This window comes from Bacillus sp. AFS077874, assembly GCF_002566505.1.
In the GTDB taxonomy this organism is placed as follows: domain Bacteria; phylum Bacillota; class Bacilli; order Bacillales; family Bacillaceae_G; genus Gottfriedia.
The window spans coordinates 1-57671 of sequence record NZ_NUYF01000052.1; the positions used below are offsets into that span (position 1 = coordinate 1).

At 33.4% G+C, this 57671-nt stretch carries 45 protein-coding genes and 4 pseudogenes (1 of these 49 running past the window's edge); 11 read left to right on the top strand and 38 right to left on the bottom strand.

The window, feature by feature from the left end; genetic code table 11:
• Nucleotides 1-145: 145 nt before the first annotated feature.
• The 5 genes from COJ46_RS21380 to pdxR all read right to left on the bottom strand — a co-directional run bounded on the left by COJ46_RS21380 (nucleotide 146) and on the right by pdxR (nucleotide 5488).
• Complete coding sequence (locus COJ46_RS21380; protein ID WP_097977218.1) at nucleotides 146-1258, bottom strand: NADH:flavin oxidoreductase; 1113 nt, start codon at nucleotides 1256-1258, stop codon at nucleotides 146-148.
• 301 nt (nucleotides 1259-1559) lie between these two features.
• Nucleotides 1560-1877 (bottom strand): transposase, encoded by a 318-nt coding sequence (locus COJ46_RS25275; RefSeq protein ID WP_097977217.1) that lies wholly within the window; start codon nucleotides 1875-1877, stop codon nucleotides 1560-1562.
• A 388-nt stretch (nucleotides 1878-2265) separates the two neighbouring features.
• On the bottom strand, nucleotides 2266-2985 hold the full coding sequence (locus COJ46_RS21390) for a hypothetical protein (protein ID WP_098566263.1): 720 nt from the start codon (nucleotides 2983-2985) through the stop codon (nucleotides 2266-2268).
• A 103-nt stretch (nucleotides 2986-3088) separates the two neighbouring features.
• Nucleotides 3089-3760, bottom strand: coding sequence for a deoxyribose-phosphate aldolase (deoC, locus tag COJ46_RS21395; protein ID WP_098566264.1), 672 nt, complete (start codon nucleotides 3758-3760; stop codon nucleotides 3089-3091).
• Nucleotides 3761-4057: 297 nt separating this feature from the next.
• Nucleotides 4058-5488 (bottom strand): MocR-like pyridoxine biosynthesis transcription factor PdxR, encoded by a 1431-nt coding sequence (gene pdxR / locus COJ46_RS21400; RefSeq protein ID WP_098566265.1) that lies wholly within the window; start codon nucleotides 5486-5488, stop codon nucleotides 4058-4060.
• A gap of 445 nt (nucleotides 5489-5933) precedes the next feature.
• Here pdxR and qoxA point away from each other — a divergent pair, with 445 nt between their 5' ends.
• From qoxA to ytzI, 5 genes are read left to right on the top strand one after another with little or no spacing between them, the layout of a single operon-like run.
• Nucleotides 5934-6833, top strand: coding sequence for a cytochrome aa3 quinol oxidase subunit II (gene qoxA / locus COJ46_RS21405; RefSeq protein ID WP_097977211.1), 900 nt, complete (start codon nucleotides 5934-5936; stop codon nucleotides 6831-6833).
• A 50-nt stretch (nucleotides 6834-6883) separates the two neighbouring features.
• Nucleotides 6884-8821 carry a cytochrome aa3 quinol oxidase subunit I gene (qoxB, locus tag COJ46_RS21410; RefSeq protein ID WP_098566266.1) on the top strand — a complete coding sequence of 646 codons (1938 nt, stop codon included), beginning with the start codon at nucleotides 6884-6886 and terminating at the stop codon, nucleotides 8819-8821.
• Between the two features lie 3 nt (nucleotides 8822-8824).
• A complete protein-coding gene (locus COJ46_RS21415; protein WP_097977208.1) occupies nucleotides 8825-9421 on the top strand; it encodes a cytochrome (ubi)quinol oxidase subunit III in 597 nt (198 codons plus the stop codon).
• A gap of 2 nt (nucleotides 9422-9423) precedes the next feature.
• Nucleotides 9424-9708: a cytochrome aa3 quinol oxidase subunit IV gene (gene qoxD / locus COJ46_RS21420; RefSeq protein WP_097977207.1), complete on the top strand. Its 285-nt coding sequence runs from the start codon at nucleotides 9424-9426 to the stop codon at nucleotides 9706-9708.
• Nucleotides 9709-9765: 57 nt separating this feature from the next.
• The gene (gene ytzI, locus COJ46_RS21425) at nucleotides 9766-9921 is read left to right on the top strand and encodes a YtzI protein (protein ID WP_097977205.1); all 156 of its coding nucleotides are present in this window, start codon (nucleotides 9766-9768) and stop codon (nucleotides 9919-9921) included.
• A gap of 431 nt (nucleotides 9922-10352) precedes the next feature.
• Here the strand turns inward: ytzI and COJ46_RS21430 are convergent, their stop codons facing one another.
• From COJ46_RS21430 to COJ46_RS21445, 4 genes are all read right to left on the bottom strand, one after another.
• Nucleotides 10353-10928, bottom strand: coding sequence for a DJ-1/PfpI family protein (locus tag COJ46_RS21430; RefSeq protein ID WP_098566267.1), 576 nt, complete (start codon nucleotides 10926-10928; stop codon nucleotides 10353-10355).
• Nucleotides 10929-11793: 865 nt separating this feature from the next.
• Nucleotides 11794-15324: a S8 family serine peptidase gene (locus tag COJ46_RS21435; RefSeq protein WP_098566268.1), complete on the bottom strand. Its 3531-nt coding sequence runs from the start codon at nucleotides 15322-15324 to the stop codon at nucleotides 11794-11796.
• Between the two features lie 1047 nt (nucleotides 15325-16371).
• Nucleotides 16372-17562 carry an MFS transporter gene (locus COJ46_RS21440; RefSeq protein ID WP_098566269.1) on the bottom strand — a complete coding sequence of 397 codons (1191 nt, stop codon included), beginning with the start codon at nucleotides 17560-17562 and terminating at the stop codon, nucleotides 16372-16374.
• A 392-nt stretch (nucleotides 17563-17954) separates the two neighbouring features.
• Nucleotides 17955-18530, bottom strand: coding sequence for a TetR/AcrR family transcriptional regulator (locus COJ46_RS21445; protein ID WP_097977198.1), 576 nt, complete (start codon nucleotides 18528-18530; stop codon nucleotides 17955-17957).
• A 161-nt stretch (nucleotides 18531-18691) separates the two neighbouring features.
• On the opposite strand from COJ46_RS21445, the gene COJ46_RS24660 reads away from it, so the two are divergent.
• Nucleotides 18692-18868, top strand: a complete 177-nt coding sequence (locus COJ46_RS24660; RefSeq protein ID WP_176522581.1) for a hypothetical protein — start codon at nucleotides 18692-18694, stop codon at nucleotides 18866-18868.
• A gap of 94 nt (nucleotides 18869-18962) precedes the next feature.
• Here COJ46_RS24660 and nagZ read toward each other — a convergent pair whose 3' ends face one another.
• The 7 genes and pseudogenes from nagZ to COJ46_RS21470 all read right to left on the bottom strand — a co-directional run bounded on the left by nagZ (nucleotide 18963) and on the right by COJ46_RS21470 (nucleotide 27753).
• A complete protein-coding gene (gene nagZ / locus COJ46_RS21450; protein ID WP_098566270.1) occupies nucleotides 18963-20606 on the bottom strand; it encodes a beta-N-acetylhexosaminidase in 1644 nt (547 codons plus the stop codon).
• A gap of 445 nt (nucleotides 20607-21051) precedes the next feature.
• Nucleotides 21052-21222, bottom strand: a complete 171-nt coding sequence (locus COJ46_RS24665; protein WP_176522580.1) for a hypothetical protein — start codon at nucleotides 21220-21222, stop codon at nucleotides 21052-21054.
• A 73-nt stretch (nucleotides 21223-21295) separates the two neighbouring features.
• Nucleotides 21296-24544, bottom strand: coding sequence for an Ig-like domain-containing protein (locus COJ46_RS21455; protein ID WP_097977194.1), 3249 nt, complete (start codon nucleotides 24542-24544; stop codon nucleotides 21296-21298).
• Between the two features lie 538 nt (nucleotides 24545-25082).
• A pseudogene (locus COJ46_RS25120) lies at nucleotides 25083-25375 on the bottom strand (stage V sporulation protein R); the annotation flags it as partial.
• Nucleotides 25376-25805: 430 nt separating this feature from the next.
• On the bottom strand, nucleotides 25806-26075 hold the full coding sequence (locus COJ46_RS25125; protein ID WP_483294976.1) for a hypothetical protein: 270 nt from the start codon (nucleotides 26073-26075) through the stop codon (nucleotides 25806-25808).
• Nucleotides 26076-26309: 234 nt separating this feature from the next.
• Nucleotides 26310-27410 carry an alkene reductase gene (locus tag COJ46_RS21465; protein ID WP_097977192.1) on the bottom strand — a complete coding sequence of 367 codons (1101 nt, stop codon included), beginning with the start codon at nucleotides 27408-27410 and terminating at the stop codon, nucleotides 26310-26312.
• Between the two features lie 79 nt (nucleotides 27411-27489).
• Entirely contained in the window at nucleotides 27490-27753 is a 264-nt protein-coding gene (locus COJ46_RS21470) for an ArsR/SmtB family transcription factor (protein ID WP_097977190.1), read from the bottom strand.
• A 258-nt stretch (nucleotides 27754-28011) separates the two neighbouring features.
• On the opposite strand from COJ46_RS21470, the pseudogene COJ46_RS21475 reads away from it, so the two are divergent.
• Both COJ46_RS21475 and COJ46_RS21480 read left to right on the top strand, forming a co-directional pair.
• A pseudogene (locus tag COJ46_RS21475) lies at nucleotides 28012-28317 on the top strand (phospho-sugar mutase); the annotation flags it as partial.
• A 169-nt stretch (nucleotides 28318-28486) separates the two neighbouring features.
• Nucleotides 28487-28906 carry an organic hydroperoxide resistance protein gene (locus COJ46_RS21480; protein WP_097977188.1) on the top strand — a complete coding sequence of 140 codons (420 nt, stop codon included), beginning with the start codon at nucleotides 28487-28489 and terminating at the stop codon, nucleotides 28904-28906.
• 145 nt (nucleotides 28907-29051) lie between these two features.
• Here the strand turns inward: COJ46_RS21480 and wrbA (COJ46_RS21485) are convergent, their stop codons facing one another.
• From wrbA (COJ46_RS21485) to COJ46_RS21515, 7 genes are all read right to left on the bottom strand, one after another.
• The gene (wrbA, locus tag COJ46_RS21485; RefSeq protein ID WP_097977187.1) at nucleotides 29052-29675 is read right to left on the bottom strand and encodes an NAD(P)H:quinone oxidoreductase; all 624 of its coding nucleotides are present in this window, start codon (nucleotides 29673-29675) and stop codon (nucleotides 29052-29054) included.
• Between the two features lie 203 nt (nucleotides 29676-29878).
• The gene (hemA, locus tag COJ46_RS21490; RefSeq protein WP_097977185.1) at nucleotides 29879-31180 is read right to left on the bottom strand and encodes a glutamyl-tRNA reductase; all 1302 of its coding nucleotides are present in this window, start codon (nucleotides 31178-31180) and stop codon (nucleotides 29879-29881) included.
• A gap of 103 nt (nucleotides 31181-31283) precedes the next feature.
• Nucleotides 31284-31949, bottom strand: a complete 666-nt coding sequence (gene wrbA / locus COJ46_RS21495; protein ID WP_097977183.1) for an NAD(P)H:quinone oxidoreductase — start codon at nucleotides 31947-31949, stop codon at nucleotides 31284-31286.
• Nucleotides 31950-31990: 41 nt separating this feature from the next.
• Complete coding sequence (locus COJ46_RS21500; RefSeq protein WP_097977182.1) at nucleotides 31991-32605, bottom strand: alpha/beta hydrolase; 615 nt, start codon at nucleotides 32603-32605, stop codon at nucleotides 31991-31993.
• 137 nt (nucleotides 32606-32742) lie between these two features.
• Complete coding sequence (locus COJ46_RS21505) at nucleotides 32743-33681, bottom strand: ring-cleaving dioxygenase (RefSeq protein ID WP_097977180.1); 939 nt, start codon at nucleotides 33679-33681, stop codon at nucleotides 32743-32745.
• A gap of 119 nt (nucleotides 33682-33800) precedes the next feature.
• Entirely contained in the window at nucleotides 33801-34199 is a 399-nt protein-coding gene (locus COJ46_RS21510; protein WP_097977178.1) for a DoxX family protein, read from the bottom strand.
• Between the two features lie 60 nt (nucleotides 34200-34259).
• A complete protein-coding gene (locus COJ46_RS21515; RefSeq protein ID WP_097977176.1) occupies nucleotides 34260-34688 on the bottom strand; it encodes a MarR family winged helix-turn-helix transcriptional regulator in 429 nt (142 codons plus the stop codon).
• Between the two features lie 409 nt (nucleotides 34689-35097).
• Between COJ46_RS21515 and COJ46_RS21520 the strand changes: the two genes are divergently transcribed.
• A complete protein-coding gene (locus COJ46_RS21520) occupies nucleotides 35098-36021 on the top strand; it encodes a LysR family transcriptional regulator (protein WP_097977174.1) in 924 nt (307 codons plus the stop codon).
• Between the two features lie 78 nt (nucleotides 36022-36099).
• Here COJ46_RS21520 and COJ46_RS21525 read toward each other — a convergent pair whose 3' ends face one another.
• The 7 genes from COJ46_RS21525 to COJ46_RS21555 all read right to left on the bottom strand — a co-directional run bounded on the left by COJ46_RS21525 (nucleotide 36100) and on the right by COJ46_RS21555 (nucleotide 47674).
• Entirely contained in the window at nucleotides 36100-40497 is a 4398-nt protein-coding gene (locus tag COJ46_RS21525) for a S8 family serine peptidase (RefSeq protein WP_097977172.1), read from the bottom strand.
• A 528-nt stretch (nucleotides 40498-41025) separates the two neighbouring features.
• Nucleotides 41026-41310 (bottom strand): hypothetical protein, encoded by a 285-nt coding sequence (locus COJ46_RS21530; protein ID WP_097977170.1) that lies wholly within the window; start codon nucleotides 41308-41310, stop codon nucleotides 41026-41028.
• Between the two features lie 193 nt (nucleotides 41311-41503).
• Nucleotides 41504-42721, bottom strand: coding sequence for an MFS transporter (locus COJ46_RS21535; protein WP_097977168.1), 1218 nt, complete (start codon nucleotides 42719-42721; stop codon nucleotides 41504-41506).
• 478 nt (nucleotides 42722-43199) lie between these two features.
• Complete coding sequence (locus COJ46_RS21540; protein WP_098566271.1) at nucleotides 43200-44339, bottom strand: Ger(x)C family spore germination protein; 1140 nt, start codon at nucleotides 44337-44339, stop codon at nucleotides 43200-43202.
• Nucleotides 44336-45763, bottom strand: coding sequence for a spore germination protein (locus COJ46_RS21545; protein ID WP_097977164.1), 1428 nt, complete (start codon nucleotides 45761-45763; stop codon nucleotides 44336-44338). Before COJ46_RS21545 ends, COJ46_RS21540 begins: the two co-directional genes overlap by 4 nt.
• A complete protein-coding gene (locus COJ46_RS21550) occupies nucleotides 45760-46845 on the bottom strand; it encodes a GerAB/ArcD/ProY family transporter (protein ID WP_097977162.1) in 1086 nt (361 codons plus the stop codon). Before COJ46_RS21550 ends, COJ46_RS21545 begins: the two co-directional genes overlap by 4 nt.
• 229 nt (nucleotides 46846-47074) lie before the next feature.
• Nucleotides 47075-47674 carry a TetR/AcrR family transcriptional regulator gene (locus tag COJ46_RS21555; protein ID WP_097977160.1) on the bottom strand — a complete coding sequence of 200 codons (600 nt, stop codon included), beginning with the start codon at nucleotides 47672-47674 and terminating at the stop codon, nucleotides 47075-47077.
• 186 nt (nucleotides 47675-47860) lie between these two features.
• Here COJ46_RS21555 and COJ46_RS21560 point away from each other — a divergent pair, with 186 nt between their 5' ends.
• Complete coding sequence (locus tag COJ46_RS21560; RefSeq protein ID WP_097977158.1) at nucleotides 47861-48301, top strand: PaaI family thioesterase; 441 nt, start codon at nucleotides 47861-47863, stop codon at nucleotides 48299-48301.
• Between the two features lie 651 nt (nucleotides 48302-48952).
• Here the strand turns inward: COJ46_RS21560 and COJ46_RS21565 are convergent.
• The 6 genes and pseudogenes from COJ46_RS21565 to COJ46_RS21580 form a co-directional block, all read right to left on the bottom strand.
• Nucleotides 48953-50270, bottom strand: a pseudogene (locus tag COJ46_RS21565) (IS110 family RNA-guided transposase).
• Between the two features lie 609 nt (nucleotides 50271-50879).
• A complete protein-coding gene (locus tag COJ46_RS24670; RefSeq protein WP_176522579.1) occupies nucleotides 50880-51050 on the bottom strand; it encodes a hypothetical protein in 171 nt (56 codons plus the stop codon).
• A 268-nt stretch (nucleotides 51051-51318) separates the two neighbouring features.
• Nucleotides 51319-51492 (bottom strand): hypothetical protein, encoded by a 174-nt coding sequence (locus tag COJ46_RS24795; RefSeq protein WP_176522578.1) that lies wholly within the window; start codon nucleotides 51490-51492, stop codon nucleotides 51319-51321.
• Nucleotides 51493-51582: 90 nt separating this feature from the next.
• Nucleotides 51583-51949: pseudogene (locus tag COJ46_RS25130) on the bottom strand (acetoacetate decarboxylase family protein); the annotation flags it as partial.
• Nucleotides 51930-52904 carry a 3-hydroxyacyl-CoA dehydrogenase NAD-binding domain-containing protein gene (locus COJ46_RS21575; RefSeq protein ID WP_097977156.1) on the bottom strand — a complete coding sequence of 325 codons (975 nt, stop codon included), beginning with the start codon at nucleotides 52902-52904 and terminating at the stop codon, nucleotides 51930-51932. The pseudogene COJ46_RS25130 and the gene COJ46_RS21575, both read right to left, overlap by 20 nt.
• A 659-nt stretch (nucleotides 52905-53563) precedes the next feature.
• Complete coding sequence (locus COJ46_RS21580; protein WP_098566272.1) at nucleotides 53564-54676, bottom strand: NADH:flavin oxidoreductase; 1113 nt, start codon at nucleotides 54674-54676, stop codon at nucleotides 53564-53566.
• 642 nt (nucleotides 54677-55318) lie between these two features.
• Between COJ46_RS21580 and COJ46_RS21585 the strand changes: the two genes are divergently transcribed.
• Entirely contained in the window at nucleotides 55319-55507 is a 189-nt protein-coding gene (locus tag COJ46_RS21585; RefSeq protein ID WP_097977154.1) for a DUF1510 family protein, read from the top strand.
• Between the two features lie 220 nt (nucleotides 55508-55727).
• Here COJ46_RS21585 and COJ46_RS21590 read toward each other — a convergent pair whose 3' ends face one another.
• On the bottom strand, nucleotides 55728-56561 hold the full coding sequence (locus tag COJ46_RS21590; protein ID WP_097977152.1) for an MBL fold metallo-hydrolase: 834 nt from the start codon (nucleotides 56559-56561) through the stop codon (nucleotides 55728-55730).
• Between the two features lie 223 nt (nucleotides 56562-56784).
• Nucleotides 56785-57671: the 3' portion of a LysR family transcriptional regulator gene (locus COJ46_RS21595; RefSeq protein WP_097977151.1), read on the bottom strand. The gene runs 37 nt beyond the window's last position; 887 of the gene's 924 nt are visible here — the last part of the coding sequence; the start codon falls outside the window, past its right edge — the gene reads right to left on this strand; the stop codon is at nucleotides 56785-56787.

Below are 57671 nucleotides of genomic sequence, written 5' to 3' on the forward strand. Positions count from 1 at the left end.
GATGGTAAAACTCCAATAGCAGATGCTTTAAATAATTTATAAGAATTCTTTTCTCATAAGAGTTTATAAAATTTTCAAAAAAAGACAGCTATCATTTTTAGCAAGCTGCCTGTTTTTTATCAAAAAGAATAGTAACTCCTTATATTTATTTCAATATACTTAAAGCTTCCTTCGTAAATAAACGCAGTTCTCTGGTGTTACCTTCACGAATTTTTGCTACCCAAGCCGGATCGCTTAGTAGTGCTCTTCCAACGGCCACAAGATCAAACTCTTCTCGCTCAAAACGGTCGATTAGATTATCGATATCTGTCGGTTGTCCACCCTTACCTTCCGTGAATAAGCTCATGAACTCAGAATCCAAACCAACTGATCCGACTGTAATTGCTGGTTTACCAGTAATTTTACGAGCCCAGCCAGCCAGGTTAAGGTCTGATCCCTCGAACTCTGGCTTCCAGAATCGTCGTGTTGAAGCATGGAAAATATCTACACCAGCCTCAGACAGCGGTTCAAGAAAAATTTTCAATTCATCGGAAGTCTTTGCTAGTTTGAAATTATAGTCGGTAGCTTTCCATTGAGAAAATCGGAAAATAATAGTGAAGTTAGGACCGACAGCTTGACGCACGGCTTTGATTACGTCTACAGCAAAACGTGTGCGACTTACTAGATCACCACCATATTCATCTGTACGCTTATTGGTTACGTCCCAGAAGAACTGGTCTATAAGGTATCCATGTGCGCCATGTATTTCCACTGCATCAAACCCAAGTTTCTTAGCATTAGAGGCCGCATTTGCGTAAGCTTGAATGAGTTCTTGAATTTCTTCGACGCTTAACGGTTCAGATACCTTTTCACCAGTTAAACTAATACCCGATGGACCGATTGGATTGACATCTGAATCAGGAAAATTTTTCTTTTCGCGCGCCATACCAGTGTGCCAAATCTGTGGAGCAATTTTTCCTCCAGCCTCATGTACTTCCTTAACAACTTGCGCCCATCCGTTTAGAGCTTCTTCACCATAAAAATGTGGAACATCAGGTTCTGCTCCAGCTGCAGGATGCTCAATTAGAGTACCTTCAGTAATAATTAAACCAACTCCGTTCTCAGCTCGACGTCGATAATATTCAGCTACATTGGAACCTGGAACCCCATTCGGTGAAAACTTGCGGGTCATTGGTGCCATAACAAATCGATTTTCAAGCTTCAATTCTCCAATTTCAAATGAGGTAAATAATGGTTCAACAGATTTTGTTGATTTCATAAAATTCTCTCCTTTTTAAACTAATAAAAATAATCAAAAGTAGTCTCTGCAAGGAGTAGGAGACTTATTCTAACTACAATTTTTATTGGATTTAGTTTAAATTCATTTTGTAAAATATTGAAGTCCTTTAAGACAACGAACAATATATAAATAGTTAACTATCCTGCTATATAGTGAAAAAATAGAGGATGATCGATTAGGGGCTGTTGACAAAATGGGAAAGGAGATTTAACTCCTTTCCCATTTTGTGTTTTCAGGCTAATTCATAGTGGTCAAACCTTTTCTTATCACATTTTCTTGTTTAATTTATTACTTTAACCATTCTTTTTAAATTCAATGCCAACGCCGAAAAGAGGCATTGTTCAAGAATTTTTTGAATGCCCCTTTTATAAGTTTTATATAAATTATGTTTTGTTTTCATCGTCCCAAAAGTACCTTCACACCAAACTCTTCTTTGTTTTTGAACCTGTTTATATTCACTAGTCTTTGATCTTTTTAGATTTTCATCGATTAATTCATGTGCGATTGGTCGTGAAATGGCTTTTTTGATTGATTTTTTTCCGAAACATTTTTCTCGAAATAGACAAATTTTGTAATCTATCGCTTTTGCTGAATAGATTTTGGAGTAATGACCATTACTTTTCTTTAAATGAGAAACGGAAGTTCCTTATGATTTGGACAAATATAACTGTCTGTTTCATTGTTAAATTTAAATTCATGATAAGATATAGTGTCATAAGCTGTTTCTTTTTTTGTTGGGGTAATATATCCTGTAATTTTTAATTTCTTTAAGCTATGATGAATAGGGGTTGTATCGTACCCACAATCAGCTCCGACTTTAATGAACTTTCTCCAGTATACATAAGCATGTGCAAAGTAACATACATCGTTGAAACTTCCTTTTAAAGATAGATTTCGAATACAACCTCGATGGCACCCGGTATCAATAAAAAAGGGTGAAGCTATTGCTCCACCTTTTTTATGAAATAAGATAGTATATGATCGAGTCAACTAAACCGGATGTTGCTTATATCGATCGCAACGAACAGCATATCGCGAACTGGTTCCATATTTGGTCCGCGTAAATAAGCGCGGCGTTTAGTAGGATAACGAAAGCCTTCAACCTCGATGTAGTCGTCAATATATTGCGCCGCCGGAAAGCTGCCTGCGACATCAACATGATAGTCGTGTCTACGCAGCTGTAAACCAGTGTCAAAATAGAAGTCCTGCTCCTTACTGTGACTAGGAATGTTATTGGGAAAACTTACACGCAATCCTCGCCAAGTCTCATTACCTTCTTTCCAGGATGGGATTTCGCTGACCTCAAACCCCGGCATCATCATGAAAAAAGGTGTAGTCAGGTATGTCCACATTGCGTATCCATTGAAATAGGCTCGATGAAGTGGATTCCATGGTGTGTTCATCGTATGATTCGCAAACAAGGTCCTAGGATTGTCGTGCTCTCGAATGACTTCCCCGGACAGGGTTTCAATCGCAATACGATTGGGGCTGAAGGAAGTCCTCCAATCCGGTTGACCAAAGGGAGTGAGAGATGCGACTTCAGAGTGAAGCGCGACTGTCATCTCACGGGGATTAGAATCTTGAACGAGCCCTTTCATTGCCCATAACCCACCCCCGGTGACGATCGTGGCAGTTAATGAATTATATTTTTTCCAACGGTTTAACCCGCCATGCGCTTCTATTACTTGTACCAACAATTCGTTCATATGTTCCTCCTTATTACGGATTGTGTTTATCATAACCTGAAGCGGCTAATCGGCTACTTCAACGTTGATAAAGTAAACATTAAATTTTTTTGAAAAGTATACTTTAATATTTATTTGAATTAAGGTTTGTATTTTCAGAAAAAATTTGAACAGCTGAGCTAGTACCAATTCTTGTTGCCCCTGCTTCAACCATTGCTTTTATATCCTTGATACTACGAACACCGCCAGACGCTTTTACTCCAACAGATTCTCCAACCGTTTCTCTCATTAGGGCAACATCTTTAAGTGTTGCTCCATGTAAAGAGAAGCCAGTCGATGTCTTTACATAGTCAGCCCCTGCTTTTACTGATAATTCACATGCTAATTGAATCTCTTGCTCTGTTAAAAGACATGCCTCAATTATCACTTTAACTAATGCAGTTCCATTCGCAGCTTCTACTACTGCGTTAATATCTTTTTCGACTAAATCATAATTTTCACTTTTTAAAGCACCTATGTTTATGACCATATCTACTTCTGTAGCCCCATTTTCAATTGCATTTTTAGTTTCAAATACTTTTGTTTCGATTGTATTAGCACCTAATGGAAATCCAATTACAGTACATACATTAACATCAGATTGTCTCACGAGTTTTGAGGCTAATTTTACCCAAGTAGGATTTACAACTACCGAAGCAAATCCGAATTCCATCGCTTCATTACATAACTTTATAATGGCTACATCATTAGTCTCTGGCGATAATAATGTGTGATCAATAATATTTGTATATTCCATGTTTTACTCCACCTTATAAATTATTTTGAGTTTAACTCTGTGCTGATTCCATTGAATCTGCCAAATTTTGAAACTTTATATCGACTTCATTTTTTTAGTATGTTAGAAAGTGAAAGATAATTGTGAATCAATACACTCAATAATATATATCTTATACCGTTATGAATTCGTGGATTGTTTCCACCTATTCATTATAAAAAATCTGTAAAAATTTAAACCATCCATTGTAGTACTTTTTACGCCATCCACTTAAAAAATGAGTAAAATAGGAATCATGATTAGTACATGATTCCTATTTCATATAGATTTTAGTGCTTTAGAAAATCTTTTTATCCCTTCATCTATTGACTTTTCGTCTTCTCTTGCAAAGGTAAAACGAACAAACCCTTTTTTAGACCCCATTGTTGAACCCGGTGCAAATAGTACCCCTCTTTTAATTGATTCTTCTAGTAATTGTACTTCATTAACTTCTTTTTTTAATTTGCACCAAATATGGATACCACCTTGTGGCTGAGTAAATTCTACCTGATCCATTAAATAAAATTGAAGACTTTTGATAATTTGATTTCTTCTTTTTTCTAGCTGCTTAACTAAATTTTTAATATGTAAATGAAAATTTTCAGCTTCTAAAAAGTCATTTGCAATCCACTGTGTAAATCCAGAGTGACCAAAATCTATTTGTTGTTTAGCATCAGATAATCTCTCAATTACAGGCTTTGGACCAATAATCCAACCAATTCTTAATCCAGAAGCAACAATCTTTGACAATGAACTTATATATAATACATTTCCATTTTCATCTAGTGATTTTAATGTAGAGATTGTTTCCCCATTAAAAGACGTTAAACTATACGGATCATCTTCAATGACAGGAATCCCAAGTTCTGAAGAAATATCTAATATGCTCCTACGACGTTCAAAACTAAGATTCGTACCGGTTGGATTTTGATAGGTTGGATTTAAGAAAAGCATTCTAATTCTATGTTTTTTATGTAATTCGATTATATCGGCAGGGTTCACTCCATTATGATCTACCGGTAATAAATAGGTTTTAACTCCTGCTGATTTAAAAATTGGTAGATTGTATGCATATGAAGGGTCTTCAATAGCTACTGAATCTCCAGTGTTTAGCAAACATTGAACAACTAAATATAATGCTTGTTGAGCACCTGATGTGATTAAAATTGATGAAGAATCCGTTTTAATTTTTCGATATTGTTTAACATGCTTTGCGATCGTTTCTCTTAATATTTTGTACCCTTGTGGATGATCATATCCAAGACTGCCAATAAATGATCTAGTTGAAGTAATTTCTCTTAATGTTTTCATTGGAAAAAGATCTTCTGACAACTCTCCACTTGCTAAATTAATTAGCTTATCTTCTGCTGTCTTTTGACGAATTCTTTGGGTTACAGGCAAGTTTGGTAGAAAAGAGCCAGCTTCAACATATCTGTTCCAACTGGGTATTCGCTTCTTAGTAATCCCCCAAATATCTTTACTGATAGTTGTTCCGCTTCCCCTATTTCTTTCAATAAGTCCATTTGATTCCAATTCATCATAAGCGGCAACTACTGTGCTTCGATTAATGTTAAATTCTTTAGCTAAATGCCTTTCGGAAGGAAGTGGTTTATCTAATGGAAAAGTACCGTTAACTATTCCTTCTTCGATATACTCGGCAAGTTGTTTATAGATAGCTTTTTTCGCTTCACGGTCGGGTTTCCATTCCATAGACAAGACTCCTCGCAATTAAATATTCTTTCTCACAAAATTTTAAATCTAATATTTTTATTTCAACCTACTATGAAATCTATTTTAACGACTTAATTTTAATAAAATAACTCATCTATTATAGATTAATTTTTTAGCTCTTACTCATCCAATTATCATATAGTTTTACCATCCACTTTACAAAAAAACAAATTTCCCATCAAAAATTGTTACTTAAACGTTCTGCAGAAATCCAGAGATATCTACTGATGATACGTGATTTTGAAATCAAAAATGACTTTAAATACTGGTAAATTAACTTTTTTTTTATTGTGAACATTTATTGACAGAAATTCTGATTTCGTTGACTTTCATTATTTATGGTTCTATATTTTAACCAATTGTGAATCAAATTAACTCAATAATTACGTTATGAAAATGCAAAAAATTGATAAGGAGTTTGTTCATGAAGAATAAATGGACTATACAAACTTTTTTTATTTCTATTCTCTTTTTGTTATCAGGGTGCGAACCTCTAAAGGTTTTGGATCCTAAAGGACCTCAAGCTCAGACCCAAGCGAAAGATATTATGTTATCCATTTGGATTATGTCTTTTATAGTTTTAGTCGTTTTCCTTATTTTAGGTTATATGCTGATTAAATATCGTTCATCGAATCAAAGTAGTGCTTATGAACCTCCTAAAATTAAAGGTAGTTTATTGGTTGAAATGATTTGTGTCGGAATTCCAGTATTGATCATCATATTTCTTTCAATCGTTTCGGTTCAAAGCAACAATAAGGTCGAGTCTAGCCCTACTGGATATGCAAATAAGAAACCATTAATAATTTACGCTACATCATCTAATTGGAAATGGCATTTCAGTTATCCAGAAGAAAATATTGAAACTGTAAACTATTTATCTATTCCTACAAATAGACCACTAGAATTTAAATTATATTCAGACGGACCAATCACAAGTTTTTGGATTCCACAATTGGGGGGACAAAAATACGCGATGTCAGACATGGTCACTACATTATACTTAGCAGCTGATGTTCCAGGTGAATATATGGGACGTAATGCAAATTTCAGTGGTAAAGGATTTGCTGAAAATACTTTTAATGTCGAAGCGGTCCCTGTAAACAAATTTAATGATTGGGTCAAAGATGTTAAGAAAACCGCTCCACTTCTAACAAAAGAAAAGTTCACACAGTTGTTAAAACCAGGGCATCTTGGAGAATTAACGTTTACTGGAACTCATTTGGAGTACTTACCTCCAAAAAATGAAGAAGGTCATAATCATCACTCTAGTGAAAATGAAATGGACTCTGACATGGAACAGCATTCAAAACACTCTAGTCATTAATCTTTCGGTAATTTTCAAATTTTAAATGTAGTTAAAGGAGTTAATGTATTATGGAATTTTTTGATCGATTTGCGATTCCACATCCAAACCCTGCTATATATGCATCGATGATTGCTATTGGGATAACTGTTATTGCAATTGTAGCTGGTTTAACCTATTTCAAAAAATGGGGTTATTTATGGAGAGAATGGTTAACAACCGTTGATCATAAACGAATTGGAATTATGTATTTACTATCTGCATTGCTAATGCTTTTTCGTGGTGGTGTAGATGCCATTTTGATGCGGGCTCAGACGGCCGTTCCCGAAAATACGCTATTAGATGCACAGCACTATAACGAAATATTTACGACTCATGGGCTTGTCATGATTATTTTCATGGCTATGCCATTTATCTATGCTCTCATGAACTTTGTAGTACCACTTCAAATTGGTGCACGTGATGTAGCATTCCCACGTTTAAATGCTCTAAGCTTTTGGTTGTTTTTTATGGGGGCGATGTTATTAAATATCTCATTTGTAATTGGTGGCTCTCCAGATGCAGGTTGGACATCATATTTCCCATTAGCTGGTAACGAACTGAGTAAATCAGTTGGTACAAACTATTATATGATTGCTCTCCAAATAGCTGGACTTGGTACTTTACTTTCTGGGATTAATTTTGTCACAACGATTTTAAAAATGAGAGCACCCGGTATTACACTTTTTAAAATGCCGATTTTCACTTGGTCTGCTCTAACGGCAAATGTAATTGTAGTATTTGCATTTCCTGTTTTAACAGTGGCTCTATTGTTGGGGACTATGGACAGACTATTCGGTACCAATTTCTTTACAACGACAAATGGTGGGATGGATATGCTTTGGGCAAATCTCTTTTGGGTATGGGGACACCCAGAAGTATACATCCTGGTTTTACCCGCTTTTGGTGTCTATAGTGAGATCATCTCCACATTTGCACGTCGAAACTTATACGGATACAAATCAATGGTATTTTCCATGTTAATTATCTCTTTTCTATCGTTCTTAGTTTGGACTCATCACTTCTTTACAATGGGTCAAGGTTCATTAACAAATAGTATATTCTCGATTACAACAATGGCAATTGCCATTCCAACTGGAATTAAAATCTTTAATTGGTTGTTTACCCTTTGGAGAGGTAAAATCGTTTTTACCGTTCCAATGTTATATTCTGTAGGTTTCATTCCGATCTTCACGATCGGTGGTGTTACAGGTGTAATGCTAGGAATGTCTGCTGCTGATTACCAATATCATAATACGATGTTTTTAGTAGCCCATTTCCATTACACAATCATTCCTGGTGTCGTTTTTGCCATGATTGCTGGACTTACCTACTGGTGGCCTAAAATGTTTGGTTTTATGTTAAATGAAAGAATTGGAAAATGGGCATTCTGGTTTATCGCAATTAGTTTTAATGTAACATTTTTCCCAATGTTCTTTACAGGATTAAATGGGCAAGCACGTCGTATGTATACTTATTCAGAGTCAACAGGATTTGGTCCATTGAATTTATTATCCTTTATTGGAGCAATCGGTTTGGCAATCGGGTTTATCTTACTAGTGTTTAACATTTATTATAGTATTCGTTACGCATCTAGAAATATTAGCTCAGACCCTTGGGATGCACGTACATTAGAATGGGCTACTCATAGTCCAGTGCCTTCTTATAACTTCGCCATTACCCCTGAAGTACATTCAATTGAAGCATTTTGGGATGCGAAGAAATTAGGAATACCGATTTTTAAAGGGAACTATGATAAAATTCATATGCCAAATAATAGTGGCACACCTTTTATCATGAGCTGCATCATATTTGTTTTTGGATTTTCATTTGTCTTTTCATTGTGGATTCCTGTAATTCTTTCTGCAATAGGAATATTTGTTTTAATGGGGCTTCGTTCTTTTGAAATTGATAAAGGACACTATATACCTGTAGAAAAAATTAGAGAAAATGAATTTAGAGGTGCCTAATCGATGAAATTAATAAATTCACTTCCGTTAGAATATAGTACAGAACAAAATCAAATAAACATATTAGGTTTTTGGATTTTTTTAGGTGCAGAAATCATGCTTTTCGGTACTCTTTTTGCCTCTTATTTTACATTAGTCAATCGTACTGGCAATGGACCTACTGGGGCAGAAATTTTCGAGATTACACCTGTATTAATTGAAACGCTTGTTCTATTAACAAGTAGCTTTCTGATAGGACTTGCTATTCATGCAATGCGAATAGGTCGAAAAACAGCATTAATCTCATTTATTGCGGTTACACTGATTCTTGGTTTAATATTTTTAAGTTTTGAGATTTCAGAATTCGTACATTATGTGCATATTGGTGCTGGATTACAAAAAAGCGCATTTTCGGCAATTCTTTTAACAACTCTAGGTACACATGGGGCTCATGTTACAGTTGGATTTTTCTGGGGATTATTTATCATGTTACAAATTCGAAAAAGAGGAATCACTCCAGAAATTGCTAATAAAACATTTATCTTTTCACTCTACTGGCATTTCTTAGACGTAGTATGGATCTTCATTTTTAGCTTTGTTTATCTGAAAGGATTGATGTAAGTATGAAAGAATTATTTCCTCTTAAGCAAGTTAAAGGCTTTGCTTTTTCAATGATTCTAACTGGAATTGCACTTGTAGTCTACTTCTTTAACTTGTCATTTACAATTGGAATGACAATATTGCTTGTAACAGCATTTTTACAAGCGAGTCTTCAATTAGTAGTGTTTATGCATGCAGGTGAAACAAGAGATAAAGGATCTATTTATTCTAATATTTTTTACGCATTATCAATAGCACTAATTACCGTATTTGGTACCTTACTCTGTATGATTTGGGGATATGTCTAATATCTTAGTAAATGATTATTATTCTAGAGCCTTAATATAAATTTGGAGGTGTTTTTTATGTCAATGACAGCTGTATATGTTATAGGTGGAATCATAATTTTTGTTGTATTCGGTGCTTTTGTTCTTACAGTAAATAAAGGATATGGAGTAAAACATAAAGTTGATAAAATTGATGAAATTAAAAACGTTTATGATGATAAAAATAATAAATAATTGTAACCAAGAAATGAGAGGATTTTTTTTCTGTAGTGTTTTCCAGTAAATATAATTGAATAAATGCTTTTAAAAAAGGAAAAGGTTTGAACTGACTAAGATCATTTCAAACCTTTTTCATTTTTTTATTTTTATCATTGTGTATCGTAAAAGGAAAACTATCTTTTAATTAAATCAGTAAGAATTTAACTTTGTAATACCTAAAATACTTGTGGAAAAGCAGTCTATTTTTATAATAATCATAAAAAAACGTATGAAATTGTTCTTTCACACGACGTATATTCTTATTCAGACCTACTGATAAAGAAGATTGTTCGATTGTATTCATTCTTTATCTCCTAGTTCTTTTTCGTTTAGTAAGCACTTAATGTATTATCTTAATAGTATCACTAAGATATTTTTGAACATTGTCTTTTATATTTCATGAACAATTAATTAAAATACAATCCTTTTCCAACAGGTTGCACGGTTTCTAATACGGTGTTTACCATATCTTCACTAACTAAGGTTCTAATAATCCAAGCTGAAAGATCCTGAGCTGCGAAGCAACCAGCAGCGGTTGAAACATTTCCATTATTAACAAAACTTTTTTCAATAACTTCTACATCAAATTTTTTAAGTTGTTCAACTACCGTTGGATAAGTAGTTGCCTTTAGACCTTTTAATAACCCTTTAGCTCCTAAAATTAAAGATCCTGAACACATGGACCCAATCAACTGACTTTTTGGATCGAAGTTTATTTTGTTTAAGTACTGTTGATTTTCAAATAAATCCTGAACCCCTATACCACTTGCAAATATTACAGCATCAGCTGATGGAATCTCAGATAGATCCCCTGTCATTGGAATTCTTAATCCAGCCATAGAAATATGTGTTTTAGCAGTTCCTAAAAGTTGGACATTCCAATCACTAATACCACCAACTAAACGTACACGATTTAACAAATCCCAAGGTAAAAATACATCAATATCTGTAAAATTATCAAAACAAATAATAGCAATCTTCAAATTTAACTCCTCCATTTAACCGAATTAATTTTTCAAATTTATTCCATTATGCGGTAGTTGCATAAGGAAAGATTTACCAATAACGTTTTTTTGATTTACTCAAAAAAGCTTAACCGAAATTTAGGATAGGTAGTCTACTTTAGGGGGGCTCCTAAATCTATAAATCTGGCATTTCCACTTGATCCTCCAACCCTAAAGATATACAACCTCACTTTATTTTGTATTTCAATTATTTGTACTCTATTTGTTTATTTTTGTTAATTTTTTTATTATTATTTTGTTTGTCTAAAATAAAGAAACAAAAAATGGCTAAAGCATTAATTACAATTGCAACATATAAAAAGAAAGTATAAATCATAAAATTCTCCAATAATTTTAAATCCGGATCATAACAAATTAGTTCCATAATTCCAAGATACTACTAGATGATAACATCCACAGAACCAATCATTAACTTAGACTTTGTAGTTGTTTGTTTCTATTTTTCAGTATAATCTAATGTTTTCTTATACATCACCTCTAACATAAATGCATTTTAGGATAGTGGAATTAAACCATTAAAAAAACGGAAAAATTTATACTATTCAAAATGTTAAGATTATTATATGGTTTAATATTTTTTTAGTAAATGACATACTCGTTATCATAATGATTCATTTCAGTTATTAATAAAGAAAAATGAGGCAAGAGCATATGAGGAAAATCAATATAAGTCTGTGTTTTTAAGTTTCTTTGATGACAAACCAATTAGCTATTATGGAAACCAAAAACTGTTAGCTTTTGTTTGAAATACTTTTAGTATCAATTTAATGTTAATGAAAAAATGCCAGCTCGTAGAATAAGAGACTGGCATTTTTTCAATCTTTTATTGTACTACAGTAACAGTTTGTGGGGTTGTCGTTACTTTAAAGCCTTGTTTATTTACAACTTCTGCTGATACAAAATACGTACCATTTGGAACATCTAACTCAGGGGTCCAATTTAAATGGATTTCATTTTCATTTTCAACTACAAAAGAATCAATTACTTTTCCATTTATGTCTTTTATATTGATTGTCCAATTTACATTGTTATTAGCAAATGCATTGATTCCAGCAGGTATACTTGCACTAATATTTTCATTTGGCCATACACTAAAGTAGCTTACTAGCATTTCCTCATTAATATATGAAAGGTCTCCCCACACTGAATATCCATGATTATAAGCATAATCAGAGCCCAATACGACAACGCTTTTTGGTTCTTCATTTACAAGGACAGATGTCTGTCCAATCTGTAAAGGCTTATATTTACCGTTATACCAAATAATTCCAACTTTAAATCCACTACCATTTTCATTGTCTACTGCTTTGAAAGAGATTTCATATTGTCCATCTTTCGGTTGTACTTTAATATCCGAAACGACTGGAGCAACAGAATCTACTTGAATAGGCAGTTTTACAACTTGTGGTTTAGCATTCTTATAATCTAGTATTGTTTTTATTACATAGTTATAATTACCATCTTTGACTACTTGATCATTTTGGTCTTTTACATCCCACAAATAACCACCATTTAAATAGTTACCATTAGACATAATATTTTTACGGAATTTCCATGGATTTCCAGTATATTCACTAAAGTCACCAAGATATTGAATCATTTCACCATTTTCATTCTCAACATACATTTCAGCCTTTTGTAAGTTTCTTAGTGTTGTAAAAGTTGAGAAAACATTTTTTAAGGCTGCATTCGGAGAAATAACCATTCGACTTTTGTTAAATGTTTCTGTTTTCGGATCATAACCTAGTGGGAATGTACCTTCTGAACCTGGTTCATCATTCCAAAGAGCTGTGTAACCCAAGAAAGCATCTTTATCCCATGCCACAGGGTCAATATTATGTGGTTGATCCCATTTTCCGTAGTAGCCCATATATGGTACAGAAATTGGAACAGCTAAATCTGCATTTTGACCTGTGGGAACTAATCGTACATATCCCTCAACAAAAATCCCTTTCTTTAATTTAGAAGGTAATTCAATTTGAATATCGAGATTCTTGTTTTGTTCTGTCTTAATCTTTAATATCTTTCCTTGTGAGTTAGATACTTTTTCTCCATTCACAGAAGCTATAGCCCCTTGTATTCGCTCACTGTTTAATGTTAAATACTCTTTTGAATCCAATGTACCATCATTGTCTAAGTCAAATTCTTTCGTTTCTTTGCCGTCTGTAAGGACATCTACATAAACTTTGTATTCGAATTCTTTTTTTTCTTTATCTTTATTGTTTTGAAGTGCATCTAAATTCAATTTAAATTGGACATTATTACTATTAATCTCTTTTAATGCAACTGATCCTGCTTGTTCTAGAGGAGTTTTTTCTCTTGTCACGAGTACAGGTGTTTTAATTGCATTTTGGATTTGCATCAAACCAGATCCTTGAATTCGTGGTGAATAAGGAACTTCAGAATTTGTCCGTGGGTCTTGTATAATTTTTGACGTGTTCATTAATGCAATTTTAGCTTTTAAAGCTGTTTCCTTTGAATGGATTAAACCTTTTTCATATAAAGATTGTAATAATAGTGCAGATCCACCTGTTACATGTGGGGTTGCCATTGATGTTCCACTCATAACCTCATACTCATTGCCTGGAACAGTTGAATATATATTACCGCCTGGTGCTGATAACTCAGGTTTAAAGTCTAAAGTATGTGGTGTTCCGTAAGATGAGAAATATGACATTGTATCTTTACTTGGATTATCAATATAAATTCCTTTTGATAATTTCATTTTAACCATATAACCACTTGTTAACTTAGAAATTAACGTATTACCGATTGCTTTGCCTGTTGTTGCCGCTGGTGTAAAATAAGGACTAAAGTAGACAAATGGATAGTCAACATCAGTATTCGATGGTACTAAAATAACCGCTTTAGCACCCTTTCTACTTGCTTCGTATTGAATATGACTGTATGATCCATATATTTGGTCTGGTTTTGCAATAACAATTTTATCTGTAACATCTTTATTTTTAAAATCTTCAGTTCTACCTTCACCTACATAAATCATTTCGTAACTTTCAAATGGAGATAAAACTTTAGAAAACTTAAAGTTAAACTGGGTTTGATCTTGGTATGGGAGCTGAATTCCATTTTCTTCTTCAAGGGTGTTCATATGTATTTTCGAATTTTCATATGAAGCTACAGAAATTGCATATGGACTTATACCTGGTTCACTCACTGTACCAATATCTGGATTTTCAGCATAAGGTTGTAAAGAAGATTGCAGTAGTTCATTTTTTGTACTGTAAGCAGCGTTCCCACCAGCAACTACTACAAGTGTGCCATGTTCTGTGGCTACGTGAATTGCCTTCTGAATCGGATCGTTGTCCTCACCAACAAATCCAGCATCAGTTCCTAAACTCATGTTAATAACATCTGCTCCCATTGTTACTGCGTGCTCAATACCAGCGATAATGTCGTCCTCATAAGCTCCTTCGCCATTATCAGAAAACACTTTTTCAGCTAAAAGTTGTACTCCCGGCGCAATTCCTTGAACGCCATCATTTGATTCGTCACCATTTGCTCCTACTGTACCTGCTACATGTGTACCGTGAGGGCTTCCATATTGACCATGAGGTATTACATCAGTATCATCATCCGCCCAATCATATCCTGTAGGTACTTTGTCACTGTACCATTTCTCATTTACTTCAGTTTCAGCGAACTTATTTTGGATATTTGATTCTGTCCATTTTTCCTTTTTTTTACCTTTTTCAGTAAGGGTCATATCTTTATGAGTATAATCAATTCCTGAATCTATAACCGCAACTAGTAACCCTTCACCTTTATAACCATATTGCTGCCATACATTTTGAGCTTGTACCAATTCTTTGCTTGCACCCATTGATGGTTCAAAAGTTCTTGCAATATGTACATTATCAACCCCAGCTGTGTTTTCTATATCTTTAACATTACGAAATTCTGTTTCAACACTAAAGCCATTAAAGCCTTCAAAGAAACGATTTTTCACCTTGGAAGATAATCTTTGCTTTGAAATTTTTGCTATAACGTCATCTTGCTTTTGCTTTTGTTGCTTCTTTTTTTCATTTAGAGAAATATCAGTAGTTTCTGGTTGATCTACCTCAACTATTACTCGTACTTGTTCATTTGGATTATAAGCTTTAACAATACCATTTTTACTTAAATCTTTATAACCTAGCTCATCTACTTGATCTTCATTTAAATGCTTTTCTTCATCTAAGAAAATTTTCTGACCTTTTTTTACAATGTCCTCAATACTTGGAGCAGGAACAGAGTTACTTTTTGTTTCTTTTGCAAAACCCGTTGACGTTAACAATATTGCTGCTAAAGTTGCTGTAGTAATTACTTTGTAAGGAAAACCTTTTTTCTTCCTCATTATCAACTTTCCTCCTACTTAACTCATCTTGATATTTGCCTTAAAACAAGTGCGTCTTTAGTAATATTTATTCAACGTTTAAAACAGCAGTTCTAAGATAGAATTCTACATGTGTAGCCCTTGCTTTCACGGTAGTAAACACTCACAGCAACTGTTACAAGTATATCTTCTAATGAAATCCATTTTTCCTTCTGCTGTGACATCAGCTTTGGGACTATCCTTATCCTGTGTTTCACCCATTAAATTGTAGTGACTTTTAAGAATGGGAGAGCGAAACTAGTGATTCACTTGTGTGGGCTCTTTGTTGAATTTAGTGACTTTTTAATTGAGACAAAAACCAAACTACTAAATAGAAGAAATAAATAAGGTTAGTAAGAATGCTAATGAAGTAATTCGATTGTCATATCTGTTCTCATTTGTTAACCTTCATATTTTTTTTATATTTATCAACCTGTAAATACTGGCTGATAATATCAACAGAAGGAATCATTAACTTAGTATTTGATGCTGTTTATTTCTGTTTTTCAGATAATCTAATGTTTTCTTAAGCATCACCTCTTTCATAATTTGCATTTTAGGATAGTGGAATTAAAACATTAATAAAAACGTTAAAATTTAGACTATTCAAAATGTTAAGGTTATTATATGGTGATATTATTTTTTAGTAAATGACATTCTCGTTATCATAATGATTCATTTCAGTTATCAATAAAGAAGAATGAGGCAAGATTATAGGAGGAAAATCAATATAAGTCTGTGTTTTTATGTTTCTTTGATGACAAAACAATTTTATATTTTTATATGTACACTGGTATAGTAACTTGAATAGTTAGCTACTTAATAAAAAATAGATAAAATGTCACGATTTGAAAACGTATCTATATAGTATCACTTTCAATCTAGATGTATGGAATTTTATAAAACTGCTAGATCTTATTGGATATGTGATTATTTCAACTTTAAAATTTGATTTGAATTCTTTCTGCTTCAATTTAGATGTAATAAAAAAACCACCTTTCTCATGTGGTTTTAAACTTTCGAAAATATTTATGCTCCATGATTTTGAACTATAGGCTTAGAAATGTCACGTTTAAATCTAATTGAATATAACAAGATATAGATTACAATAATCGTTGCAAACAAATTTAGAAATACAAGTGCAAGGTTTAAATTGATGAATTTTGTAAGTACTCCGACTCCTATAACCGGAACGATAAATCCGATATATGCAACAAAATAAAAAGCTGAAATTACACGAGGTCTAGCTTCAGGATCTGGCAGTTTTCCTGCAAAAAATAAAGCATTCTGAAAAGTCCATCCACCACCAATAGCTTGTATGAATACACCTATCCATAACAATGGTAAACTTGATGTTAAACCCGAGATGACAATGAGCCATGTAGCAATAACTAGAAACAATATTCCTAATCGCATACGAGTAACTGGTTGAGTCGGTCTAGGTATGAACTGGGCAGCTGCTGATCCACTTAAAAGTACGAAAATTATCAAACCTGAAATAAAGTGATTAGACGTTTGGATTACATTTTTGACAAATGTAGGAATTAGAGATAATGCAATTCCTTGTAACGTGAAAACTGTGAAAATAGGTAGTGCTGACATAGCCCAAAAATGTGAGCGGATTTGTTTCGGCACCCCTAATGATATTTTGTTATTTGCACGCATTTGCTCAGGTGTTACATTATCTTTTGATATCGTTTCAAGTAAGACGATCGAAATAATTAATAGAAAGAGAAGTATCCCTAATGGTAATCTAAAAGGTTGAACAGGGATATACTGTAACATGAAAGCAGCAATTAATGGTCCTACCCCAAAACCAACGAGTACTGTAACTCCTGATAGTTTGAGTGCTGTACTCGTTTTTTTGGGAGAAGTTTGTCTCAATAATAAAGCAACTGCAGTACCTGTAAAGGCACCGTATGCAATTCCTTCTAAAATTCTTCCAGCAAATAGCATCCACACTTCAGTGTTGCCAAGTAAGAATAAGGTAGAAGCAATGGAAATCAAGATACTAATACGGACTACTCTTTTTAACCCCCATCCGTTACCTTTTGCTCCTACAATAAGTAAAGTTGGCAAAAGAAAAACAGCATAGATTGCAAATAAAATTGTAATTTGCAAACTACTTAATTGATAATATTCGCTATACACAGGAAACAATGGAGTAACAAAAGTTGCTCCACAAGACATCAATAATATAATTAATAACATTTTTTTCATTTACTTTATCCTCTCTATTTTTTACTGTTCGTTCTCAAAAGATCATAATGATTTATTTCTTATACTTTAATAATCTTTTGTACAATTTGAAAATGTACTTATTCCTCTCTATTTTTTACTGTTCGTTCTCAAAAGGTCATAATGTTTTATTTCTTAAACTTTAAATTCTTATAATAAATTTCCCTACTTTAAATATCTTTTGTACAATTTAAAAATGTTCATTCACAGTTAATCTAAAGACAATTATTACTTTCTCACCACCTCATATATCTATTTATAACATATCGAGAACGGTCGGTAAATATTTTTTACCATTCGTTCTCAAATGTTCATTTCAATTCAAAAAGAAATTAACTGGTATAAGTTAACTCCTTTTATTCTCAATAAAATTATTAATCTAATATAGAAACTGTCATATCAACAATATTTCTCAACTTATTTTTATCGTTAGTTGTTTTTGTTAATACTCGTAAACCTACAAAAGAATTATGAATAAACTGTGATAATTTATCTAAATCATGGTGGTTCGGAATTTCACCTGTATTTTGACCACGCAATAATAATTCATGAATAATTTCTTCTGTCTTAGCAAAATTTTGTTGAATTTTTTCTGCCACTTCTTGATCATGTAAAGCCAACTCAATGGCAGTATTTACTGTCAAACATCCAAATGATTTTTCATTATCTTGGGAAATTACCGATTCTAAAATACTTCTAAGAGCATCTTTTACAGATAATGATTGCTTAACTTGTAAATCCATTTTTTTCTTCATATTTTTATCGTAAAGTTCTAATGTTTTCATAAACAAAGAATGTTTGTCACCAAATGTATCATATAAACTTCTTCTATGAATCCCCATATGGGAAACAAGATCTTGCAATGAGGTTTTTTCATAACCTTGATACCTAAATAGCTCCATCGCTTTTTGTAGTACTTCTTTTTCATCATATTCTTTATGTCTTGCCACGTTCGTACCTCCTTTTGGAAGATTATATCATATTTATAAAAAAACATTGAGTATACATTAATATACTATTTTTAAATACTAACTCTAAGTTTACCAATTAACCATCATTATAAATAATTACAAGGACAAATTCCATTACTAAATCTAGCGAGGTGATATTAATGGGTAAGTGGAATGAACAAGCTGCAGCGAATAATAATTTGCCATCTAGCACAATCCGTTCATCTGAGCTTTTATTAGGTAAGAAAGCAGATCATGAATTTTCAGAAGACCTTTCTGATGGCGGAGAAAGAAATCAAAATATTGAGATACTAAATAAAAATTCTAAGCTGAAATAATTATATTATGCCCTAATTAACAGAAAAAAAAGAGCTAATCGTATACTCACAGATTAGCTCTTTATATTATTCTTTTGACAAATTATCGCTTTAATTAGTTTTTAACATTATTAGGATTATAAATTGAGTAATGGTCTAATATCAAATTTTTATTCTTTAAAGGAATAACAAATTTAAGTTTCTTTGATCCAATTGAATAAGTTATAATTTTTTCGTTATTTTTGGTCGTAACTTCTGAACCAGGTGAACCAAAATAATTTTTGATATTATTAATAGTTAAAGATTTTAATTGAGGATCAAAAGAGCGTAATTCAAATATTAAATGGCTTTTTTGATATCCAACTACTACGTTTCTCTTTGTGTATGTGTTATATGTTCCTTTAGCAGCGGCCACATATTCACTACTGTCTTCTTTTCCCCATTTTTGCCTTATAGAGTCAATAGTCGAATTCATTACATTAAATTCTGCATTGATTATTTTTCCTTCATTCGCTTTTGTTGAGATATTTTTTAAAAGTGAGTACTGTGTATTACTAGTTTCATTGCTAAAAGTAATTGCTTTCTTAATTTGCTTATTTAAATTTGTAACATTTACAGGTTGAACTTTATTATTGTTAAGTTTATATTTCTGTTTTAATGATAAAATCTTATAGACACTTTTATTTATTGTGTCTTCTGATATTTTGTGATTTTTAACTGCTGTATATATGCTATTATAAATGGTTTTAACATTTTCATTTCCATGTCCTATCAAAATAATATTACTTCCGGCATTAATAGAGGTTACTGCTGCATTACTTAAGTTAAAGTGTTTAGCGATGGCTCCCATTGACATATCATCAGTTATGACAACTCCATTATACCCATATTGTTTTCGTAAAAGATCAGTTATTACAGCTTTTGACATAGAAGCAGGATATTTAGAGTCTACTTTCTTTACTAATATATGAGCTACCATCATCATATCCGCATGATTTTTGATGGCATGATCGAATGGAACTAACTCAAATTTTTTTAAACTTGATAAGTCTTTATTCACTATAGGAAGTTCTAAATGCGAATCTACTGAAGTATCTCCATGTCCAGGGAAATGTTTAATAACAGGAATTGTGTTTCCTCTATGAATTCCATCCATCATTCCCTCACCAATTTTTGAAACGATAGTTGAATTTGTACCAAAAGAACGATCTCCAATTACTGTATTTTTAGGATTACTTTGTATATCGAATACTGGTGAAAAATCAGTATTGAAGCCAAAGGATAATAGCTCTTTTGAAATCATATTACCTATATTATTCGCGTACTGCATATTATTTTTATTTCCAATTGTTCTGGCAGAAGGTGTATTTAAAACCCCTGATGGCATTCGATTTACTCTACCGCCTTCTTGATCGACAGAGATAAACAAAGGTACCTTGTTATTTGTGTTGTAAGTTTTTATGTCATTTGTTAAATTTACTAGTTGACTTGGACTTTTTATATTTGTTCCAAAGAGTATTACGCCACCTAATTTATAATTTTTTAAAAGCGTATCTGCATTACTTGCTGTTGTTCCATCAAAACCAGCGATAATCATTTGACCAATTTTTTCTTTAAGAGTTAGTTTATTTAATTCAACAAGGATTGGGTCAGTTTTTGAAACACTTACATTTTTTTGAGCCTTGGCTTCTATACAACCAGTTAATAATATGAAACTACTAATCGCAATCATTGATAATTTTTTAATATTGTTTTTCATAATTTCACCTCTAAATTCAATATGATGAAAATGTCAATATTGTTTCGAAAAAATCATAGCAAATAAATGTTTCGAAATTATAAACATTTTGTATCAAATATATAATTTAATACAAACCTTTGATCCAGTTAGGGTTTAGTAAAAGTTGGACCACATCCTCTCAATTATAGTGGCTATTTGAGAATATTCGTTCGTAATTAGAAAAACTCAACTAACCCTCTACAAAAAAAAGGATAATCTCTATTTTTCTATATTCTAGAAATAGCTACAATTATTCCCCCCCAAGAATATATTTATAACATTTTGAGAAAGAACGCAATTAAGAATTTTCTCATTCGTTCTTAATTAATAAAGAATAATTAATAAAGAATAATTAATAATTATTTTTTAATCTCTCTATAATTCGGGTTAATAATAGTACAGTAAATATTTCTTTATTTATTATTTACAAATAGTTTCCTGAGTTTAGTTCACCACTATTAAAACAGTTTATTTTGACACTTTCATTTAATAAATCAATAAATTCTCTTGCTGCTTTCCCAATATGTTTTTGCTTATGAAAAACAATGATTTCTTTAAAAATAGAGGGAATTTTAGTTCTATTTCTTTTATTCAAAATAAAAATACCCCGTAATGTTAGATTGATACTAACTTACGGGGCAAAGCTTATCAATTATACAAATTAATCTTTATGGTTTTACAATAACAGGTATAATTATTTTAAATCCATCGTATTCCGCAATGATAACAGCGGCTCCTTCTGACTTCGTTAGGATTTTATGATCAGTGGTCATTTCTGCTACTTCCGAATTGGAACTAGTCCATTTGACATCAGTTGTAACGTCTTTTATCGTTCCATCGCTTGACAAAGCATTAATGATTACCTCATTTTTTGAGCCTACTGAATTTACGATATAACCGAGCGAAGAACTTATCCCCCTAGTAAATGTAGGATACTTTGCTACAACTTCAACATCAATTGTCTTTGACATTCCAAAAACAGTAGCAGTTATTGTCGTTTTTCCAACAGAGTGAGCGATGATATGTCCATCAGCAGAAATTGTTGCAACCGATTCGTCTGCCACCGTGAATTTTGCTTTGCTATTAAGATTATAACAATCACAATTTCCATCTCTGCCATGATGACCAAAGAAGCCATTAATTGAGATGTCAGTGGACTTATTAGGTTCTAACATTACATTTTTAGTTGTCCATTTATCATTTTCAGCCCAATATAAATCTACAGGCTTAGTGTTTCTTACCCAAATAGCATCTCTCAAACCATAATAATTGAACCAGATGTATGTTTCACCAGGGCCGACCCATGTAATGACTCCGTTCTGGTCAACAGTTGCTACACTTTCGTCGGAAGATTCCCATTTTCCTTCTGTATCAACCTGAACAATATTATGATCTGTATATTCAGCAAACGCGTTCGCATCAATAGTTCCTTCTTCAGGGTGTAATATCATCCCATTACTAGTAGTAGTTATCGCTTCTACTATAGATCCTGCTTCAGGCTGTATTATCATCCCCGAGCCAACAATTCCTACTAAATTTACTGGTCCAGCTTGATCTTGTACTTTTACTGGAATTTTAATAGAAGTAAAACCTGCAATTGTTGCACTAACCGTCGTTTTTCCAGTTTTCATTCCAATAAATTTCCCGTCTTTAACACTTACAACTGTAGGATCCTCTGTTGTCCACTGGATTGAATTCGATATCTCTTGTTGAGTTCCATCATTGTATTGAGCAAAAACATGTACTGGATAAAGCTTATCTTTTTGAACAACAACATCCAATGAGGAAACAAGTAAGGACTCAATTTTTAAATCTTTAATTGATGCATCATTTCCAGAAAGAATTGAAACATTCAAGATTTTTGTGCTTGTGCCGTAGTCGATAAGTATTTGTGTTGTTCCTGCTGCTACTGCTGTAAGTACACCATTCTTAACTGTAACTATTTCTGGGTTTAATGATGTGAATCTTGTGTCTGATGTAACGTCAGATGTTGAACCATCCTTATATTTTGCTTTTACAGATAACGAATGCTTGTGCTCAGATAAATTAAAGGAAATGTCATTTTCACTAGGAATTAGATTAACAATTTTATTTGCAAAATCTTTAGAAGGTTCATTTGAAACGATAATTGAAACCTGCTTCGAGTATCCAGAGCTATCTACGGTAATCTTTGTTGTACCAGTGCCTACAGCTGTAAGCAGGCCATCCTTATTTACTTTAACAACCTCAGGATTAGATGATTTATATACCGCATATGAAGTCGAATTTGATCTGTCTGAATAGGTCGTTTTTACTTCTAATTGCTGCTGTTGATTTACTACCATATTTTTCATATCTGGTGTAACAGAAATTGATTCAGGGTTTGGAGCCTGCTTCTGACCGTCTTTATCCGTAACTGCCACCGGGATATTTATAAAGTAACGAAAATCATTATAGATTGCATGCAAGACAGTTGTGCCACTTAATTGACCAATAACTTTTGATTCACCACCATATTTTCGGGAAACTGAAGCTACGTGGAAATTGTCGGAGTACAATTCAACGGAACTTGTTACATCCTCAGTACTCCCATCACTATAAATCGCATTTATTTTAATAGGCGTTTCTTCACCTATTCCTAAAGAGAGGTTTGGTTGAGAAGCTGTCAAACCAATAACTCTAGGAGTTGTAAGCTTATTGGTGACAGTAACCTCAATTTTAACTGGAGGAAGAACATCTGAACGATAGGAAGCTGTCACAAACGTTTTACCTGTCTTACCTGCAATGATATATCCTGAATCAGTAACCGTTGCAATGCTGTTATCTTCGACTGTCCATTTGACATCATTCGGATTTACATTTTCAACTAAAGTCATACCACCTTCTGATATTCCATTAGTGAATACTTCGGTTAAATTAATAGGCCAATTTTGTCCTGGCATTAGTTCAACTGTAGGTTCATCAGTTATAAGCTTTGTAGGCTTAACAACATTAACAAGTACAGCACCAACCAACTTATCATATTTAAAATAAATATATGCTTGGCCGATTCCAACTGGGGTTATTTGACCATCTTTACTTACCGTAGCTACATTTCGATCTGTCGTTGTCCAACTTCCTAAAGAAGTAACCTCTTTATTCCCCTCCCATGGGTTCTTTGCAATGGCACTTACTTGAACCGACTTATCAGAGGTTTCTAACCTCAACATGTTAGCCGACATGTACAGCGCCGTTACATTTTCAGGAATATCTCTTATCGAAGCAAAGAAATTTATTTGTGGAAAATTTGCATAAGTTACTTTCATTGAAACATTACCTGGTGAAATTCCTTTTAATACACCTTTTTCAACCAATGCAATTGAAGTATCTCTTGATTCCCATTTAGCTAATTTCGTTACGTCTTCCATCGAGCCATCACTATAAAGCGCTTTCAAAGAAATAGGACGCTCTTTCCCTTCATCTAAGTATGTAACTTGATTCGCCTCTAAAACAAGCGATACAATTTTTTTACTTTCTGAAGGATTTGACAATTGACTTAAAACTTGTGCGTTTTTCGTAACATTTACTTCTACGTTTAAAACTGCATTACCAAGACTGAATTGTACATTTGTAGACCCAACATTTACTGTTGTTAGTCTTCCAGTTTCAACAGTTACAACTTTTTCATCTAGTGATGTCCATTTTCCTTCAGCTGTAACATCTGCTTTACTACCATCCTTATACTCTGCTTCAATCTTTAAATCGTGGTGACCTTGAGAAAGAGAGAGCGAGACTGTTGATTCACTTGGAATGAGTTTTACAATCTCCTTCGTTGGTGGGCTATTTGTTGCTCCGGCTGCCTTTTCAGTTGAGGCAAAAACCAAACTACTGAATAGAGACATAAATAGGGTGAGTACGAGTGTTAAAGATGTAATACGTTTTGTCATTTTTGTTCTCATTTGTTAACCTCCATATTTTGCTGCTGTTTGTTTCTATTTTTCAGATAATCTAATGTTTTCTTATGCATCACCTCTAACATAAATTGCATTTTAGGATAGTGGAATTAAACCATTAATTTAAAACGGTGAAATTTAGACTATTCAAAATGTTAAGGTTATTATATGGTGATATTTTTTTTTTGGAAATGACATTCTCGTTATCATAATGATTCATTTTAGTTATCAATAAAGAAGAATGAGGCAAGATTTTAGGAGGAAAATCAATATAAGTCTGTGTTTTTAAGTTTCTTGATGACAAATCAATTTAATTTGTTCAATGGTATAGTAAATTGAATAGTTATCTATTTAATAAAAAATAGATAAAATGTCAAGTTTTGAAAACCTATTCTTATAGTATTTCTTTCAATTTAAATGGGTGGAATTTTATAAAAACTGCTATATCTTATTGGATATGTGATTATTTCAACTATAAAATTTGATTTGAATTCTAACAGCTTCAATTTAGATCTAATAAAAAAACCACCTTTCTCAGGTGGTTTTAAATATACTTCAGATGACTATTCTTCCCATCATAACTTAACACTAACTTATCAGCACTGACTTCCCTTCAATATCCATCTACAAATTAAAGCCTTTACCCGATAACTGATGAATATACGGAATTACTTATTCAACATATTTCATATCTGGCTCAGTCTTTTCATATGAATGCATTAAATAAAGCTCGCCATTTTTTAAATAGTCCCCATCTTGAACAATTATATATGGGATTCCACCATTTACCCTGCTTATAACAAGCTGATCTCGAACTGCTTCCCACGCTTTATTTATATTATTTAGTCTTTAATACTAGTTCTGCAACATATGAGGTATTTATGAGTTATAGTAAAAGTACATACACTAAACCACTTCAAAAGCAAATGATCCCAGTTAGTTATACAGGAATCTTTTGAATATTGATTGTCAACATGTTGAAGTTTTATTGAAACTCACTCTAATTAATCGGTTGTTTTTGTTTCAAATTCTTTAATTGTGGCATCTGGGCTAAACACCTTCCCATCATGATTGAAAATCTCCAATCATATTAAATTTCATTACAGTTTTCCCGAATTCCTTTAATTAACAGCCATAATTGCCACTCGCCAATTTACGGAGTTTTGATAACTTACTTCTTCTAAAACCTCGTAGTTTGACTAGTCAAATTGTATAAATAAAATGCAAAGATAATGATTTAAATGATTTAAATACTCCCACAATTTGATCAAGCTGCTTCCTTTTGTGCCTCAAAACCTTGGTTGACTACCTTTTTATTGTTTAAGAAACGTGATAATCCAAATGTTGTAATACTTGCAAACACAACACTTAACGCACTGAACCATGTAATTGAAGATAATGATATTTGCCCTACGATTACTCCACCTAAACCTGCACCAACCGCAAAACCTAGTTGCATCATCGATTGGTTCAGACCTAACAACACATCTGAGGATTCAGGTGATATCGTTGCTAAATTATATATGTAATACGCCAATAAGAAGGCGTTTTGCGATTTACGGTAAATTGATTGTTTGTGTTCATGTTAATAGCTCCTTAGGCGGTTTTTATTTCCGTGTGCACGGTTTCGTTTGCTTAAGATTTTACATATTATCCCTATTCCCCTTCTGAAATATACATCAGGAGGGGGAATTCTTATTCCACCTTTTTGTCGATGTTGATGCTTATATCTTTTACTAAATCCATTTCTATTTCTTTCTATTCTAGTCCTTTAAATTAGTGTATTAAGATGCTTCTTAGCATCGTATTCTTCCAATTCTTCACCATTTTTTAAACGATGAATAAAATCAGGATTAGAAATGAATGGACGTCCGAAAGCAGCAACATCAATTGTTCCTTCTTCAATCGCCTGATTCGCCATTTCTGGATTTAATGTACCTACTCCAATAATGACACCATCCCAGTATTTTCTGACTAATTGATGCATCGTTTTTCCATCTGCAAGCACTCGATCAAATTGCATAATTGATGGGTGAATCATTGTTGCACCCGCTTCCTTAAATGCCTCAACAAATGTACGAATAGCCATTTCTGGATCTTCCCACATGTAGTTTGGTATATCTGCTTTAAAAGCAGAGAATCGGATCATTGTTCGTTCTGTTCCGATTGCCGCGATAACTGCTTTAATTACTTCCTTCATGAACGATAATCTTTGAGCAAGGTCGCCACCATATTTGTCTGTTCGGTGATTTGTTATATCTGAATTAAATTGGTCAATCAAGTAACCGTGGGCACCATGAATTTCCACACCGTCAAAACCTGCTGCTATTGCATTTTTCGCAGCTTGCGCATATTGATTGATTACTTCATTAATATCTTCAATTGTCATTTCTTCAGGAACATCATATGGCTTACGGAAACGAGAGACAAGGCCTTCAGCTGGAATAGCTGATGGTGCTTGAGGTGGCAGATATCCTGCAAGCTCGTGATGTGATAAACGACCAACATGCCATATTTGAGCGATCATTGTTCCTCCTTCTTTATGCACGGCATCAGTCACTTTTTTCCATCCCATAATTTGTTCGTCCGAATATATGCCTGGAATTCCAGGAATGCCTTTTCCACGTGAACTTATGACCGTTCCTTCTGAAATGATTAAACCAACTCCATCGGCAGCACGTTTTCGGTAATATTCAACAATATCCTCTCCTACTACTCCTGTTTGATCATCTGCAAAAGATCTTGTTAACGGTGCCATTGCGATACGTGAGCGTAAATTCCAAGCTCCGATTTTTATCGGTTCAAACAATTTACTTTCTAAACCTTTTTTTAAAATTCCCCAATTATTTGTTTCTTTGCTAATTTGACCCATATATTTTCCTCCGTTCATTTCAATTATTCGGTATTTCTAGAAATACTGAAATTAAAACTAAAATTTTACCGCTTTAACATTAAAGTAAAGCGGGAGCGTATTGTGCAAGGACTTCTCGTTGTAAACTGTAATATCTGAAGGTTCCCTCTCTGCGAACTACTAATAATCCGCAATCGAGTAATGGTTTTAAATGATGCGTCAATGTTGAATTGGCAAGGCCTTTTAATTGATTTGCCATTTCCAGGCAAGCTAACTCTGATTGCCCTGCAAGTAATTTTACGATTTGTAAACGAGTCGATTCACCTAGTGCCTTATAGACTTTTACTGCAATATCATCATTCACCGTTAAAAACCTCCTTTCATCATTTCTTATTTCAGTATTTCTAGAATTATTGTATTAAATCAGAGATGCTCTGTCAAGAGTGCGCCTTTTTAAGCATAGGAATCCATTAATACTGTGAATTTCGCATATTTAACTTTAAAAATAGAAATAAGGGATAGAAATTAAAATATTGTTGAATCTATTAACGAATAAAGGGATGAGATTAAATGACTTGGTTAAGTGAAGCAGAAAAATGGGATTCTTTATTAACACCTATAATTTGGTACTTGTGGAATTCGTGGAGAGCTTGGTCCTGGAATTAATCGTTTAAATACTTTTACGATTCGTCGAGCAGCTTAAGGTCTTGCACGTTAAATTATTGAACGAGGTGATGAGGCAAAACAACGAGGTCTTGTTATAGCTTATGATTCACGCCAAAAATCACCAGAGTTTGCTTTATAAGTAGCAAAAACAGTTGGAAAATATGGAATTAAAACATACTTATTTAATGAGCTTCGTCCGACACCTATATTATCTCTTTCCGTTCGATATTTGAACGCTTTTTCAGGAGTAATCATTACATCCTAAAAATGGTGTTGTTGTTAAAACAGTTGTCACTTCTGAAATCTGCCGTGCCATTACTGATTATTATGGAGTTAATTAGATTGTTTTTTTTGAGAATAGTTGGAGTATGTTTTATCAATACTAACGTTATGAAAAAGGTACATATAATTATTAGATGAGGTGATTATGAATGGTCGTATTATTTACGTCGAAAGCTACTACTTCTGGTGGTCGTGAAGGAAGTGTAAAATCAGATGATGGTTTAATAGATTTACAATTAACAACGCCCAATACAAATTCTAACAAAGTTGGATCTAATCCTGAACAACTATTTGCAGCTGGATATTCGGCATGTTTTGATGGTGCATTAAACTTTATCGCTAAGAAAAATAAGCAAAAAATTGAATCATCAATTACAGCGGAAGTTAGTTTATTAAAAGATGATACAGAAAGTCCTTTTTCTCTAGCAGTTACGTTAAATGCACAAATTAAAGGTGTTCCTCAAGATGTTGCAGTAAAGCTTGTGAAAGAAGCGCATGGTTTTTGTCCTTATTCGAAAGCATTAAAGGGCAATGTTGATGTTAAGTTGAAAGTTTTAGTTATCGAATAGTTATCAGTAAAAAAGATCTTTTCTAAAAGCTTGTAGCATGACTAAAAAATTTATTTACTTACATTTCCGTGAAAAAATTCCTTATTATTATTTGTCAGGAAAATAAAAGAGCTAATCGAACACTTGTCGAATAGCTCTTTTATATTTATCGATTTGCATTTTTAACCCATTCTGCCACAGTAACGGTGCGTTTTGCTTGATGTTTTACAGCTGCTTGAACAGCAGAAAAGTCTTCAACCATTTTACCAGTCTGGTCAACAGTAACACTTGTTCCATATGGGTTTCCACCTGCTCCAAAGATAACTTGATCAGTATAGCCAGGGGTCACAACAAGAGCTCCCCAATGATGTATTGTTGTATATAACGATAATATGGTTGCCTCTTGACCACCGTGAGGGTTTTGAGCAGAAGTCATTGCACTTACAACTTTATTCATTAGTTTTCCGTTAAACCATAATCCGCCTGTTGTATCTAAGAACTGCTTCATTTGAGATGGCATATTTCCGAATCTAGTTGGGACACTGAAAATTATTGCGTCTGCCCATTCTAAATCGTTTAGGGAAACAGTTGGAACACATACAGCGACTTCTTCAGTAAAGTGCTTCCAAGCAGGATTTGAATCAATTACTGATTGAGGAGCTAATTCTTGAACTTTTAAGATCTTCACCTCTGCACCTGCTTCTTTTGCCCAGTCAGAAGCCCATTGTGATAACTGATAATTTGTTCCTGTCGAACTATAACAGATAATTGCAAGATTTACATTTGACATCGTTTTTCTCCTTTAAAAAAAACAATATATTTTTATGCAAAAATTTCCTAATGATTATTTTGTCCGTGTAATTATTACTAATACATATAAATTAAACATGTTTTTACAAAAAAATAATCAAAGTATCTGTTTTTTTATATACGTTTGTACATTGTCTTCCTTATTTATTCAATCTTGTATCTTGTAAGCTATAATTCTATTATTTAAAATTCTAATAGTGATTTCTGATTTTCTGTACCCACATTTTCAATATTAAAAAGTTTTTTGAATAAATCGATATCCATATTAGAGTCCTTAGAATTAGCCAAATCTTTCAAAACCCTAATAGGATCTTTTAAGAATTGATTTATTATACTACTCAAATGTTTATTTATTACTTTCAAGTCATGCTCCGATAAATTTGGAAGTTTATTTTTAATGCTTTCTTGAGTTTCCAGTTGAATCGACGATGCTTTTTTGTTTAGTGCTGAAATAATAGGAACAATTTCTATTAAATTGACCCAGTTTTTATATTCACTGATTTCTTCCTCTATCATGTTCATAATTTTTTTGGAAGCTTTTTTTCGGTCTATAATATTTGAATTAACAATATCTTGAAGATCATCAATGTTATATAAAAAAGTGTTTGCAAATTCACATATATTAGGGTCGATATTTCGCGGTACTGAGATGTCAATAAAATAAGAAGGCTTCACTTTTCGAAACTTGCTAACCTTCATAACCATCTCTCGTGTAATCAAGTATTCCTCTGCAGAAGTTGTGCTAATTATTAAGTCAGATTCCATCATTGTACTCAGCAGTTCATGTATCGGCTTAACTTCAATAGAATAACGATTTGCTAGTAATCTAGCATTTTCATATGAACGATTAATAACTGTAACTCTGTTTGCACCATTTCCTTGTAGATTTTTACATGCTAACTCTGCCATTTGTCCCGCTCCAAGAATTAATATCGAAGTATTATTAAGAGTCTTAAAAATCTTCTTTGCTAATTCAATCGCGGCATAACTAACCGATACTGCTTTAGAACCGATTTCTGTTTCTGTATGGGCTCTTTTTCCAAGTGTAACTGCTTTTTTAAATGAATGATTAAATACTGTACTTGTTGTATTTTCTCTTTGAGCTAACAAAAAACTTGTACGAACTTGTCCTAAAATCTGGGTTTCACCTAAGATTAATGAGTCTAAACCGCATGTTACTTTAAATAGATGTTCAATGGCTAAATCTTGTTCATAAAAGAACAAATAAGAAAAGAGTTCGTTTTTTTCAATGTTAAACCATTCTGCTATAAATTCAGTTAGTTCATTTTTCCCTTTATTAGATTCATTAACTACCGCGTATATTTCAGTGCGGTTACATGTTGATAAAATGACATTTTCAATGATACTTGATTTTTTTTGTAATGATTTCATAGCAATTGCGTATTCAGAAGGATTAAACGTAAGTTTTTCCCTAATTTCAACAGGAGCAGTTTTATAGTTTAAGCCAACAACTAAAATATGCATTTTTATCACCTTTTTTATGACTTCTTTTCTTGCTTTTTGGTTATCAATTGTATTATAAAATAATTAAAGAAGAGGGACCATAAGATCCGCTCTTCCTTTTATATTATTGATTTGCTTTTTTCACCCATTCAGCTACCGTAACTGTACGTTTTGCCTGATGTTTAACAGCAGCTTCTACATCCTCAATCATTTTTCCATCTTGACCGACAGTAACACTTGTTCCATAAGGATTACCACCTGCTCCAAATGTGACAGGATCTGTATATCCTGGAGCAGCGACAATTGCACCCCAATGATACATTGATGTATAAAGAGATAATATTGTTGCTTCTTGACCTCCGTGTGGGTTTTGAGCTGAAGTCATGGCACTAACAACTTTATTAACAAGTTTTCCATTGAACCATAGACCACCGGTTGTATCTAAAAACTGTTTCATTTGTGCTGGCATATTACCAAAGCGTGTAGGAACACTAAAAATAATTGCATCAGCCCATTCTAAGTCATCTAACTTTACTTCTTGTACATCTTTAGTAGCCTCAACATGAGCTTTCCACGCTGGATTGCCTTCTATTACTGATTGTGGAGCAAGCTCTGGGACTTTTAATACTCTTACTTCAGCCCCAACTTCTTTCGCTCCTTCTTCAGCCCATTTTGAAAGCTGATAATTAGTTCCACCCATACTGTAATAAATTACTGCCAACTTTACATTTGTCATTGTATCATTCTCCTTATCAGATGAATCTCCAAATAATTTGGATAAGAAACCCATTTTATACACCACCTATTATGTCTATTTTTTATTCTCTACATTCATTTATTTGAAATTATCTTCTGATACCAGTTTGCCGCGAACTCGACTTCTTGCATGGTTAATTGATGACCTTTATTCTCCCAATGAAGTTCTACATCCGCATTAGCCTTTTCTAATAAAGATTTTAATTCGGCCGATTCCATGGGAGAACAAATTGGATCATTCGTACCAGCAGCAATAAATACTGTTTTACCTGATAAGTCTGGAAGTTCAATTCCTTTTCTCGGTACCATAGGATGATGAAGAATAGCACCTTTTAATGCATTTTGATAGTGAAATAATAAACTTGCAGCTATATTGGCTCCATTTGAGTATCCTAATGCAATAATATTATTTCGGTCGAAACCATACTTTTCTGCTGCATCATCAAGAAATTCATTTAATTCTTTTGTTCGGAAAATAAGGTCTTCTTCATCAAAAACCCCTTCAGCTAATCTTTTGAAAAATCTTGGCATTCCATTTTCCAATATATTTCCACGAACGCTTAATACAGAAGCTTCATCGTCAATTATTCCAGCAAGAGGTAATAAGTCTAATTCATTACCGCCAGTACCATGAAGTAATAAAAATGTTGGTTTTGTTGGATCTTGACCTTTATTGAATATATGTTTCATCGTTTATTTGCCTCCTTTAGGTTTTTCGATTTATCACCAATTGATACGTAGTTATTTCCAGAAATTTATGATTGCCTCTTTTAAAGGCAATGTATCTGGATCTTTGAAAGCAAAATAATCAATCCAGTTCCATGTAATCAGTCAAGTTCTCTTACTTGTATCGGTAGCAAAATTTGCTCAATTTTTGCTCTATGAGGTTCATACTGTGATGGCAACATTAATTTTTCACCCATTGTTTCTTGAGATTCATCATGAGCAAACCCTGGAGGATCTGTCGCAATTTCGAATAGAATTTCACCATGTTCTCTAAAGTAAATGGCATTAAAATAATTTCTGTCTTGAATAGGAGTGACACCATATCCATTAGATGAAACGAACTTTTTCCAATCCAATTGATCCTTGTCATCACTAGCTCGCCATGCAATGTGGTGTACTGTTCCAACACCCATTTGCCCACGTCCACTACGAGTTATTTTAACGTCGATAATATTTCCAATATCCGCAGTAGAACGATATCGAGCAAAGTCACCTTCTCTACCAACTAATTCAAGACCCATTATTTTTTCTAACAATTCAGCTGTTTTGTTAGGCTGGGTTGAATATAAAGTTGCTCCACCAAAACCTTTTATAGCAACTTCAGGTGTTACTTCACCGAATGTCCAAGTATTGATATCTCCTTCTTCTCTTTCAACAATTTCCAAGTGAAGACCATGTGGATCATCGAATAGCAAATATTGTTCTCCAAAGCGGTTCATGATTGTAAAAGGAATATTGAATTTTTTTAGTCTTTTTTTCCAAAATTCCATAGCGCCTTTTGGAACAACATATGAAGTAACTCCTACTTGGCCGTCCCCAATGGTTCCTTGATGAGCTCTTGCCCAAGGGAAAAACGTAATAATTGTTCCTGGTTTTCCACCTACATTACCAAAATAAAGGTGGTAAGTACCTGGATCATCAAAATTCACAGTTTGCTTAACCATACGTAACCCTAATATTCCTGCATAAAAATCTACATTTTCCTGTGGATCCCCTACAATAGCTGTGATATGGTGAATACCCATTGTCTTCTTACTCATTTGTCAACTCTCCTTTTAAATTAAAGATTAGCTGTATTAAGAAACTTAGTAAGCATAGTCAATTAATAAAAAAAATAATAATATTATTTTTAGTTTAAGAATTATTAATTCAAGATATTTTAGAATAAAAATGTATCTAAAGCATATTTACCAGGACCGGTTAAAACTACACTAATAGCCACTGCTAGCAACGTTAAGTTATATTCATATCCATTTGATGTCGCCCATATTCCGTTTGGCGCATGAACTTTAATAATTGCCATTGCCATAGTCCCAGCAATCAAAATTCCTGCTACAGGGGTTAATAATCCAAAAGCAAACAATATTCCGCCAATAAATTCTGCTAGCCCCGCGATTAGCGCGATTGTTACTCCTGGTTTCATGCCAATAGAATCAAACCATCCACCAGTACCTTTCAATCCGTATCCACCGAACCAACCAAATAATTTTTGAGCACCGTGCCCGATGAACAATATACCAACTACCAATCGAATCAATAATAAACCTATATTTATCATATTAACTCCTCCTAAAATATATATATATCTTTAAATCGAGATAAAATAGTAAAAAAAATTTTAAGAATAAACTTTATTTCTTACTTTATTCAAAAGCTTAGCAAAAGTATCAGTCTCATCAAAATCTAATGAATCAAACATATTACTAATGAAATCATTGTATTTCGGCATAATTTCCTTCATCAATTCATTACCTTCATCAGTTAATATCACATGTATTACTCGGCGATCATCTGGACATGGAATTCTGCATAATAAATCTCTTTGTTCTAGCTTATCTATAACATATGTCATCGAACCACTTGAGACCAATATTGAATTTCCAATTTGTTGTATTGTTTGTTTCTCTTTTTGATATAGTACTTCTAAAACAGAAAACTCAGTTATGCTTAAATTGTATTTTGCCATTTCGTCCTTTATTCGGTCATGAATTGCTTTAGATGTTTGCATTAATAGTAGAAAAGGTAGATTTTTGCATTTCTTCTCCATTAATTTCACCCCCTAAAAATTATTTCAAATTAAAATATCTTGAATACAAGATAATATTAATACTTATTATTTTTTTTGTCAATAAGCTTTTATATTTTGGGATTCAGCCAAATACCTATGTTTATGGTAATTACATAAAAGAAATATGCGATATTCACAAGAAAATTCTATAGTATCTCAATGAATGCAATATAAGAGAGTTGAGAAAAATTACCATGTTCCCTAATAGAAACCCTGAGTTGTTATTTCTGTCTTCAATAGTTTATTATGGGAATGAGCGGTTTTTTATTCGGTTTTTCTCTTAATTAAAAGTAATAAGCTATTTTGGGATGTTTTGATAACATCTACTTTAATTAAAAATAAATTAGTGCATTAAATAATATCATCTAGAATAGAGAGAAGTGAAATTATGGAATTAAGAGAATTAGAATTCTTTATAGCCATTTGCGAGGAATTACATTTTACAAGGGCAGCAGAAAAATTAGGAATATCACAACCTGCTTTAAGCCGTCAAATTATAGCTCTTGAAGATAAATTAGGAGTACGTTTATTTGATCGCTTAGGTAAAAAAATCGCCATTACAGAAGCTGGTAAAATTCTACAAGAAGAATCCGAAAAAATATTCACTAATATAAAATATATCTATGAACAAATTGGAGAGCTTCAAAAAGTAAAAAGGGGTAATCTGATCATTGGTGCAATGTCGGAAGAGTTAAGTCAGCTTGCGTCTGTAATTTTCCTAGAGCTTCACCGAATGTATCCCTATTTACAAATGAAGATCATTATGTCTGATAATATTGAGGATAGAGTTATTCAAAATGAAATCGACATAGCATTGACACACATGCCTTTAGAGAATGAACAGTTAACAAATATCCCTTTATATAATGAAGAATTTTATTTAGTTGTTCCTTTTGAACATCATTTAGCTGAAAGAGAAAAAGTTGATTTTGAAGAGATTAAGGACATACAACTTGTCCTAAGTCCCAAAAACCACAATTGCCGAAAATTAATTGATGATGCCGCTACATCTATGGGATTTGTCTTCAAGCCTATCATAGAATTAACTGATGTTAATTCCATTTTGAGTATAGTAAAAGCAGGTATTGGAGCTACCATACTTCCCAATACTCTTCTCACTTCGCAGAATTCTGAAACCCTTAAAGTAATTAAAATAGTGAATCCTGTAATTACTAAGGAAATTGCCATTGTACATCATAAAGAGAAGTATATTGGATCTGCTGCTAGAAATTTTATTGACTTGTTGGTTGCATATGTGAATTTGACAAGTCTTTATGAAAAGGATAATGAAATTGCTTTAATTCATTCTTAACAGTTCTCATAAAAAATGCCCCATTCCATAAACGGAATGGGGCAAAGTTAAGAGTAGATTTCTTTTAAAGTTATTATTTTAACGTTGTTTTTTAGGCAATTTTATTCGTTTAACACTGCCTTCTTGCGTGCCGACAAACAAGTATTCTTCGTCAGGCGATAATACAAGTGCAGTCGTATTTTTGTTATCGAGGCCTTCGGATATATTAGTCCATGTTACTCCCCCATCCAAACTCATTAACACACCACGACCTCCTTTAAAAAGTCCCATTTGTTTAAAGGAACCAGTAGCAGCATAGATAACATTTGGATTACTAGGGGAAACAATGATATCATTTACAAACATGTCGAGCTCAGACTCAGCATACTTTGCTTTTTCTAGGGTTTTCCCTCCGTCCGTGCTGACATACAAATGGTTTCCTCCAACCACTAAATGGTCCGGATTATGTGAATCGATCGCTATACTGCTTACAGGAACGTTTTGAATTTTTTGGAATGATTTGCCCATGTCTTTGGACAAAAATAGACCGTCATTTCCGCCTGCCCAAATTCGGTTAGGATCTTTTGGATCACCGGCAATAGCTGTAAACTTGTGTTCTTGCTTTATATCTTTCCAATTTTCCCCACCATCCTGGCTAATCCACAGACCAGCCGTACTAGACCCAGGGATAGTATATGGGATCACGATTTCATTCGGGTTGGCTGGGTGAACCAGCATGTCAAGAGGGAATGCATTAGCTTCAAATTTTAAATCCCAGTTTTGTCCTCCGTCCTTGCTTCGGTAAACATTCATTGACCCTGACCCATTAAAGCGAATTTTATAAACGACATTTGGTTCTGTTGGAGAAGTAGCAATTTGAAACACTTGTTCTCCATATCTTCCTTCACCTTCCGCCGCTCCCCATTCGGGTGTTGTGGAATCAACTTTTTTTAGGACTGGTAATGCTGTCCGGTACGTGTTGGAATCCGTTCCGGCAAGTAACTGGTATCCTTTGGAATTCTTAGAAACAGCCAAGTCATAAACCGTTGCTCCAGGAATACCGACTCGATTATATGTTTCTCCTTTATTCTGTGTTTCATAGATTCCTGCTTGTTCAGAAGAAACATAGACTGGGCGATTTCCAAAAGGAGAAGATTTTTTCCCTAATGCAAAATCGATTTCATAGGAGTTATAACCTGGAAGCGGTTTTTTCCAAGATTCCCATGTTTTTCCGTAATCACGGCTTACCCATATTCCATCATACCCAGTTCCTACATAAATACCACCATCCAAAATTTTCACGGCAGATACATTACTAAATGGTACTTGGTCGTGCGTAAGTTCTTTCCAATCTTTACCTTTGTTAAAGGAAGCGTACAAACCGCTACCCCTTGTACTAGCAATTAGAATATTTTGATTACCTAGTATATCTTTTGTATTTTGATAAAGCGGTTGAAACAATTTCTCGGATGTAGCCTTACCAGAGAATACGTCTTTTAGAACGTAAACGTCGCCTGCTGAAAGGTACAGGTCATTATTCACAAGCTCTGCGTCATTTAGATATGGCCACCATCCAGATAATTTCTCCCAGTTCATTCCTCTATCCAAGCTGACATATACTTCATTTTTCGAAATTGCAACTAGTTTCTGTCCACTTTTATCAATTACTAAGTCAGAAATATCTATATCTGGAAAAGGTAGAGTTCTCCATGTTTTTCCGCCGTCTTTGCTGGCTAATATTTTACCATTATAAGTTGTATCCACGATTCTACCTGATGAATTAATTGGCACATATATATTTTGTTCATTTGTGGGATCAACTACCATTGTCTTTGGCAATCCTCCCTGGACAGGAAAATTTCGATACTCATGCCAAGTTTTTGTCCCATCCTCCATACGGAAAAGAGAAGGATTCTCTCTGGATAACACTGTCATGCTATTAGGATTTTTTGAATCAAAATTCATCAAGCCAGCATTAGAGTAAGGTCCAACTGAGTCCCAGGATGAAGCGTGTACCTTATCAGCTGGTAATTTTTCCAGATAACCAGAACCTATTATGCTTGATTCTTCAGTCGAGGAATTTTTGACGGTCGAAATTGCATCAATACGATAGATTCCCACTTCGCTTGTCTGAACTGGCACACGCCACCAATGAGCTTGCTCTGATAATACAGAAGTCACCTGATTTGTAGTTCCGCTTGGAGTTCGTATAGTCACTTTTGGAGCTTGTGACAAATCAACTGGACTGTATATAAAGGCTTCCGTTTCATTCACTGAGGATGCTACTGGATCTGGTGTGGCAGTAATTTGAAGATGCCTTACAGTAAATTGGTATGGTACGCGCAAATACTGAGATTCTGTTGCTGATTTTATATTTCCTTCTATCCATCCCGAAATAACCGTATCCTGATCCGGTCTATTCATATTGATGCTCACTTCAACATTGACCTGTTGACCTGGTTCTATATGAATATGAGATGGATTCACAGTTACCGTTGCCTCGGATTTTGTATCGTCTTTAACCGTCAAATCCATATCAACCGGTTTTTCACCGTGATTGTTCAAAGTTAACGAAGAGCTTTTATGAATCTTCGAATCTTTTATATCAGCAATTCCTAAATTTAATGTATTAGGTGAGGCGATGACATTCGTTTCTGCCGCAGCCTTAACATCCAATCTTCCTGCCCCTTGTGTAAGCACATCATATGATGCCAACGGTTTCGCGGTTTCTTTTAAAGCACTGGAAATCTCTCTGGCATTCCAATTCGGCTTGAGTTGTTTTAGAAGCGCAGCTGCACCTGCCACATGTGGGGCTGCCATACTTGTCCCACTCATTCTTGTGTAACCAGACTCATCATTCTGTTTCTTAATATAAGTCGAATTGATTTCAACACCTGGAGCGACTAAATCAGGCTTTGCTGGAAGGTCGGAATTACCACGAGAACTAAAGGAAGCCATTCTATCCGTTGCGTCTTTTCCTGAAATTGTTATTTTGACAGGTCCCTTGGCCAAGTAGGACTTTAATTCCTCAGCTTTTGTTTCATCAATATTCATTGCGACCAGCGTTTCCAATCGGCTATCAACTGATGAATCTGCTAAGAATTGATCTTGTTCTTGCATCTCTCCACTTAAGTTAGATGAATATTGAGATGGAATCGATTCTCCTAATTTAAAAACATGAGCAAGTTGAGGACCAAGTTGCATAGGCTGGAAAAAGAGCGCAGCCTCGGCCCCTTTTTCTTGAGCTATTCTCCCCGCTGTATAGAAATATTGCTGTGGATCAGCACCTTGAGGCAATTGAATGAGAACAATCTTTCCTTTTACATCTAATCCATTATAGTTTTCAAGTCCTCCTTCTCCAACATCTACCAGCTCGCGAGTGGTTTCTGCTTCAGGAGGATTAGCTGTAAAACCAAGGCGAGTAACGGATAAGTCCTCTTCAAGAGGTGAAACCATCTTCGCTGCTGGTATTTTAATGCCGCTTGCACTTGCTCCAACAGCAAGTACCCCCTCAGCCATAGCTGGAGCACCAATGGTACCATAGTCAGGTCCCGCATTCCCTGCTGAAGCGACAACAACTACACCGGCATCAACAGCATTGTGAGCAGCTTGAGAGATAGGATCATTACCATCGCCAGGACCACCAATACTCATATTAATAACATCTGCTGGGAATGGATTGTCTGGCGAAATAGAAGCTTCTATTCCGTCAATGATATCGGATGTATAACCTATTCCATCTTGATTTAGGACTTTATAAGCTGTGATGGAAGCATCAGGAGCCACACCGGTCACCTTTCCATGCGCAGCAATGATTCCGGCAACATGGGTTCCATGGCCGTAGTCGTCCATCGGATCGTTATCATGATTGACAAAATCATATCCCCCGACAACTTTATGCCCTTGCCCGAATCCCTCTCCAAGGTCAGGGTGATTATAATCCACACCAGTGTCAATCACAGCGACTGTCACTCCCTTCCCAGTAATTCCTTGATTGTTTTGGTCGTGCTTAGACCAAACGTCAGGAGCTCCAATCAAAGGGACACTGTCGGCTAAGTCTGCATGATATACTTGATCCGGATATACAGCTTTTACTCCAGGAAGAGAACGCAGTTCATCAATTTTGTTTTTTGGTACTTGTAATGAAACACCATTAAATACGAACGCATATTCGTCCGACTTGTTGAATGGAATCCTTTTTTCTTTTATTTCTTGTAATACATTTCCATGTGACTGTTTTAAGGTCTCAATTTGATCTTTTAACTTTCTTATTGTAGTTCTGGAAAAATCTCCAACATTTTCGGAATGTGGCATGGATTGAATGGCAGGAGCTCCTTCCATTTCGACCACAACACGTGTCATCGCATCATCGGGACTTAATCCTTGTGCCTTACTTAATGGAGCATCAAAAATAAATTTAGCATTAGAGATTACTAGGGCTGAAGCAACCATACCAGTCGCAGTTCTTCCCTTATACCACTTAGTTCGTTTTTTCATCTTTGTATCACCTTTATCACAAATTACATTTCAGGATAGCTGAATAAACCCATCAAAAAAACGGAAAAATTATACTATTCTTAATGTTAAGGCTATTATAAGGTGATATATTTTTCTGGTAAATGACATTATCGATATGATTATGATTCGTTTTAGTTATGATTGATTGGAAAGAAATCTGAAATTATATCAGAATTACAATTGTGAATTATATGTTTTAATCTTCAGTAATGAATAGCAAATTTAATTTTTTTAGAATAGTTCTCTATTAAATGAAGAATAGGATAAATTGTTAATTATTAACAGTTCATACATATAATGGTTGCCCTTTTTTGTAATTAAAAACTTTACAAACCAATCTGGTTAATTAGTTAAAATCACAGTAATTAATTTGAATGTTGGGTGATTAAAGCTTAACGCATTCAAAGAAAAAAAACCTGGTTCAATTTGAGAACAGGTTTTTGATTGTTATTTTTCTAGGATAGCTCAGCATTTTAATTACTCATATTGTTTTTAGCATTTTCTAGATTATAAATTGAATAATGATCCAAATTGATTATAACTTGCTGATATTCCATCAAACCCAGCAATAATCATTTGACCTATTTTTTCTTTTAGTGTTAATTTATTGACTTGATCTTGAATTGAATCTGATATTGAATTTAAAGTACTTTTTAATATATTTGCTGATGTATACTTAAGATTTTCATTGTCCTTACTATCATGATTTTTTACAATAACTTCTTTACAACCTGATAATAGTAAGTAACTGCTAGCGGCAATCATTAATAGATTTTTAAACTTTATCTTCATATTTCCACCTCTAACTTACAAATGACAAACGTTATCTTTTGCATCACTTCTAACAAATATTACATTTATTGATAACGGTATTAAACCATTAAAAACCGGTAAAATTAAGACTATTTTAAAATGAAGAAAAAGATAATAAGACAATAAAGTTTTAACAAAATCAATTTAATTTAAGTATAAACTTTAGACATAGTTATGAAGCCCTTCTTATACCAGTTGAAATCACTAATTTTTTGAAAACTTTTTTATGACGATAATATACATAAGTTGCTAATATAATACTGATTATTGCAATAATAAAATCTAACCAAAATACAGCAGTTACACCGATATTTTTTACTAATAACCCTGTAATATAAGGGATCACTATGAATGCAGAACTTGATGCAGTGCTTACATAAGCCGATATTGTCGCTTTATTTTTAGGGAAGAACTCGATTATTACTGTAATACACAATTGAAATAAACCTGCAGTTGAAAAACCTATAAGAAAAGAACTTATTATTAACAAAATTGGTTGTTGGCTAAATAATAATACCAGTAAAGATAAAGAAGTTAAAAATGGATACAGAATTAATATTAATATTGGACTTACAAACCGATTGATAACTATTGCAAGTATTAAAACGGAAATTAGTGATCCAATGTTGAAATAACTCAATAACTGAATAGATTCAGTTCTACTCATTTCAAGTATATTAAGACCATATGTTGGTAGCCAAACTTGTACGACCATAAATAAGGTTGTGGTTGTAAATCCCATAAAAATGGTAGCTAGGCCTTCCAACCAAATATTTGGTTTTGTTTTGATTCGATATCCTTTGTTGATGATCTCTTCATTATTTTTATTAGTATTTTTAGGAAATCGAACTGAAGATAAGAAAGTTCCGTTAATAAAAAAGATAAATGCAAGTATAAAAAATGAATATCCGTAAAAAATATTATGATTGATAATAAATGAAATTAAGATTGGAAAAATCATAGCGCCAATTGATATAGATGCTTTTATTAATACAGTAGATATTCCAGAATTTTTTGGAAATGCTTCAATCAGTGCAGGATAAGCTCCTGAGTCTAATATTGAGTTACTAACCCCAGCAATAATGGCAATAATAAACGCAATTTCATACGTAGGTGCTAGAGGTATTCCAATTAAAAATAGTAGATATAGAAATGAAGCTGTTATAACAAGTGGCTTTCTGCCGTATTTATCTGAAAGCCTACCTGACACACTTAAAGTGATTAATTTTCCAATCCCTATCCCTGAAACTAAGAAACTTATTCCAGTATTATCTGTATTTAATTGTGCTGTTAGAAAACTCATATTAGATGAAAAGATGATATTAATCATACCTAAAAGGAAGTAATTAATATATAACCCTATCGTCATCCCAATATATTGAGTTTTCATTTGAAATCCCCCCAATCTAATTTAATATCACCTATAGATAGAAAAGTTATATGAAAAGAAGCTGAAAAATCCAGAATATCCTTATTATATAAATTATCTTTAATTCGAGATATTTTTTTAAAAAAATAATCTAAATTTTCCAGCATAATCTAAATGGTAATATTTGAAGATTAAAATAATTAGTAAATTACTTTCATATTTATTTTTACTCAATGATTTTATTGAATATTATCTCGAATTCAAGATAATGATAATATTTATCATATTTCCTGTCAATTACATTTATTTTATATTTATAAAATATAGAAATCATATTTTTAGCGAAGTGAAATAAGTTTACACTTTTTTTACCTTTTACTTTTTTAAAATATCCCCTCGCTTAACTATTGTTTTCCTAATAGGAAAACTCAATTTAGTATTCAAAATAGTTACTGCGAAGGGATTGTATAAGTATTTGGTCATTATTAAATAATTTTCTTTATTCTAATTCTTCTCTATCAGTGACTGTAACCTTAACTTTAATAGTACCAAGTGATTTAGGAGTTAGTTGAAATTTATTTTTTTTAGTAATTGATTTCCAAGATTTATAGTTATTTCTATACAATTCTTCTTCTAAATGAAATATATCCAACTTTTTACTTATTCCTTTTGAAAAAGTCGTTCGGATTTCCTTTTTAATTTCTTTTTCTGCTTCATTTTGTAACACTTTATTGCTGACTTTGGAGTTTAACTGAGTTACAGTTGCATGTACTTTAATATTCATATTAAATTTTGGAACACCTGATTTGTTAACCTTTGAATGAATCTTAATAATTGGGTCTTCAATTGGAAGCAATGCTTTTATTTTTCCGTTCTTTTCGTTAAGAGCTAGAGGTGTACGTTCTGTATTCCGATCAACCCAACGTAATCCTTTTAAATCGTCTTTGGATAACCATTGTGGTTGTTTCCCTTTATAAAACAAAAAAGCTCCATTTACATTCAACATCGGCATATTTTCGTCATCTTTTTTCCACAGTTCATCATTTAAACCAAGTGTTGGTACAATAATTGAAGTGCTAGGTTCATTAATAAGTGCAGCGAATTCAACTAATTTCATCGGTGATATTAGTGAATGTTGTTCATAGTTACCATTCGGTAAATGTAATAAAGTCATAATTGGAGAATTTGGTAACATAGGTTCTACTGCAAAAATTTTATCAATTGGCTCTTTTGTAGTATAAATCCAAGGTGTGAGTCTTGCATCTACAAATCGCTCAAATGTATCTAAGGATTCCGCTACTTGTTTTTTACCTAAAGCTGCTTCTTTAAATACAACCGAACTTATTTGACCAAATAATGTCCTTTGTTGAGTGCTATTGTATAAGTCATTCCAAGCCTTTGCAAAAGTCGGTCCTTTTCCTTTACCAACCCATGTGTTAGGTCCTTCAGCTCCACTACTTCCTTGCTCTGATTTACCAATAGTTGCAAAATCCAATACTTGTACATATAAAACAAATTCATTATTTACATAATCTACTCCTAGAGCTGAAACATATGTTGTTTGACTTAGTTGTTTTAGATCCCAACATCCGGTTAAAAGTAAAATAGGAGCAATTAGTAGTATTAACCTCCGTTTCAATTTAACTTATCCCCCTGTTGTCGTTCAAGTTTCGTATATAGAAATTTTGGAGTCTTTCTCATAAATGGTTTTGGAAGCTGAATTAAACCTTTTAAGTAGTCGCTGTCACTTGGATTATTAAATGAAGACATGTATGACACTCCAAAAGATTTTAAAGTTGAGACATATATTAATATTAGAAAAAGAGCAAGCATTAAACCTGGATAACCTAAAATACACGCCATTAAAATGCTTACAGCTCTCATTAAAATAACAGCACTTCCAAAAGATATGTTTACAATTAGGAACTGAGATATCAAAGTAATTGCAACAATGACAACTACATTAGGAGAAGTAAGTCCTGATCGAATCATGGTTTCTCCTACAATTAACGCTCCTACCACAGTAACAGTTTGACCTGTTGATTTCGGCAAACGCAAACCTGCCTCATACAGAAGTTCAAAAAGAATAGTCATGATAATTACCTCCATTCCAGGAGGAAATGGTATCCCTTTACAATTAATTGAAATTGTTGCAAGTGCTGGAAAAGGAATCTGGTCTTGATGAAAAGATACCATTGCAACGTAAAAACCAGGTAGCAAGACCGAAATTAACAAACCTAAATATCTTAATATTCTCTCAAGTGTCACAAAATAATAAGGCATGTACAAATCTTCAGCGGATTTTAGTAAAAATTGTAAATTAATTGGTGCTATTAATGCTGCTGGAGCACCATCTATTAATATACAAAAGCGTCCTCTTTGCAGTGACTCGACTATCATATCTGGCCTAGTATTATAAGTTAAAGACGGGATAATCGTATATGGTGAGTCTGATAGTAACTCCTCAAGTGGAGAAACCCCATTTAGAATGTCTATATCAATTGAATTCAGTCTGTTTCTTGCTTCCGCAATAATACTCTCATTCATTACATCTGAAAGGTAGAGTAATGAAACGCTAGTTTGACTTCGTTTACCAATCGTAAATATTTCATTGCATAAGGTGGTACTACGTATTCGTTTTCGAAGTAATGCCACATTTGTTTCTAGAGATTCCGTAAATCCGTCACGAGCACCTTTAATTGAAACCTCATATGAGGATTCCTCAGGTTGACGTTGTGGAATTTTTGATATATTTAATGAACAAAGCTCACCAGTTTCTTCAAATAGTAAAATTAATTCACCAGAAAAAACTTTCAATGTGATTTGTTGTTCAGTATCTTTTTTATCACAAATGATGGGTATTAATTGTAAAGTATTACTTTGGAGATTAGGTAAAACGAACTGGTTCATATGAATGGTATCAATCATTCCACTAGAGTAGACAAAAAGTACTCGTTCACTTTTCGATTTATTGTATAAGATATGAACTTTTAATTGAACATCTGCACAGTTGCTAAATAGCTTTCTTATTTTTTGTTCATTTATTTTTGAAATTGGACTCACCCCGCTTTTGGTTTTACTTTAAATTTTAAAACAAAAAGTACTAATAAAATTGATATGAAAAAGATAACTGGTACAAATATAGGGGTATAATTATATTTAAAAAATGAATGAAGTTTTAAATCAGAAATTGGAATACAGATAGCTGCTAATAAAGCAAAACTTAAAGACCATAACAATTTTTTTTGGGTCCGTTTTGATCTAATATTTAAAATATCGATACATAAGTACAAGGTTAAGGCAATTCTAATAAAGGAAACTGACATAAATTGATAAACAGAGATAAAGTCTATATGTTGAATAAATTGACCTATTCCTAGAAGACGCCATTGCTCATAAACAGGGTAGCGCATTTTTTCTGCTAATTGATGACCAAATAAAGAGATTGAATAAAATAATGGAAAAAGTGATGAAAGTAATATTAAAAAACCTAAAAAAAATAATTGCCAGAATTTAACTCGCTTTTTGATATGGTGTTGGACTAGTAATAAAAACAAGAGTTCAATATATCCTCCTGCAATGAAAAAGCTCCCTTTAAAAATAGGATTCCAACCATTTTGCAACATCGGTTTCATCCAATTTATGTGCATAAATTGGATATTTGCTCCATCAAGAAAAAGTTCAAACAATAGAACAAAAGGAAAAAGAAATACTGATATGACAGCAATGGATGTTATGCCCGCATGTGCACAATAAGTGCAGATAATTAATAAACATACTTCGATAACAATTATTGGCGTTTTCGGTAAATAAATTATCGTGATCCAACTTGAAATGTTTTTTAAAGCAAAGTATGTATTTATCAATAGAAAAGCTAATAATGGGATTACAATGATAAAATAGGCTATATTTCCATATCGCTGTTTTATCAGTAAGGTGATAGATTTTTGTTCTGTTTTTATCATGATGTAATATAAAATGCAAAGCCAGACTATTAGAGCTGGAAAAGCAATAACTACAGATATCCACGAATCTCGACCTGCTATGTCAAGTAATATTGGAATCAATATAAAATGGTGCATAAGTATACTGGAAAATAGTACGAGGATTAATGCTGCACTAATGTAAATTTTTTCATTATTCATGAGCAATACCTCCTTTTTTTTCTGGTAATTTTTTTCATGAACATGTATATATTTTCCATTGATACAACAAACTATTCATCAAAAAACTGCAGCCTTACCATCCAAGAAGATTGGTAAAAGCTGCAGTTTATTTTTTAGTTATTAGAATTTAAATAAACTACTTTATTAATTTGATTGTTTCAAAGGGATAGTTTCTTGTTGGCTATCGCTTTTTCTTTCTCCAGATCTTTTAATTATTCGTCGTTTCAAGTTTAATAAGATAATCTCTTAAAAAGCCAATAGAGCGGTTTATATAAATGGTATCATAATATAACTTTGTCATCATTAGAGATCCTTCAATTGTGGATATAAATATAGTTGTAAAAGTTTCAGAATCTATCGTAGGGATAATTTCTCCGTTTTTTATCCCATTTCGAACTATTCGAAGGATCATTGAATATAAATCATTCATGGCCATTACTGTCGCCTCCCGTAAATCGGGATGTGCATCATCTGACTCTATCGCTGCATTTAAAATCGGACACCCTCCAGGAATGGGCTTACCATCTACTAAAAACAAAAAAACATCAAGAATAGCATTCAGCTTATCAATAGTTGAATTTTGGTTTTCAATTGCATTTTGAAAAGTAATGGACATGGTATTAATTGAGTAAGAAAATGCATCCAATGAAAGTTCTGCTTTATTTTTAAAGTGATTATATATTCCTCCTTTTTCCATCCCTGTTTTTTCCATGATAGTAGTAATAGGAGTACTCATATAACCTTTTGTATTTAATAGTCCAGAGGCTTTTTCAATAATCATCTGCTTAGTTCGTTCGCCTTTACGCATATTTTAGTCCTCTTTTCTGAATGATTTTTCAAACTAAATGGTCTGTTATATTTAGTATAACTCTATAAGGCTTCAAAATGACATTATTTTTATCTGAATATTTTAAATTATATTGACAAATCACATCAATTAAAATATATAATAAAAACAGACCGTTTTGTATATTTTTAATGAGAGGGTGTTAATATGAGTAAAAAAGTTTTAGACATGCAAAAAATTATGAATGGCGAGGTTCCACCGCCGCCTATTGCAAGGTTAATTGGTGCGGAACTTGTAAATGTCGAAGAAGGAAAAGCAGTTTTTGAATTACAATGTGATACAGAAAAACATGCAAATCCTATGGGAACAATCCACGGTGGGATTTTATGCGATATTGCAGATATGGCGATGGGTGTAGCCTTTGCGAGTACATTAGAAACTAATGAATCCTTTACAACCGTAGAACTTAAAATTAACTATTTAAAACCCGTCTGGAACGAAAAAATTATAGCAAAAGGCGAGGTAATGAAAAGAGGAAATACTATAGGCTTAATTAAGTGTGATGTTTTTGATGAAGGAGGTTCCTTAGTCGCCCATGCTTTAAGCACTTGTATGATTCTTCGAGGAGAAAAATCAACAGGTAGATAGGAGTATAATTTTAGCATAGAAATTAATGGTGTTAAGATGTATAAGTTATATGATATATAGTGATTTAGATTCTTACCTTAATAAAAAGAGGGAATTTCATTCCCTCTTTTTTACATATTAATTCGATATTAATATAACTTTTTCATCACAATAGATGACAACATGAACACGATTTTGATTGCAAATGAACAACCAAATCACAATTGTAGCTGTTTAGTTTCTTTAATTGTGACTCTTGCTCTAAACAAAAAAATATGCAGTTCTTAGATTATTTAAATTATATTTACATCGTTACAAATCTCTTATCGGGCTAAAAGCTCAAGTTTAAGAAAATTGGCGACTTGTACTCTAATGTTTCGCTCTTAACTTTACTAGAGTTTACTTCATCTGAATTTGTGTTAAAACAGGTGAAGATCAACTAGCTAAACGAATTGCATCTTTATGTACTAATTGTTCTAAACAATGGACAAACGAAAGAGCAAAGCTTTTAATTACTGTGGCTGTGAAAAATCCGTTTCAAGTCAATCTTTATAGGAGCCTTAAAAGCCGCAATTAGCGACTCGTGATCTAGTTGAACTAAACCAGCTAATAGTTGTCAATATTTTTCAATAAAAATTTTATAAAACACATGTTATACTAAAAATAGACATGTCAAATAACCTTCCATCTGTTATGATTTGGAAGGTTTTGTATTTCTTGCTTTATTTTTACATTTAAGCCTATATCTTGGAAAGTCGTATTGGTTTTTAATAGGGCATAAATCCAGTGTAAAAGCTTATTTACACAAGCTATAACGGATACTTTATAAGGTTTTCCTTCACTACGTTTTTTGTCGTAAAACTCACGTAATCTCTTATTTCTTGGGATGATTTCATTGGTCGTTTTCTTTTTACGACTATCTCGAATGGCGCATTTAACAGCCATAAACAAGGCATGCCTTAGTCTACTAGATCCACGTTTTGTAATACGGTTTTAAGTCGCTGTAAATCTACCTGACTCAAAGGCGCTTGGATCAACTCCCGCGAAAGCCACAAGTTTTTTAGGGTGATTAAACCGATCGATTTCTCCGATTTCTGAAAGAATCGTGGCGGCGATTTTTTCTCCAATACCGGGAATCGTTTGGATAATCTTATATTCTTCAATTTCTTTCACAAGGGCATCTATTTCAAGCTTTAATTTCGATAGATGCTCTTTGTATTGAAGGACCAACTTAATGTGCATTTCCATCGTTATGACGAGACTTTGATATAAGTTTGTTTGAAATCGATTTTTTGTTGCGGCTGCTATTAAATCTTTTGCTTTTGTTCTTGCCCAAGATTTTGAACGACTATTACAATAGAATTTGATCCTCTCAGAAAGTAAGCCTTCTCCTGCCTTAAGAACGTCATTTGACGTTGGAAACTCTAGTAAAGTGAGAAGAGAAACAATCGAGTAAAGGTCTCCAAATACACTAGTGTATTCAGGAAACACTTGATCAAGTATTGTTTGGAACTGTAATTTTGTTTTAGAACTCATTCCTGTAATACTATCGTGTTGACGAGTTAAATTCCGAAGATTTAGAAGCTGAATTCCTCGTTTTTTATATGGTTCTAGCTCTTCTTTGTAATACAACTCGCACAGGTGATAGGAATCAATCGCGTCAGTTTTAACTTTTCGCAAACTCGTGCTTTTCGCTCGATAAGAAATTAATGGATTAACGACAATATATAAATAATTATGTTCTTCTAAAAAATGAAGAATGGGTGAGTGATAGTGACCTGTTGACTCTAAGACAATCGCAGGTTTTGTTTAGTTAGTATCTCAATTTCATAGTTAGTATCTCAATTTCTAATAAAAAATGATGTAACTGTTCAAATCCATCGAGTGTATGAGTAATTTTAAAACTGCGTTTATAAGGATGCCCCTTATCTAAAAATGCTTGAACTTGACTTTCACCTTTGGCAATATCCAGACCAACTACTGGATTCATAAATGATCTCCTCCTCAAATAAATTCACCGGTAACCCCTCGTTCTTTTTGTAGTTTCATAGGTTCGCTTGTTATACGAGATCTAAGTCCCAACCAGCCCAAATCATGCTTCTACAAATAGGGGGCGAACTGTTTAGTTGACGGGGTCAAAGCCCCACGCATGCAACGTTCTACCCCGGCTACCATAATAATAAAACCATATGAAAAATGGTCAACCAGTAAAAACTGGATGACCTTATAATACGAACGCATGCTTTAGTTGAATACCCCTTACTTTTTATAATAAATAATACCTCCAATTTCTAATAAATTTCACTCAGATATTTTTTTAACGACATAAAATAGTTTATTATTAATATCGTTACGAATATTAGAGAAATCATTAGAAAAAAATCCAATTACTTTCAACAGAGTTACTATCTTTAGCATCATTGACCTCCGAGAAAAGGTTATATAGGAAAATAACTTCCATATCATTTATATATAAAATAATTCAGCCATAATACCCTTTTATCCTTACTGAACCAAACTGCCAGTTAGAAAAATAAAAATAGACTGCAAAGCAGTCTACCGTTGTTCAATTAAAGCAACAGTTAATTGTATGAGGTTATTACATTGACGGTACAATTTCACCCATTATTCCTCCTGATAATAACGAACTAACGGAAAAGCGATTGAGGTATTTCATTCGCCTTTCATCATATGTCTTTTCATCATCAGTTCCAAATCCATATCCATCTCTAATAAGCGAATTGATTGGTGGAATCGTTTTCTGTAACAATTTTCCACATACCGTCTTCTAAAACAGTCGTAACAAAGAAAAGTTAACTCCATTTAGTTGGTACTGATTCTCTTTGTTTACTTTGTAATCAACTCCAACATAAAATACTCTCGGATTCTTAAATTTCTCTATATATCACGTTGGTAAATATTGCGAAGCATACGAATACGGTACCTCTTTCAGATACTTTATCTTTGCTTTCTGGATCCCAAAGAATCCATTTTTCTCTTTTTGATTTTGCTTATTTTTAATAAATCCAAGCAAATCTTCATTTTTCACCCACAGATTTGGAATCGCATACCAATTCTGATGGTCGATTGCTTGAAGGAAATTCTTTCACAACTTTACTTGGTTGGTTCTTTTTTTCAGTATGAACAAGCTTCGCGAAGCTTATAAGCAGGCATATTGAAAAAAGTATCACGTAACCCTTACCTCTTTGCACGGATTTACCTCCGATTCTATTTTAAAGGTAGCATTCCTCACTAAGTTTAGGTTAAATCCCTTAGGATATGTGACGCTGAAACTACTTTCAATACAAGCAAAGTGCACCCAATTTTAATGCAGTAAGTTCACGTCCCCTTGCAATAGCTGGGAAATTGTCTACGTACATAGAATGTACAAAATCTCCTTCTTCACCGATGAAACTAAAGGGATTACTTGTCTTGTCTCTGTATAGGCATCAAGTCCAGAAACATCGGGCATCCACATCACTTCGAATTTCACTATAGGTTCAGTAATTTCAAGAGGTTCTGGCACTGACGCCGTAAAGCTTTATCATCCGTTCGGTATATAATATTAAGATACTCACGGTTAACAAATTTATATGTTGGCACGGGGTAAGCAGGTGCTGTTAATGGTTTATTGCAATTTTTTGCTATGTTATTTACATCGATTCTCATTTAATGAACGAAGGATACTTATTTGTCGTTGATCACGCTCTATTTCAAGATCATCGACCGATGTATCGCCAAAAGAAGAAATAGACAATTCGGATAATGATTGAGTCATAGCCTCATTTAAATGTGGCTTACCAAGATTATCCCAAAGTGAATCCATTCCTGGTCCTAGATGTTTTAGGAAAGCAGGGAATCCTCCTTTTCCACCCCCTAAATGGAAAGTCAAAAACGGTCCACCTGCTGCCCATCGAAGACCAATCGAACTTGTTACAATTTCATCAAGATCCTTCATCGAAACAACGCCTTCTGACACTAAATAGATAGCCTCACGAAATAATGCTGATTGAAGACGATTAGCAACAAATCCAGCTATTTCTTTCTTCAATACAAGTGGATTCTTCCCTAACTCTTTATAAAAAGCAACAGCTTGCTCGACTGTATTTGGTGCCGTATTGGTTCCAGGTACAACCTCAACGAGTGGGACAAGATGCGGCGGATTAAAAGGATGTCCAATCAACATACGTTCAGGATGTACCATGTTTTTAGAAATATCACTTGCTTTTAACCCAGAAGAAGATGACAATAATAAAGCATCCTTATTTACAAATTTTTCAATCTGAGTATATAACTCTTGTTTGATTTCGATCCGTTCAGGACCGTTTTCTTGTACCAATGCAGCACCTTCCAATGCACGTTCAAGGTCCTTCTCAATAATAAGTCTGTCTGTAAGACCTTCCGTTGGGAGTCCAAGTTCACGTAACGACGGGATAATCTGTACTATCCCGTTATGCACAACGTCCTCTAAATCAGATCGAACATCATTCACTCTTACCTCCAATCCTTTCGCAAGGAAATATGCTGTCCATGATATTCCAATAAGACCAGCTCCAATCACTGTCACTGGATTGAATTTACGAAGATTTTCTGGTAATTGAGGTGAATTAGTTTGAGTGCTCATGCCAAGTCATTCCTTTCTTTTTTAGGGTCTAATTTGAGAATGCTTTAAAAATAAATAGAATTTCCGTTGATACTATTGTTTACGTGTTTATACTACCCCTGTCTTCACATTTAATCCAATTCATAGTATAAGCGAAATAAAGACAAGTTTAAAAAAAGGGGACATTGATTTAGGAATAGCAGGTCATTCTATTCTAGTTGGTCTGTTATCCATTTTTTAAATTCATTTATTAAAAAAGTTAAACTTAAAATATTTTGCTTGTAGTTTTTTCTAAAATTTTTTTCTGTTTCGCCCACAAACAAAAACCCTATCCTATTCTTTAATTTACTCTCAGTAGGGTATTTGTTAAATATCGATTCAATCCCTCAAAACTGTTTGGGATTAGTTCCCAAATATCTTTATTAATTTCACTCATACCCCATAAACTATAATTTTTATATTTCTTTTCAATACATTTAGAAAAGATATGTAAAAGTCTCATCTGTAAAATATAGGCAAAGTCATAACAATGTGAGATGGTAAAACTCCAATAGCAGATGCTTTAAATAATTTATAAGAATTCTTTTCTCATAAGAGTTTATAAAATTTTCAAAAAAAGACAGCTATCATTTTTAGCAACCTGCCTGTTTTTTATCAAAGTGAATAGTAACTCCTTGTATTTATTTCAAAATATTTAAAGCTTCCTTCGTAAATGAACGCAGTTCTTCGGTGTTACCTTCACGAATTTTTGCTACCCAAGCCGGATCTGCTAGTAGTGCTCGTCCAACGGCCACAAGATCAAACTCTTCTCGCTCAAGACGGTCGATCAAATTATCGATATCTGCCGGTTGTCCACCCTTACCTTCCGTGAATAAGTTCATGATCTCAGAATCCAAACCAACTGATCCGACTGTAATTGCTGGTTTACCTGTAATTTTACGAGCCCAGCCTGCTAGGTTAAGGTCTGATTCCTCGAACTCTGGCTTCCAGAATCTTCGTGTAGAAGCATGGAAAATATCTACACCAGCCTCAGAAAGCGGTTGAAGGAAAATTTTCAATTCATCGGGAGTCTTTGCTAGTTTGAAATTATAGTCGGTAACTTTCCATTGAGAAAATCGGAAAATAATAGTGAAGTTAGGACCGACAGCGTGACGCACGGCTTTGATTACGTCTACAGCAAAACGTGTGCGACTAACTAGATCACCACCATATTCATCTGTACGCTTATTGGTTACGTCCCAGAAGAACTGGTCTATAAGGTATCCATGAGCGCCATGTATTTCCACTGCATCAAAGCCAAGTTTCTTAGCATTAGAGGCAGCATTTGCGTAAGCTTGAATAAGTTCTTGAATCTCTTCGACGTTTAATGGTTCAGATACCTTTTCACCAGTTAAACTGATACCTGATGGACCGATTGGATTGACATCTGAATCAGGAAAATTTTTCTTTTCGCGCGCCATACCAGTGTGCCAAATCTGTGGAGCAATTTTCCCTCCAGCCTCATGTACTTTCTTAACAACTTGCGCCCATCCGTTTAGAGCTTCTTCACCATAAAAATGTGGAACACCAGGTTCTGCTCCAGCTGCAGGATGCTCAATTAGAGTACCTTCAGTGATAATTAAACCAACTCCGTTCTCAGCTCGTCGTCGATAATATTCAGCAACATTGGAACCTGGAATCCCATTCGGTGAAAACTTGCGGGTCATTGGTGCCATAACAAATCGATTTTCAAGCTTCAATTCTCCAATTTCAAATGAGGTAAATAATGGTTCAACAGATTTTGTTGATTTCATAAAATTCTCTCCTTTTTAAACTAATAAAAATAATCAAAAGTAGTCTCTGCAAGGAGTAGGAGACTTATTCTAACTACAATTTTTATTGGATTTAGTTTAAATTCATTTTGTAAAATATTGAAGTCCTTTTAAACAACGAACAATATATAAATAGTTATAACAGATAAAAAAATTCCTTTTTCTATCAATTCACTTTCCTCCAAAATCTCAAATAAAAATTAGCCTCCAATATTTATTGTAAACATTCCTAATTCAACTAATCTGCCATTTAGCCACTCATGCAGCGCAAGCGCTGCACCACAGAGAATGAAAATTGTTACCGTGTCTACACAATGTTTAATGGCTGGCGAGGAAGGTCTTTGCACTATGGTGCCTTAGAGCCCATGATTTAGTCTGACTCCGACGACCACTGTGTACCACCGACTGTCGCGCTAGCCTCATTTTTATTAACTAAGAAAGGAAGGTTTTTGTTTTCCGATTTTCTAAACTGAATACGATCACCTAAAAGGCTCAGCCTTTTTTTAAAAAAGTTATTTATGAGTTTATTTTTGAATGCCCTTTTTTGGTTTTATGGAGAATTTAATTTTCATGGGAGTACATTAAAAAAGTTGCCATTGGCAACTTATAATCTTTAACTAACACATGCGTAGTTCAATATGGACTTATAAAACTTATAAATTAACTGTATGGTTTTTAGGGAGCGACAAAAGCAACCAAGGCGGATCAGTCGGGACTGTATCAGCAAAAGCAAAAGGCTCGCAAAAATATCGTGTGTATCTACAATGGGATGGCTTAGGCTATATTGCAACAAAAGTTGAACCTGCTTCATAAAGGTAAATAAGATGTACCTAAGGGACATCCTCAGGCTGTCGAGAAATACTCGACAGCCTATTTTAAGTCATTTATTCATTGGGATAATCGTTTTATGCTAGTATATTTGCTGGATTAATCACATTTGTCGGGGTTATTTTAGCCATATTCATTATTAAAAATTACTAATACCTTATCAACATAAATTAAAAGGATCTGTCCAATAAGCCCTCAATATCTTTTAAAATAAATCAGGTTTACGTACATTATTTTCATTTATTATCGATGTTACAATGTGTAGTGAATCCCATTCTCCGTCTGAAAATTTTATAATTGGGTATTTTTTTGGAAATAGCTTATTACGGATAACTTCAACTGAATCCCCTTCTTTTTGTAAAGTTAATACTTTATGCTTAATAGATAATAAATAGTCTCGTTTTCGTTCAAGCGCTGCGCGACCATCTTCTACAAATCCTACATGGTTGCAAAATACATCTTGAAAATCATAAGTTAAAACTTTCTCTAATGAATGAATAATTGTAGGGATACTTTCTTCTGCTAATACGACTTTTGTCCGGTCACTTACAAATAAATCTCCCGTAAATAATTGACCTGTTTCCTGATTTAATAAAGCTTTATGATCAAAAGCATGACCAGGTGTATCGATTACTTTCCATGTCGCATTTCTGGATGTAAACGTTTCAGGCATAGCCTTAGCATGAAACGGCTTTCTTCTCCCCCAAAAGAGTTGCCTATATAAAGGATAATCTGCACATCGTGCGCAATAATCAATTGTTTTTTCACTTAAATATATTGGTAGATTCTTAGTTTTTTCAATATAAGCAGCACAACCTGAATGATCTTCATGAGAATGAGTTATCATTACTTGATCAAAATCTGCTTGGTCAATAAAAGATTCGAAATATCTATGTAAGGACTGCGATCCAGTATCAATTAATACACCATCCACTAAATAACTGTAAACATTTAATGAAACACTTTGAAATTTAACTTCTCCATTCAAGTATGAGACGCCATTTTTCTCTCCTAAGTATGATTTTTTCTTTAAAAACATCACCATTCATCTCCTTATCTCCTTACTGTTAAACCAATAATCATTTTCAAATAATTATCTTTAGTAACGGTATATTTAATACGTATAAACCCCCAACTACAGTTACCTCCATTCGTTTTATTTTTTAAAATATTCTGCATTTTAACTTTATCACAAAATGAATTACCATTCATTCTTTTATTGGACTAAACTGCCAAATACTCAAATAATTTTGTATAAGCTTTCAGGAATTTATTAATGAATATTCAATATTTCCTACATAAAGACTATTCTCATTCACATGTGAAAGCAAAATGTCCATAAAATTCCTAGCTGCAGTTCCAATATACTTTTCTTTGTGATGTACAATAGCAATTTCCTTACAAATAACAGGATTAACTAATTTAATTACTTTAACTGATTGAGGATTCTCAAAAGCGAGAAGAGAATTAGGAAGTATGGTAGCTCCAACACCTGCTTTCACAATATTCAAAATAGATTGAACATCCGTTAATTCTATGATTGGCTGGATGACAAATCCCTTAGAAGTAGCGGCATCATCAAATAATTTTCGGCAATTGTGGTTCTTCGGACTTAAAACAAGTGGAATGTCCTTGATCTCTTCAAATTCAACAATATCTCTTTTAGCCAAATGATGGTCAATATGAACTACTAAAGAAAATTCTTCATTATATAAAGGTATATTTGTTAACAGTTCTTTTTCATAAGCTTGGTGTGTCAAAGCTATATCGATTTCATTTTGAATAACTCTATCTTCAATATTAGCTAACTTAATAATCTTCATTTGTAAATAGGGGTACATTCTGTGAAGCTCTAAGAATACTACAGATGCCAGCTGACTTAACTCCCCAGACATTGCTCCAACAATAAGTTTTCCTCTTTTTACTTTTTGAAGCTCTCCAATTTGTTCATAGATAAATTTTATATTAGAAAATATTTTATCGGATTCTTCTTTTAGAATTTTTCCCCCTTCAGTAATGGCAATTTTTTTACCTAAGCGATCAAATAAACGAACTCCTAATTTATCTTCAAGGGCTCTCATTTGACGGCTTAAAGCAGGTTGTGATATTCCTAATTTTTCTGCTGCTCTTGTAAAATGTAATTCATCAC

Bases quoted from the DNA above. Each gene is read 5' to 3' on its own strand.
- COJ46_RS21525 (WP_097977172.1), bottom strand. From the start codon at position 40,497: ATGAAAAAACGAACTAAGTGGTATAAGGGAAGAACTGCGACTGGTATG.
- COJ46_RS21575 (WP_097977156.1), bottom strand. From the start codon at position 52,904: ATGAGCACTCAAACTAATTCACCTCAATTACCAGAAAATCTTCGTAAA.
- COJ46_RS24660 (WP_176522581.1), top strand. From the start codon at position 18,692: ATGGGTAAGTGGAATGAACAAGCTGCAGCGAATAATAATTTGCCATCT.
- deoC (WP_098566264.1), bottom strand. From the start codon at position 3,760: ATGGAATATACAAATATTATTGATCACACATTATTATCGCCAGAGACT.
- ytzI (WP_097977205.1), top strand. From the start codon at position 9,766: ATGTCAATGACAGCTGTATATGTTATAGGTGGAATCATAATTTTTGTT.
- COJ46_RS21580 (WP_098566272.1), bottom strand. From the start codon at position 54,676: ATGAAATCAACAAAATCTGTTGAACCATTATTTACCTCATTTGAAATT.
- COJ46_RS21530 (WP_097977170.1), bottom strand. From the start codon at position 41,310: ATGAAGATAAAGTTTAAAAATCTATTAATGATTGCCGCTAGCAGTTAC.
- COJ46_RS21555 (WP_097977160.1), bottom strand. From the start codon at position 47,674: ATGCGTAAAGGCGAACGAACTAAGCAGATGATTATTGAAAAAGCCTCT.
- COJ46_RS21550 (WP_097977162.1), bottom strand. From the start codon at position 46,845: ATGAATAATGAAAAAATTTACATTAGTGCAGCATTAATCCTCGTACTA.
- COJ46_RS21435 (WP_098566268.1), bottom strand. From the start codon at position 15,324: ATGAGGAAGAAAAAAGGTTTTCCTTACAAAGTAATTACTACAGCAACT.
- qoxD (WP_097977207.1), top strand. From the start codon at position 9,424: ATGAAAGAATTATTTCCTCTTAAGCAAGTTAAAGGCTTTGCTTTTTCA.
- COJ46_RS21500 (WP_097977182.1), bottom strand. From the start codon at position 32,605: ATGAAACATATATTCAATAAAGGTCAAGATCCAACAAAACCAACATTT.
- COJ46_RS21505 (WP_097977180.1), bottom strand. From the start codon at position 33,681: ATGAGTAAGAAGACAATGGGTATTCACCATATCACAGCTATTGTAGGG.
- COJ46_RS21510 (WP_097977178.1), bottom strand. From the start codon at position 34,199: ATGATAAATATAGGTTTATTATTGATTCGATTGGTAGTTGGTATATTG.
- COJ46_RS21520 (WP_097977174.1), top strand. From the start codon at position 35,098: ATGGAATTAAGAGAATTAGAATTCTTTATAGCCATTTGCGAGGAATTA.
- COJ46_RS21590 (WP_097977152.1), bottom strand. From the start codon at position 56,561: ATGTTTTTAAAGAAAAAATCATACTTAGGAGAGAAAAATGGCGTCTCA.
- COJ46_RS21560 (WP_097977158.1), top strand. From the start codon at position 47,861: ATGAGTAAAAAAGTTTTAGACATGCAAAAAATTATGAATGGCGAGGTT.
- hemA (WP_097977185.1), bottom strand. From the start codon at position 31,180: ATGCATATTTTAGTTGTTGGCTTAAACTATAAAACTGCTCCTGTTGAA.
- nagZ (WP_098566270.1), bottom strand. From the start codon at position 20,606: ATGAAAAACAATATTAAAAAATTATCAATGATTGCGATTAGTAGTTTC.
- qoxB (WP_098566266.1), top strand. From the start codon at position 6,884: ATGGAATTTTTTGATCGATTTGCGATTCCACATCCAAACCCTGCTATA.
- COJ46_RS21440 (WP_098566269.1), bottom strand. From the start codon at position 17,562: ATGAAAAAAATGTTATTAATTATATTATTGATGTCTTGTGGAGCAACT.
- COJ46_RS21515 (WP_097977176.1), bottom strand. From the start codon at position 34,688: ATGGAGAAGAAATGCAAAAATCTACCTTTTCTACTATTAATGCAAACA.
- COJ46_RS21585 (WP_097977154.1), top strand. From the start codon at position 55,319: ATGCGTAGTTCAATATGGACTTATAAAACTTATAAATTAACTGTATGG.
- COJ46_RS21455 (WP_097977194.1), bottom strand. From the start codon at position 24,544: ATGAGAACAAAAATGACAAAACGTATTACATCTTTAACACTCGTACTC.
- wrbA (WP_097977183.1), bottom strand. From the start codon at position 31,949: ATGGGTTTCTTATCCAAATTATTTGGAGATTCATCTGATAAGGAGAAT.
- COJ46_RS21480 (WP_097977188.1), top strand. From the start codon at position 28,487: ATGGTCGTATTATTTACGTCGAAAGCTACTACTTCTGGTGGTCGTGAA.
- COJ46_RS21415 (WP_097977208.1), top strand. From the start codon at position 8,825: ATGAAATTAATAAATTCACTTCCGTTAGAATATAGTACAGAACAAAAT.
- COJ46_RS21535 (WP_097977168.1), bottom strand. From the start codon at position 42,721: ATGAAAACTCAATATATTGGGATGACGATAGGGTTATATATTAATTAC.
- wrbA (WP_097977187.1), bottom strand. From the start codon at position 29,675: ATGTCAAATGTAAATCTTGCAATTATCTGTTATAGTTCGACAGGAACA.
- qoxA (WP_097977211.1), top strand. From the start codon at position 5,934: ATGAAGAATAAATGGACTATACAAACTTTTTTTATTTCTATTCTCTTT.
- COJ46_RS21390 (WP_098566263.1), bottom strand. From the start codon at position 2,985: ATGAACGAATTGTTGGTACAAGTAATAGAAGCGCATGGCGGGTTAAAC.
- pdxR (WP_098566265.1), bottom strand. From the start codon at position 5,488: ATGGAATGGAAACCCGACCGTGAAGCGAAAAAAGCTATCTATAAACAA.
- COJ46_RS21380 (WP_097977218.1), bottom strand. From the start codon at position 1,258: ATGAAATCAACAAAATCTGTTGAACCATTATTTACCTCATTTGAAATT.
- COJ46_RS21465 (WP_097977192.1), bottom strand. From the start codon at position 27,410: ATGGGTCAAATTAGCAAAGAAACAAATAATTGGGGAATTTTAAAAAAA.